General features: G+C 59.8%; 55 protein-coding genes (2 of these 55 running past the window's edge). 31 read left to right on the top strand and 24 right to left on the bottom strand.

Annotated elements, in window-relative coordinates; all coding sequences use genetic code 11:
- Both H8F23_RS15050 and H8F23_RS15045 read right to left on the bottom strand, forming a co-directional pair.
- Positions 1-402, bottom strand: partial view of a cation diffusion facilitator family transporter gene (locus tag H8F23_RS15050; RefSeq protein WP_194934889.1) — the 5' end (the start) only. The gene continues 507 nt to the left of window position 1, outside the view; the window shows 402 of its 909 coding nt (coding positions 1-402); the start codon lies at positions 400-402; its stop codon lies beyond the left edge, outside the window.
- A gap of 12 nt (positions 403-414) precedes the next feature.
- Entirely contained in the window at positions 415-834 is a 420-nt protein-coding gene (locus tag H8F23_RS15045) for a hypothetical protein (RefSeq protein ID WP_016986146.1), read from the bottom strand.
- Positions 835-943: 109 nt separating this feature from the next.
- Here H8F23_RS15045 and hrpB point away from each other — a divergent pair, with 109 nt between their 5' ends.
- Positions 944-3,463 carry an ATP-dependent helicase HrpB gene (hrpB, locus tag H8F23_RS15040; protein ID WP_194934888.1) on the top strand — a complete coding sequence of 840 codons (2,520 nt, stop codon included), beginning with the start codon at positions 944-946 and terminating at the stop codon, positions 3,461-3,463.
- On the opposite strand, the gene H8F23_RS15035 is transcribed toward hrpB, so the two are convergent.
- Both H8F23_RS15035 and H8F23_RS15030 read right to left on the bottom strand, forming a co-directional pair.
- Complete coding sequence (locus H8F23_RS15035; protein ID WP_194934887.1) at positions 3,432-4,334, bottom strand: EamA family transporter; 903 nt, start codon at positions 4,332-4,334, stop codon at positions 3,432-3,434. The genes hrpB and H8F23_RS15035 overlap by 32 nt on opposite strands.
- 94 nt (positions 4,335-4,428) lie before the next feature.
- Entirely contained in the window at positions 4,429-5,691 is a 1,263-nt protein-coding gene (locus tag H8F23_RS15030) for an MFS transporter (protein ID WP_228759243.1), read from the bottom strand.
- A 149-nt stretch (positions 5,692-5,840) separates the two neighbouring features.
- On the opposite strand from H8F23_RS15030, the gene H8F23_RS15025 reads away from it, so the two are divergent.
- Positions 5,841-6,296, top strand: a complete 456-nt coding sequence (locus H8F23_RS15025) for a winged helix-turn-helix transcriptional regulator (RefSeq protein WP_194934886.1) — start codon at positions 5,841-5,843, stop codon at positions 6,294-6,296.
- A 21-nt stretch (positions 6,297-6,317) separates the two neighbouring features.
- On the opposite strand, the gene H8F23_RS15020 is transcribed toward H8F23_RS15025, so the two are convergent.
- The gene (locus H8F23_RS15020; protein ID WP_194934885.1) at positions 6,318-7,232 is read right to left on the bottom strand and encodes a LysR family transcriptional regulator; all 915 of its coding nucleotides are present in this window, start codon (positions 7,230-7,232) and stop codon (positions 6,318-6,320) included.
- Positions 7,233-7,453: 221 nt separating this feature from the next.
- Here H8F23_RS15020 and H8F23_RS15015 point away from each other — a divergent pair, with 221 nt between their 5' ends.
- From H8F23_RS15015 to H8F23_RS15000, 4 genes are all read left to right on the top strand, one after another.
- Entirely contained in the window at positions 7,454-8,944 is a 1,491-nt protein-coding gene (locus H8F23_RS15015; protein ID WP_194934884.1) for an aldehyde dehydrogenase, read from the top strand.
- 503 nt (positions 8,945-9,447) lie between these two features.
- Entirely contained in the window at positions 9,448-10,434 is a 987-nt protein-coding gene (locus H8F23_RS15010; protein ID WP_194934883.1) for an ABC transporter substrate-binding protein, read from the top strand.
- 10 nt (positions 10,435-10,444) lie between these two features.
- Entirely contained in the window at positions 10,445-11,248 is an 804-nt protein-coding gene (locus H8F23_RS15005; protein WP_194934882.1) for an ABC transporter permease, read from the top strand.
- On the top strand, positions 11,236-12,072 hold the full coding sequence (locus tag H8F23_RS15000) for an ABC transporter ATP-binding protein (RefSeq protein ID WP_034153794.1): 837 nt from the start codon (positions 11,236-11,238) through the stop codon (positions 12,070-12,072). Before H8F23_RS15005 ends, H8F23_RS15000 begins: the two co-directional genes overlap by 13 nt.
- 148 nt (positions 12,073-12,220) lie before the next feature.
- Here H8F23_RS15000 and H8F23_RS14995 read toward each other — a convergent pair whose 3' ends face one another.
- From H8F23_RS14995 to H8F23_RS14985, 3 genes are all read right to left on the bottom strand, one after another.
- Positions 12,221-13,141 carry a CgeB family protein gene (locus H8F23_RS14995; RefSeq protein WP_194934881.1) on the bottom strand — a complete coding sequence of 307 codons (921 nt, stop codon included), beginning with the start codon at positions 13,139-13,141 and terminating at the stop codon, positions 12,221-12,223.
- 43 nt (positions 13,142-13,184) lie between these two features.
- On the bottom strand, positions 13,185-14,264 hold the full coding sequence (locus H8F23_RS14990) for an endonuclease/exonuclease/phosphatase family protein (protein ID WP_194934880.1): 1,080 nt from the start codon (positions 14,262-14,264) through the stop codon (positions 13,185-13,187).
- A gap of 75 nt (positions 14,265-14,339) precedes the next feature.
- On the bottom strand, positions 14,340-15,014 hold the full coding sequence (locus H8F23_RS14985; protein ID WP_194934879.1) for a YciC family protein: 675 nt from the start codon (positions 15,012-15,014) through the stop codon (positions 14,340-14,342).
- A 178-nt stretch (positions 15,015-15,192) separates the two neighbouring features.
- Here H8F23_RS14985 and H8F23_RS14980 point away from each other — a divergent pair, with 178 nt between their 5' ends.
- From H8F23_RS14980 to H8F23_RS14970, 3 genes are all read left to right on the top strand, one after another.
- Positions 15,193-15,948: a DUF2076 domain-containing protein gene (locus H8F23_RS14980; protein WP_194934956.1), complete on the top strand. Its 756-nt coding sequence runs from the start codon at positions 15,193-15,195 to the stop codon at positions 15,946-15,948.
- 138 nt (positions 15,949-16,086) lie between these two features.
- The gene (locus H8F23_RS14975) at positions 16,087-16,566 is read left to right on the top strand and encodes a LabA-like NYN domain-containing protein (protein ID WP_194934878.1); all 480 of its coding nucleotides are present in this window, start codon (positions 16,087-16,089) and stop codon (positions 16,564-16,566) included.
- Between the two features lie 21 nt (positions 16,567-16,587).
- Positions 16,588-17,193 (top strand): 3'-5' exonuclease, encoded by a 606-nt coding sequence (locus tag H8F23_RS14970; protein WP_034153798.1) that lies wholly within the window; start codon positions 16,588-16,590, stop codon positions 17,191-17,193.
- 131 nt (positions 17,194-17,324) lie between these two features.
- On the opposite strand, the gene H8F23_RS14965 is transcribed toward H8F23_RS14970, so the two are convergent.
- The gene (locus tag H8F23_RS14965) at positions 17,325-17,780 is read right to left on the bottom strand and encodes an Lrp/AsnC family transcriptional regulator (protein WP_064118784.1); all 456 of its coding nucleotides are present in this window, start codon (positions 17,778-17,780) and stop codon (positions 17,325-17,327) included.
- Positions 17,781-17,943: 163 nt separating this feature from the next.
- On the opposite strand from H8F23_RS14965, the gene yedA reads away from it, so the two are divergent.
- Complete coding sequence (gene yedA, locus H8F23_RS14960) at positions 17,944-18,879, top strand: drug/metabolite exporter YedA (protein ID WP_194934877.1); 936 nt, start codon at positions 17,944-17,946, stop codon at positions 18,877-18,879.
- A 52-nt stretch (positions 18,880-18,931) separates the two neighbouring features.
- Positions 18,932-20,269: a DEAD/DEAH box helicase gene (locus H8F23_RS14955; RefSeq protein ID WP_038361826.1), complete on the top strand. Its 1,338-nt coding sequence runs from the start codon at positions 18,932-18,934 to the stop codon at positions 20,267-20,269.
- 248 nt (positions 20,270-20,517) lie between these two features.
- On the opposite strand, the gene H8F23_RS14950 is transcribed toward H8F23_RS14955, so the two are convergent.
- On the bottom strand, positions 20,518-21,765 hold the full coding sequence (locus tag H8F23_RS14950) for a TIGR03862 family flavoprotein (RefSeq protein ID WP_194934876.1): 1,248 nt from the start codon (positions 21,763-21,765) through the stop codon (positions 20,518-20,520).
- A 280-nt stretch (positions 21,766-22,045) separates the two neighbouring features.
- Complete coding sequence (locus H8F23_RS14945) at positions 22,046-22,966, bottom strand: histone deacetylase family protein (RefSeq protein WP_194934875.1); 921 nt, start codon at positions 22,964-22,966, stop codon at positions 22,046-22,048.
- An 82-nt stretch (positions 22,967-23,048) separates the two neighbouring features.
- Here H8F23_RS14945 and H8F23_RS14940 point away from each other — a divergent pair, with 82 nt between their 5' ends.
- The 3 genes from H8F23_RS14940 to H8F23_RS14930 all read left to right on the top strand — a co-directional run bounded on the left by H8F23_RS14940 (position 23,049) and on the right by H8F23_RS14930 (position 25,189).
- Entirely contained in the window at positions 23,049-23,618 is a 570-nt protein-coding gene (locus H8F23_RS14940; RefSeq protein WP_194934874.1) for a GNAT family N-acetyltransferase, read from the top strand.
- Positions 23,619-23,729: 111 nt separating this feature from the next.
- On the top strand, positions 23,730-24,599 hold the full coding sequence (tesB, locus tag H8F23_RS14935) for an acyl-CoA thioesterase II (RefSeq protein WP_003228466.1): 870 nt from the start codon (positions 23,730-23,732) through the stop codon (positions 24,597-24,599).
- Positions 24,596-25,189 carry an HAD family hydrolase gene (locus H8F23_RS14930; RefSeq protein WP_194934873.1) on the top strand — a complete coding sequence of 198 codons (594 nt, stop codon included), beginning with the start codon at positions 24,596-24,598 and terminating at the stop codon, positions 25,187-25,189. The genes tesB and H8F23_RS14930 overlap by 4 nt, the downstream gene beginning before the upstream one ends.
- Positions 25,190-25,304: 115 nt before the next feature.
- Here the strand turns inward: H8F23_RS14930 and H8F23_RS14925 are convergent, their stop codons facing one another.
- The 4 genes from H8F23_RS14925 to H8F23_RS14910 form a co-directional block, all read right to left on the bottom strand.
- Positions 25,305-26,255: an alpha/beta hydrolase family protein gene (locus tag H8F23_RS14925; RefSeq protein ID WP_194934872.1), complete on the bottom strand. Its 951-nt coding sequence runs from the start codon at positions 26,253-26,255 to the stop codon at positions 25,305-25,307.
- Positions 26,256-27,143 (bottom strand): KPN_02809 family neutral zinc metallopeptidase, encoded by an 888-nt coding sequence (gene ypfJ / locus H8F23_RS14920; RefSeq protein ID WP_194934871.1) that lies wholly within the window; start codon positions 27,141-27,143, stop codon positions 26,256-26,258.
- Between the two features lie 192 nt (positions 27,144-27,335).
- Positions 27,336-28,169 (bottom strand): aldo/keto reductase, encoded by an 834-nt coding sequence (locus H8F23_RS14915; protein WP_194934870.1) that lies wholly within the window; start codon positions 28,167-28,169, stop codon positions 27,336-27,338.
- Complete coding sequence (locus H8F23_RS14910) at positions 28,153-29,892, bottom strand: FAD-dependent oxidoreductase (RefSeq protein WP_194934869.1); 1,740 nt, start codon at positions 29,890-29,892, stop codon at positions 28,153-28,155. Before H8F23_RS14910 ends, H8F23_RS14915 begins: the two co-directional genes overlap by 17 nt.
- A gap of 176 nt (positions 29,893-30,068) precedes the next feature.
- On the opposite strand from H8F23_RS14910, the gene H8F23_RS14905 reads away from it, so the two are divergent.
- From H8F23_RS14905 to H8F23_RS14890, 4 genes are all read left to right on the top strand, one after another.
- Positions 30,069-30,845 carry an IclR family transcriptional regulator gene (locus H8F23_RS14905; RefSeq protein ID WP_194934868.1) on the top strand — a complete coding sequence of 259 codons (777 nt, stop codon included), beginning with the start codon at positions 30,069-30,071 and terminating at the stop codon, positions 30,843-30,845.
- Between the two features lie 243 nt (positions 30,846-31,088).
- Positions 31,089-32,150 carry a Gfo/Idh/MocA family protein gene (locus H8F23_RS14900; RefSeq protein ID WP_194934867.1) on the top strand — a complete coding sequence of 354 codons (1,062 nt, stop codon included), beginning with the start codon at positions 31,089-31,091 and terminating at the stop codon, positions 32,148-32,150.
- Between the two features lie 2 nt (positions 32,151-32,152).
- Positions 32,153-32,968: a sugar phosphate isomerase/epimerase family protein gene (locus tag H8F23_RS14895; RefSeq protein ID WP_194934866.1), complete on the top strand. Its 816-nt coding sequence runs from the start codon at positions 32,153-32,155 to the stop codon at positions 32,966-32,968.
- Between the two features lie 113 nt (positions 32,969-33,081).
- On the top strand, positions 33,082-33,960 hold the full coding sequence (locus H8F23_RS14890; protein ID WP_034153813.1) for a DMT family transporter: 879 nt from the start codon (positions 33,082-33,084) through the stop codon (positions 33,958-33,960).
- A 126-nt stretch (positions 33,961-34,086) separates the two neighbouring features.
- Here H8F23_RS14890 and H8F23_RS14885 read toward each other — a convergent pair whose 3' ends face one another.
- Positions 34,087-35,424 carry an MFS transporter gene (locus H8F23_RS14885; RefSeq protein WP_099757240.1) on the bottom strand — a complete coding sequence of 446 codons (1,338 nt, stop codon included), beginning with the start codon at positions 35,422-35,424 and terminating at the stop codon, positions 34,087-34,089.
- Positions 35,425-35,780: 356 nt separating this feature from the next.
- Here H8F23_RS14885 and quiC point away from each other — a divergent pair, with 356 nt between their 5' ends.
- Both quiC and H8F23_RS14875 read left to right on the top strand, forming a co-directional pair.
- Positions 35,781-37,682 (top strand): 3-dehydroshikimate dehydratase QuiC, encoded by a 1,902-nt coding sequence (gene quiC / locus H8F23_RS14880; RefSeq protein WP_194934865.1) that lies wholly within the window; start codon positions 35,781-35,783, stop codon positions 37,680-37,682.
- Positions 37,683-37,783: 101 nt separating this feature from the next.
- Positions 37,784-38,461: a TetR family transcriptional regulator gene (locus H8F23_RS14875; RefSeq protein WP_194934864.1), complete on the top strand. Its 678-nt coding sequence runs from the start codon at positions 37,784-37,786 to the stop codon at positions 38,459-38,461.
- 56 nt (positions 38,462-38,517) lie between these two features.
- On the opposite strand, the gene H8F23_RS14870 is transcribed toward H8F23_RS14875, so the two are convergent.
- Positions 38,518-39,372 carry a shikimate dehydrogenase gene (locus tag H8F23_RS14870; protein WP_194934863.1) on the bottom strand — a complete coding sequence of 285 codons (855 nt, stop codon included), beginning with the start codon at positions 39,370-39,372 and terminating at the stop codon, positions 38,518-38,520.
- Between the two features lie 5 nt (positions 39,373-39,377).
- Positions 39,378-39,818: a type II 3-dehydroquinate dehydratase gene (aroQ, locus tag H8F23_RS14865; protein WP_008084592.1), complete on the bottom strand. Its 441-nt coding sequence runs from the start codon at positions 39,816-39,818 to the stop codon at positions 39,378-39,380.
- A gap of 330 nt (positions 39,819-40,148) precedes the next feature.
- Here aroQ and H8F23_RS14860 point away from each other — a divergent pair, with 330 nt between their 5' ends.
- Entirely contained in the window at positions 40,149-40,577 is a 429-nt protein-coding gene (locus H8F23_RS14860; RefSeq protein WP_194934862.1) for a DUF4160 domain-containing protein, read from the top strand.
- Positions 40,574-41,020: a DUF2442 domain-containing protein gene (locus H8F23_RS14855; RefSeq protein WP_194934861.1), complete on the top strand. Its 447-nt coding sequence runs from the start codon at positions 40,574-40,576 to the stop codon at positions 41,018-41,020. Before H8F23_RS14860 ends, H8F23_RS14855 begins: the two co-directional genes overlap by 4 nt.
- Before the next feature lie 55 nt (positions 41,021-41,075).
- Here the strand turns inward: H8F23_RS14855 and trmA are convergent, their stop codons facing one another.
- Together trmA and H8F23_RS14845 are read right to left on the bottom strand one after the other, a co-directional pair.
- Positions 41,076-42,155: a tRNA (uridine(54)-C5)-methyltransferase TrmA gene (gene trmA, locus H8F23_RS14850; protein WP_194934860.1), complete on the bottom strand. Its 1,080-nt coding sequence runs from the start codon at positions 42,153-42,155 to the stop codon at positions 41,076-41,078.
- Positions 42,152-43,447, bottom strand: coding sequence for an NCS2 family permease (locus H8F23_RS14845; RefSeq protein WP_007909733.1), 1,296 nt, complete (start codon positions 43,445-43,447; stop codon positions 42,152-42,154). Before H8F23_RS14845 ends, trmA begins: the two co-directional genes overlap by 4 nt.
- A 222-nt stretch (positions 43,448-43,669) precedes the next feature.
- On the opposite strand from H8F23_RS14845, the gene H8F23_RS14840 reads away from it, so the two are divergent.
- Both H8F23_RS14840 and H8F23_RS14835 read left to right on the top strand, forming a co-directional pair.
- Positions 43,670-44,119, top strand: coding sequence for a DUF4879 domain-containing protein (locus tag H8F23_RS14840; protein WP_194934859.1), 450 nt, complete (start codon positions 43,670-43,672; stop codon positions 44,117-44,119).
- 67 nt (positions 44,120-44,186) lie between these two features.
- Positions 44,187-44,732, top strand: coding sequence for a DJ-1 family glyoxalase III (locus H8F23_RS14835; protein WP_095048729.1), 546 nt, complete (start codon positions 44,187-44,189; stop codon positions 44,730-44,732).
- Between the two features lie 12 nt (positions 44,733-44,744).
- Here the strand turns inward: H8F23_RS14835 and H8F23_RS14830 are convergent, their stop codons facing one another.
- A complete protein-coding gene (locus tag H8F23_RS14830) occupies positions 44,745-45,983 on the bottom strand; it encodes an MFS transporter (RefSeq protein ID WP_194934858.1) in 1,239 nt (412 codons plus the stop codon).
- Positions 45,984-46,378: 395 nt separating this feature from the next.
- On the opposite strand from H8F23_RS14830, the gene H8F23_RS14825 reads away from it, so the two are divergent.
- From H8F23_RS14825 to H8F23_RS14815, 3 genes are all read left to right on the top strand, one after another.
- Positions 46,379-47,821 carry a cytochrome ubiquinol oxidase subunit I gene (locus H8F23_RS14825; RefSeq protein WP_194934857.1) on the top strand — a complete coding sequence of 481 codons (1,443 nt, stop codon included), beginning with the start codon at positions 46,379-46,381 and terminating at the stop codon, positions 47,819-47,821.
- A gap of 3 nt (positions 47,822-47,824) precedes the next feature.
- Positions 47,825-48,832, top strand: coding sequence for a cytochrome d ubiquinol oxidase subunit II (cydB, locus tag H8F23_RS14820; protein ID WP_093434736.1), 1,008 nt, complete (start codon positions 47,825-47,827; stop codon positions 48,830-48,832).
- 76 nt (positions 48,833-48,908) lie between these two features.
- Positions 48,909-49,076 carry a DUF2474 domain-containing protein gene (locus H8F23_RS14815; RefSeq protein ID WP_194934856.1) on the top strand — a complete coding sequence of 56 codons (168 nt, stop codon included), beginning with the start codon at positions 48,909-48,911 and terminating at the stop codon, positions 49,074-49,076.
- 72 nt (positions 49,077-49,148) lie between these two features.
- Here the strand turns inward: H8F23_RS14815 and H8F23_RS14810 are convergent, their stop codons facing one another.
- Positions 49,149-50,273, bottom strand: a complete 1,125-nt coding sequence (locus H8F23_RS14810) for a methyltransferase (protein WP_194934855.1) — start codon at positions 50,271-50,273, stop codon at positions 49,149-49,151.
- A gap of 177 nt (positions 50,274-50,450) precedes the next feature.
- Positions 50,451-51,164 (bottom strand): autoinducer binding domain-containing protein, encoded by a 714-nt coding sequence (locus H8F23_RS14805; RefSeq protein WP_194934854.1) that lies wholly within the window; start codon positions 51,162-51,164, stop codon positions 50,451-50,453.
- A 323-nt stretch (positions 51,165-51,487) separates the two neighbouring features.
- Here H8F23_RS14805 and H8F23_RS14800 point away from each other — a divergent pair, with 323 nt between their 5' ends.
- Positions 51,488-52,264: a ferredoxin--NADP reductase gene (locus H8F23_RS14800; RefSeq protein ID WP_194934853.1), complete on the top strand. Its 777-nt coding sequence runs from the start codon at positions 51,488-51,490 to the stop codon at positions 52,262-52,264.
- A gap of 46 nt (positions 52,265-52,310) precedes the next feature.
- Here H8F23_RS14800 and mscL read toward each other — a convergent pair whose 3' ends face one another.
- Positions 52,311-52,724 carry a large-conductance mechanosensitive channel protein MscL gene (gene mscL, locus H8F23_RS14795; protein ID WP_038361758.1) on the bottom strand — a complete coding sequence of 138 codons (414 nt, stop codon included), beginning with the start codon at positions 52,722-52,724 and terminating at the stop codon, positions 52,311-52,313.
- Between the two features lie 285 nt (positions 52,725-53,009).
- On the opposite strand from mscL, the gene katB reads away from it, so the two are divergent.
- The 3 genes in view from katB to radA are tightly spaced (at most 59 nt apart) and all read left to right on the top strand, a layout consistent with a single transcriptional unit that may run on beyond the window.
- Positions 53,010-54,551, top strand: coding sequence for a catalase KatB (gene katB, locus H8F23_RS14790; RefSeq protein ID WP_194934852.1), 1,542 nt, complete (start codon positions 53,010-53,012; stop codon positions 54,549-54,551).
- Positions 54,552-54,610: 59 nt separating this feature from the next.
- On the top strand, positions 54,611-55,156 hold the full coding sequence (locus H8F23_RS14785; RefSeq protein ID WP_194934851.1) for an ankyrin repeat domain-containing protein: 546 nt from the start codon (positions 54,611-54,613) through the stop codon (positions 55,154-55,156).
- A 45-nt stretch (positions 55,157-55,201) separates the two neighbouring features.
- Positions 55,202-55,832 carry the start of a DNA repair protein RadA gene (gene radA, locus H8F23_RS14780; RefSeq protein ID WP_007909773.1) on the top strand. Its footprint extends 737 nt past the window's final position, so only the first 631 of its 1,368 coding nucleotides appear in the window; it begins with the start codon at positions 55,202-55,204; the stop codon falls past the right edge of the window.

Here is a 55,832-nt window from a genome sequence, read left to right as displayed (position 1 = left end):
CAGCAAGGCCACCGTCAGCAGCAATGAGAAAATGATCACGCCAATGCTGATCCACGGAGCGCCGAGCGGTTCCGGATGCTGGATGCGCTCATAGGCCTGAAACGCGATCAATACCGCGCTGCCGCCAATGAACAGGGCCTGCGCCATCCCTGCCAGCGATTCCGCTTTGCCGTGACCATAACGGTGATCGTCATCGGCCGGGCGCAGCGCGTAATGCACCGCCAGCAGATTGAGCATCGAAGTGACGCCATCCAGCGCCGAGTCGGTAAGGCCGGCGAGCATGCTCACCGATCCGCTGAGCCACCAGGCGATGGCTTTGGCGATGATCAGCGTGCACGCCACCGCTACCGAGGCGCGGGTCGCCAGCCTGAGCAGGCGGGCGTGTTCGGGGCTGGATGTCATTGAACGTCCTTTTTAAGCGGCGGGTTGCAGGCCGAACATCGCCAGTTGTTGAGTGCTGCCCTTGTGTTGAATCAGGCGCGGATCATCCAGTGGGAAATCTCGGCCCAACTCGCTCTCGAGAATAGCCTGCAACTTGTGATTATCGACCTGGCCGTCGGGGCCGATGGCTTGCTTGAGTTTGGCCGGGTCGATCTGCGCGGTGTGGCCCGGTTCGAAGTAGATCGCGCCGGTGGCGAAGTCGACGGCAAACGCGATCAGCCCGGGGATGATGTAGAACAGCAGGCCCACGGCGTCGAGCACGGCAATCGCCGGGTCGATCTTGCCGTCGATCTGACCGCGTCGGTCCGGATAGAAAATCGAACCGCACGCGGTGATTTGCGTGAGCAGGGTGGCAACCAGTACACCGCCGATCAGGCGAAAAGGTAAGCGCATGGGAAATCTCCTGATTCATCTAAGAACGAAGCGTAGTCGTGTGAAGTTAAGACCCTGACGAACGCCTGGCAGTTCGCCGTTATACTCGGGCCTCTGTTTTGGAGCCAGCATGATTTCTTTGCCAATCGATGACGTTTTACCCGCCCTGCGTGAAGCCCTCGCGACACGCCACGAAGCCGTGCTCGAAGCACCGCCCGGCGCCGGTAAAACCACCCGTGTGCCCTTGGCCTTGCTCAATGAAGCATGGCTGGCCGGGCAAACCATTCTGATGCTTGAACCGCGCCGTCTCGCCGCGCGTGCGGCGGCGGAACGTCTGGCCAGTGAGCTGGGCGAGAAGGTCGGTGAAACCGTCGGTTATCGCATTCGCCTCGACAGCAAGGTCGGCCCCAATACGCGTATCGAAGTGGTCACCGAAGGCATTCTCACTCGCCGTTTACAGGATGATCCGGCGCTGGAAGGCGTGGGCCTGCTGATCTTCGATGAATTCCACGAACGCAGTCTTGATGCCGATCTGGCATTGGCCTTAAGTCTGAACGGTCGCGAGCTGTTTCGAGCTGAACAGCCGCTGAAGATTTTGCTGATGTCGGCCACGCTCGAAGGTGAACGTCTGGCCGGGTTGCTGGATGATGCGCCGATCCTGCGCAGCGAAGGCCGCATGTATCCGGTGACGATGCGCTGGGGGCGGCCGTTTCAGCCTGGCGAATACATCGATCAGCGCGTCACGCAAACCGTGCTTGAAGCGCTGCATGACGAAACCGGCAGTCTGTTGGTGTTTCTGCCGGGGCAGGCGGAAATCCGTCGCGTCCATCAACAATTGGCCGACGCCATTGGTGAGCGCAGCGACGTGTTGCTGTGCCCGCTGCATGGTGAACTCGATCTCAATGCCCAGCGTGCTGCAATTGATCCGGCGCCGGCCGGGCAGCGCAAAGTGGTGCTGGCGACTAACATCGCCGAAACCAGTCTGACCATCAACGGCGTGCGCGTGGTGATCGATGCCGGGTTGGCGCGGGTGCCGCGTTTCGATCCCGGCAGCGGTATGACGCGCCTCGATACTCAGCGGATTTCCAAGGCCAGCGCCACCCAACGGGCGGGCCGCGCCGGGCGATTGGAGCCGGGCGTTTGCTATCGCTTGTGGTCGCAGGATCAGCACGAACAACTGGCCGCGTACGGCAGTGCGGAAATTCTCTCGGCGGATCTTGCCAGCCTCGCGCTGCAATTGGGGCGCTGGGGTGTCACGCCGGGTGAACTGGTCTGGCTGGATGTTCCGCCAGCGGCGGCTTATGCACAGGCACAGGATTTGTTGCAACGGCTCGGTGCGCTGGAAGGGGAAACGCTGACCACTCACGGTCAGGCCATGGCTGAGTTGCCGGCGCATCCGCGCATCGGCCATTTGCTGTTGCGCGGGCAGGCGCTGGGGCTGGCGAACATGGCTTGCGATGTCGCCGCGCTGCTGGGCGAGCGCGATATCTTGCGCGGTGCCGGGGCGGATTTGCACAGTCGATTGGTCCTGCTATCCGGCGAAGAACGCGCCGCTCGCGGTGCGCAGGGTGGTGTGCAGCGCGCCCGGCAACTGGCGCGGCAATATCGCGGTTATCTGCGCGGCAAGGCGAGCGAGCCGGTCAGCGATCCCGATCATCCGCGCTGGCTCGGTGCCTTGCTGGCGCTGGCCTACCCGGATCGCGTCGCGCAACAGCGGCGTGCCGGTGGCGCCGAATATCGTCTGGCCAACGGTCGTGCGGCGCTGTTCGCCGAAGCCGACAGCCTGATGAAAGAGCCGTGGATCGTCATCGCCGACCTCGGCAGCCGTCAGGGCCAGCGCGAAGAACGGATTTATCTGGCGGCGGATTTCGATTCGGCGCTGTTCGATTCGGTGCTCGCCGAACAGGTGCGCAATGTCGATCAACTCGATTGGGATGAACGCGAAGGTGTGCTGCGCGCCGAGCGTCAGCGCAAGGTCGGCGAGCTGATTCTCAGCCGTGAGCCGTTGACCGGTCTTGATGAAAATGCGCGCAGTCAGGCGTTGGTCAATCTGGTGCGACGCAAAGGTCTGGAGCTGCTGCCGTGGACGCCGGAATTGCGTCAGTGGCAGGCTCGCGTGGCGCTGTTGCGCCAGTTGGAATTGAATAATCAGGACGACAGCCAATGGCCGGATGTCAGCGATGCAACGTTGCTCAACACCCTTGAAGACTGGCTGATGCCGTATCTGGGCAAGGTCTCGCGGCTCAGTCATTTTGCCAATCTCGACCTGTCGAGCATCGTGCGCAATCTGCTGCCGTGGCCGTTGCCGCAAAAGCTCGATGAGCTGGCGCCGCATCATTTGAGCGTGCCGTCGGGGTCGTCGATTCGTCTGGACTACAGCGAGTCTCCACCGATTCTCGCGGTGCGTTTGCAGGAGTTGTTCGGGCTCGCCGATACGCCACGGATCGCCGGCGGCCGGCAGGTGGTCAAGTTGCATCTGCTGTCGCCGGCGCGGCGCCCGGTGCAGGTGACGCAGGATCTGGCCAACTTCTGGCGCAGCACCTATGCCGAGGTGAAGAAGGATTTAAAGGGGCGGTACCCGAAGCATTACTGGCCGGATGATCCGTTGGTGGCTGAGGCTACTGCGCGGGCGAAGCCGCGCGGTACTTAGTCCGTATGGCATTGAAAATACGCTGCCCATAGAGGCCGACGGCCAGGCCCAGCACGATCAGAACCACTGCGAAAACTTTGCTCGCCGGCACGCTTTCGTGAAAGATCACTACCGAACCCAGCATGCCGAAGATCGGTACCAGCAACGACAGCGGCGCGACGGTCGACACCGGATAAGTCTTGAGCAACGAGTTCCAGATCCAGTAGGCGAATAGTGTATTGGGGTAAACCTGAAACAGGATCGACAGCACGGCGGTCCTATCAACCTGATTGACGAATGTGGAGTAGCCGGCGCTGCCGTTAACCGCATAGTCGATGGCGAACAGCGGGATGGGTGCGAATGCGCTCGACCAGACAAGGAAAGCAAAAACCTCCTGGGTGCGGGCCTTTTTGTTGATGATGTTGGCGATGCTCCACGACGCTGCACCTGACAGCACCAGCAACACGCCGGACAGACTCACCGAGCCGTCGCTGATCAGGATGATGCACAGCAAACCGCCCAGGGCGATCAGCATGCCCAACACCTGAAAACGGGTCAGCGCTTCCTTGAACACCCAACCACCCAGGAGGAGGGTGAAGAAGGCGCTGAATTGCAGAACCAGCGAAGCAATCCCCGCCGACAGTCCGGCCTTGATGCCGAGGTTGACGCTGCCCCACAGACCGATGCCGAACACCAGCCCGTAACCGATGATGTAGCGCCAAGGCACATTCGGTTTACGGATGAAGAAGATTGCCGGTAACGCACACAGACTGAAGCGAATCCCTGCGAGGATGAACGGATCTACGGTGGTCAGTCCCAGCTTGATCACCGAGAAATTGACGCCCCAGATTGCCGTAATCAGTACAGCCAATATGACGTGCAGTGGTCTCATGAATGATTTGCCTTGATAGCGGTGGGTGAACAGCGGGCCAGCAGATCTGGCGATGTCGGCTGATGGCCAACTCTTGCTGGTGACGATGGAATAGTTATCGAGAGCTCAGCGTCAGGTACATCCAGTAGAGCAGCGCAGTGCCACTGAAGGCTGCACCCAATATGCAAACGGCCACCCAGCCCCAGTGCGCATAGGTGTAAGTCGCTGCAATTGCACCAGCGCCACTGCCCACCGAGTAGAAACACATATAGGCGCCCACCAGTCGGCTTTGCGCATCGGGTCGCGCGGCAAAAATCAGGCTCTGGTTGGTCACGTGTACCGCTTGCACGGCGAAGTCCAGCAGCACCACGCCGACCACCATGGCGAGCAACGAGCTTTCAACAAATGCAGTCGGCAACCAGGACAGGGTCAACAGTGCCAGGGCAATGCCGGTGGTGCGATTGCCCAGCCCCTGATCGGCCAGTCGTCCGGCGCGTGCCGCCGCCAGTGCACCCGCCACGCCGGCCAGACCGAACAGACCGATCTGCGTGTGTGACAGGGACAAGGGCGGCGCACTGAGTGGCAACACCATGGCGGTCCATAACACGCTGAAGGCGGCGAAGATCAGCAGAGCAAACGTGCCGCGGACGCGCAGCGTGGGTTCGCTGAGATATAACTGGAACACCGAGCTGAGCAGGCGCCAGTAACTGCCTTTGGTGGGCGGCGTGGTCGAGGCCGGCATGGTGCGATACAGCACCAGCGCCATGCCGACCATCAAGGCCGCCGACACGAAGTAGACGCCGCGCCAGCCCGCGAGGTCTGCCACTGCCCCAGAAACGAAGCGCGCGAGCAGAATGCCCAGCACCACACCGCTGGTCACGGTGCCGATGGCCTGACCACGCTGATCCGGGCTGGCGAGGGTCGCGGTGTAAGCGACGACCACTTGCACCACAACCGCCATCAAACCGACCAGCACCATCGCGCCGAGCAGCATGCCCCAGTCCTGCGCCAGCCCGACCGCACACAGCGCCACGGCACTCAGCAACATCTGCGTGAGGATCAAACCTTTTCGGTTGAGCAAGTCGCCCAGCGGCACGATAAACAGCAGACCTACTGCGTAACCCGCCTGAGTCGCTGTGACGACGATACCAATCGTGCTTGGAGCGACCGACAGACTGGCGGCCATCGACTCCAGCAGCGGTTGGGCGAAGTAGACATTGGCCACGGCCATGGCGCAGGTAATGGCAAAGAGAAATGTCTGGTAACGACTTAAACCGCCACGCTCTGGTCTCTGTAAGGGAGCGCGTGCAGCGGCTCCGGCGCCCGTGTTTTCGGCATCGACGTCCATCTTCGAAGGCTTTTGAGGGTTCAGCGACATCATTCCATCCTTGGGAATAGCTAGTTTCTATTCGAAACCGATTCGTTGATTTTTAACAAGGCTGGTTTTAATCTACAACTAGTTTTTCAAAATATTTTTGTCTGACGTTAGAACTCTTTTCCAACGCACTTCCCTCAAATTGGAGAAACATGGCCAGACAGCAGCTACTCGCACAAAGCGAATGTCCTGTGGCCCGCACGCTTGAGGCTATTGGCGATCGCTGGGTCTTGATGATCATCCGGGACGCGTTTGATGATGTGCGTCGCTTCAGTGAATTCCAGAAGCGTCTGGGCCTGGCGAAGAACATCCTCACGGTGAAACTCAAGAGGCTGGTCGAGCTGGGTGTATTCGATCTCCAGCCAGCGTCCGACGGCACGGCCTACAAGGAATACGTGCTGACCGAGATGGGGCGTGCGGTGTTTCCCATCGTGATCAGCATGCGCCAGTGGGGGGAGCGTTACCTGTTCAGCAAGGGCGAGAGCTATTCAGTGCTTCTGGACAATGAGCACGCGGAGCCGGTCGAGACCATTGCTGTGCGTTCCGGCGCGGGTAAGGTGCTGAGCCCGGCGGATTGCCACCGTCGCGTCGTCAAGCGCCGCAGTTGAAGTCTGCCCGGGCTTGTGGCTTCAGTCAGCGGTTTTGGCTGTCAGGTATTCGCGGCAATAATCGGCGAACAACTGCGCCGGTTTGGTCAGCTGCCCGCGCTTGAGCCACGCCGCCACCAGGCCTGAGCCGGTGACGTCCTCGACGATGTCCACGCACACGACTTTCTTGCCGTCGTAAGTGCATTCCGAATGTGGCTTGGTCACCAGAATCGAGAAGCCGAAACCCTGGCCGACCATTCCGCGCACCATCTCGATCGACGGCGAGCTGAACTCGATGCGCGGGGTCAGCCCCAGTTCTTCGAACAGGCTGACGAAATATGTCCGGCTCGGCTGCACATCAAGCAAGATCATCGGGTCCAGACAGAGATCGCGCAGCGACACTTGCTTGTACTGGGCAAAGCGATGATCCGCCGGCAACAACGCATATGGCCGTTGCGCGGGCATCAGCGGTTCGGTCTGAATGGTCGCGTCGAGTTCATGTTCGTAAAGAATCACCAGATCGAACGCACCCGACGTCAGGCCCTGCACCAGCTCCTGTTGTTCACCGTCGCGGATGCGGATTTTCACTCCCGGATACAACGCAGAGAATCCGGCAATCAATTGCGGCAGATACAACGGAGCGACGGTTTCAAAGCAGCCGATGTCGATCTGTCCTGAAACCACATCGTTGTCGGCCAGAGCGTTCTGCTCGAACTCCTTGGCCATGCGCAATAGTTCTTGAGCCTTGCGAAAGAACCGCGCACCGCTTGGGGTCAGCGACACACCTTGGGCGTGGTGACGGATCAGCAGTTGCACGCCGAAGCTGTCCTCCAGGCCTTTGATCGCGGTGGAAATCGCCGGCTGCGCGATGTACAGCTTGCGCGAGGCCTCGGCAACGCTGCCGCATTCGACGGTGGTGATGAAGTATTTCAGCTGACGCAAATTGTAGGCGGCCACGGCAAACCTCAGGACGAGCGGACTCGACTTCCAAGCAATTTGTGCGCCGCCACGTCCGTTGCGCGACGATGTTGTTATCCCTCAACCATAGCCACCTGCGCGGGGTTTGGGGAAAGTCGTTGCCCAGTGTTTTTATTGCCTGCGAAGACATTTTTACTATTTTTAGCCCGTGCGGGCCTGAGCGACCATCGAGGCACAATAACGTCTCAGGAGCATCCGTCGTGTTCGAGCTTGCAGAGTGGCAGCGCCGCGCCGTTGCATTGAAGTTTCCCGATCAGGCCGTGATCGACGGCAAGCATTGCGCGGCGATATCGGGGCAGACTTTTGCCGCGATCAACCCGGCGACCGGGCAATGTCTGGCCAACGTCGCAGCGTGCGGCGAGGCTGATGTCGACACGGCGGTGCGCAATGCACGACAGGTTTTTGAGGCCGGTACGTGGTCGCAACGTGCTCCGGCCGAGCGCAAACAGGTGCTGCTGCGACTGGCTGATTTACTGATGAGTCATCGCGAAGAACTGGCGTTGCTCGACTCGCTGAACATGGGCAAACCGGTGATGGACGCCTACAACATCGACGTGCCGGGAGCCGCCGGGGTGTTCCGTTGGTACGCCGAAGCCGTCGACAAACTCTACGATCAGGTCGCCCCCAGTGCGCCGAATGTGTTGGCGACCATCACCCGCGAAGCGCTCGGCGTTGTCGCGGCGGTGGTGCCATGGAATTTCCCGTTGGACATGGCCGCGTGGAAGCTCGCGCCGGCGCTGGCGGCGGGCAATTCGGTGATCCTCAAACCGGCCGAGCAGTCACCGTTTTCGGCGTTGCGTCTGGCCGAGCTGGCGCTGGAAGCAGGGCTGCCGCCGGGTGTGCTGAACGTCCTGCCGGGGCTTGGTGAACAGACCGGCAAGGCGTTGGGTCTGCACGCGGATGTCGATTGCCTGGTGTTCACCGGCTCGACTCAGGTCGGCAAATATTTCATGCAGTACTCCGCACAGTCGAACCTCAAACAGGTCTGGCTGGAGTGCGGCGGCAAGAGTGCCAATCTGGTGTTCGCCGACTGTCAGGATCTCGATCTGGCGGCGGAGAAAGCTGCGTTCGGGATCTTCTTCAATCAGGGCGAGGTCTGCTCGGCCAACTCGCGGTTGCTGGTGGAACGTTCGATTCATGATGCGTTTGTCGAACGCTTGAAAGCACAGGCCGAGCGTTGGTTGCCGGGGGATCCGCTGGATCCGCAGAGCAGCGCCGGGGCGATTGTCGATGACAAGCAGACGGCGGGCATCATGCGCTTCATTCGTAATGCCGAGCAGTCGGGAGCGACCCGGGTTTGTGGTGGGCAGCAGCGGCGTTTCAACGGGTCGGATAATTTTATTGAACCGACGATTTTTACCGGTGTGACAGCTGACATGCCGCTGTTTCGCGAAGAGGTATTTGGGCCCGTGCTGGCGGTCGTGCCATTCGACAGTGAAGAGGAAGCGGTGCGGTTGGCAAACGACAGTGTCTACGGGCTGGCGGCGTCGCTGTGGACCGATGACCTTAACCGCGCCCATCGAGTGGCGCGGCAGTTGCGCGCTGGCACGGTGTCGGTCAATACGGTGGATGCGCTGGATGTGACGGTACCGTTTGGCGGCGGCAAGCAATCGGGATTTGGCCGCGACCTGTCGCTGCATTCATTCGACAAATACACCCAGCTGAAAACTACCTGGTTCCAGTTGCGCTGAAACCGGGTCGCCCCCTTCGCGAGCAGGTTCGCTCCGACACTGGATCTATGTCACACCGAAGATCCCCTGTAGGAGTGAGCCTGCTCGCGATTGCGGTGGGTCAGGCAGCCAAGCAATCGACTGACCTTACGCCATCGCGAGCAGGCTCACTCCTACAGGTTTCAGCAGTGTTCACAAAATCCGGGGTTCGCTCGAGATCCCTGTGGGAGCGGGCTTGCCAGCGATGACATTCTCCCATTCGCCGAAAATCCCCGATCTGCACCCATCTCGCGCACCCCCGCAATCCCCGCCCTTCAGCAGTGCGCACTAGCCAGTTTTTTCATCATTTGCAGCCAACAATTTCCTGATTTTCCTCACCGCGCACATGGGCCACCATCGATCTTGCCCGCCAGCCGAATGTTGTCCGCCCAAGCGTCCGCGAGAGACCAACGGCAGCAACTGCACAACGGCCGGCGACCGTACTGCCCATGACAAAACTAAATCAACAGCGTCGGGAGTGCTCCATGATCAAGTCCTTGTGTTCACGTCTTACTCATCCTCTGGCAATCACCGCCCTGGCTGCCACGGTCGCCACCAGCGTCCAGGCCGGCACCCTGTCCATCGGCCACACCACGTGGGTCGGCTATGGCACCCTCTATCTGGCTCAGGATCTGGGCTACTTCAAGGAAAACGGCCTGACCGTCGAATTGCCGGTGGTCGAAGAAGCCTCGATGTACATGGCCGCTCAAGCATCGGGGCAATTGTCCGGCTCGGCCTCGACCATCGATGAAGTGCTCAAGTACCGTCCGCAGTTCTGCTTCAAAGCGGTCGCGGCGCTGGACGATAGCCATGGCGGCGACGGCGTGCTGGTCGGCAAGGATGTGAAGAGCTTGCAGGAGCTCAAGGGCAAATCCGTGGCGGTCAACGAGGGTTCGACTTCACAGTTCTGGCTCTCGTACCTGCTGAAAAAGAACGGCATGAAGATGAGCGACATCACCGTGCAGAACATGACCGCTGACGATGCCGCCACCGCGTTCATCGCCGGTCGCGTGCCCGCCGCCGTGACCTGGGAACCGCACCTGTCGATGGTCCGCGACAAGCAGCAAGGCAAAGTGCTGATCGACAGCAGCAGCACCCCCGGCGTGATCGTCGATGTGGTCGCGCTCAATTGCACGGTTATCGAGAAGCAACCGGAAGACGTCAAGGCGCTGGTCGCCGGTTTGTACAAAGCCGTGCAGTACACCAAGGATCATCCGGAAGACGCTTACAAAATCATGGCCAAAGGCGTCGGCGGTTACCTGTCCGATCCGAAGGAGCTGGCTGCCGCCGCACAAGGCGTGCGTTTCTATGATCAGGCCATGAGCGAGAAACTCTTGGGCTCGCCGGGCAAACCGGGCGACAGCGCGCCGCTGATCAAACTGGCCAACGAAACCGCCAGCGAATTGCAGGGCAAGCCGTACAACGTCAGCAACGACGAGCTGGTCGACAACCGTTTCGTCAGCCCGCTCTAGGAGGTCTGCAATGTTCAAGCGCAATTCGTGGCTGAGCCGCAGCCTCACGCCGAAAACCGCTTTGCCGGTGCAAGTGGTGTGGAGCGCCAGCGGTCTGGCCTGGGTATTGTTGGTCGGCCTGTGGGCCGGGCTTTCTTATGGCGGCATCGTGCCGGGGATGTTTCTGCCGACACCAGGCGCAGTGGTTGAAGCTGCCGTGCGCCTGAGCCGCGACGGCACCCTTGGCACGCATGTGTGGGCCAGTGTCGAAGTGGTGATGGTCGGCTTTATTGTGTCGTCGCTGGTGGCGGTGCCGTTGGGGTTGCTGATGGGCAGCTTCCGCATCGTTCAGGCGTTCCTTGAACCGCTGGTGAATTTCATTCGTTATCTGCCGGTGACCTCGTTTGTGCCGCTGTTCATCCTGTGGATCGGTATCGGTCTGGAGCAGCGCGTGTCAGTGATTATTTTCGGCGTGTTCTTCCAGCAATTGGTGATGATCGCCGACGTGTCGAAAGGTATTTCCAAGGATCTGATCAACGCCTCTTACACCTTGGGCTCCAACCGCCGCGACGCGGTATTGCATGTAATCGCGCCGGCCTCGGTGCCCGGTGTGCTCGACACGTTGCGGGTGACCATGGGCTGGGCCTGGACCTATCTGGTGGTGGCCGAACTGGTCGCCGCGTCCAGCGGTTTGGGTTACCTGAGCCTGAAGGCCATGCGTGGTTTTCAGGTCGACGTGATTTTCCTCGCCATCGCGATCATCGGCCTGTTGGGCCTGGTCACCGATCAACTGTTCCGCTTTCTTCGCTTGAGGGTTGCCGCATGGGCTCAGTGACTGCTGCCAATCATCGATTCATCGAACCTGTTGCGACCCCGGCGCAAGCGGCTCCACGCTTGCAGGTGGACAAGGTCAGCCTGCGTTACAAGAAGCCTGACGGTGGCACGTTTACCGCGCTGGAAGAGGTGTCGTTCGAGGTGCCGGATCAGCAGTTTGCCGTGCTGGTCGGGCCGTCGGGTTGCGGCAAGTCGAGTCTGTTGTATCTGACAGCGGGACTGGCTGAACCGACCTCCGGCGAGATTTATGTCGGCGGCCAGCAAGTGCAAGGGCCTGGCGCGGATCGCGGCATGGTCTTTCAGAGTTACACGTTGTTTCCGTGGCTGACGGTGCGGCAGAACGTCGAGTTCGGTCTCAAGCGCCGTGGCATGCCGGCGGCGCGGCGCAAGGAAATCGTCGATTATTACGTCAACGAAGTCGGCCTCGCCGGGTTCGCCGACAACTACGCCAAGCAGCTGTCGGGCGGGATGATGCAGCGCGTGGCAATTGCCCGGGCACTGGCCAATGATCCACAGATTCTGCTGATGGACGAACCGTTCGGCGCGCTCGACAGCCAGACACGGCTGCAGATGCAACAGTTGTTGCTGCGGGTCTGGGGCAACAGCAAGAAGACTGTGTTGTTCGTCACCCATGACATCGACGAAGCGATTCTGCTCGGCGACCGGGTTTATGTGATGGGCGCCAAACCCGGGCGGATCAAACAGATTCTCGATGTACCGATCGAACGCCCGCGCTCACTGGACATGGTCATGGAGCGCTCGTTCATCGACATGAAACGGCAGATCTTCGGGCTGCTGCATGACGACCTGGAAGAAGTGCACTGATCCAACTGTCGCAACACCTAGCCATTGTGGGAGCGAGCCTGCTCGCGAAGACGTAGTGTCAGTCGATAAAAAAGGTGCCTGACACACCGCTTTCGCGAGCAGGCTCGCTCCCGCAGGGTCCTGTGGTGCAGGGGATGGCGAGGTCAGCTCACGGCCGGGCAAACACGGTTTTGACCCACCCCTGCAAGGTGTACTTCTGGTAGATGTGCTCAGGCACATCGACATACGGATCAGTGATGAACCGTTCCGGAATCACCGGGTTGGCCTCATCGATCACCAGAATGTTCGCCGGGTTGTAAAAGTCATAGTCGACCACGCTCTTGTTGGTGGTGATGACTTTTTTCCGTGAGGCCATGGCTTCGAAGAAACGGAAGCTCAAACCGGCCTGACCGGGCTTGGAAATATCCAGAATGATTCGCGAGCGCTTTACCAGTTCGCCGACGGATTCCAGCGACATTCTCTGCTCGAAGAACGTGATACCCGGATGCGCGTTCGGGATCGGTTTGCACTGAACCAGAAATTTGTAATCGGTCACCCCGAGACGATCGAATGCCTGCGCGAGGCCTTCAAGTGCCGGCACCCGATCCTTGCCCGCCATCACCACAAACGCCGAGTACTCACCGGGCTCGTCGTCGGCGCTGTAGTCGTCGTAGATGAAGTTGTAGAGTTTTTTCAGACCGTAGCTTTCGGCATTCTCCGGATCAAAGGAAAACACCTCGTCATAACCGGCAAGGGCTTCGCGAGTCATCGGCCAACGACTGAAGCTGTCGTAGAGGTAGGCGATCTTGTGGTCGGAGACCTTGAGTGCGGCGGCCAACTGGTTTGCATCGATCTGGGCCGGGTTGATGATGAGTGCCACATCGAAACGTCCATGCGCAGCGATGGCTTTGTTGAACTGGCGTAACTGCGCCCAGCGTTTAAGCGGGCGGCGCAGGATCTTCGGCGCTTGATCAAAGCTGTTCTGCATCGATGACGTATCGATAAAACACACGTCGTTGTCGATCATCAGATAGTCCGCCAGTTTGCGCGCGTAACCCCCAATGTCCTTGCACACCAATAATATTTTCATGGGATTCCATATCGTCAATTCGGGCAGTGTTCCTGGGCCCTGCCTAGGGCGCCGCCGGCAGCAGGAAGCGTGCAATCACCGGCAAGTGATCGGAGATGCGCAAGGTATCGTCCTGGCGCACCATTGCTTCGACCCGCTTGATCTTCGGGCTGTAAAACAGGTAGTCGACTGTACGATCCGGGCCATTCAGGCCGGGATCATTGGGGTAGTGGGTCAGCCAGTGCACACGGTCTATGCCGCTGGCTTCGTTGTTGGTCGGGATCATCGGGTACTTGTCCCACAGCAGATGCAGTTCGCTGTCGGCGGAGTAGGGCGTGCGCTGTTCGGCGGGGAGACGACGATACTGGCCGAGCGGCAACAGGTTGAAGTCGCCGCCGATCAACCACGGCAGGCCCTGACTCTCGTATTTGTCGAGCACCTTGGCGACTGCGGTTACCTGCGCGAGCGAAGTGTCGTCCGGATGGCTGGCACGCGCCAGATGCGTGTTGAACACGGTCAGTTGCCCACCATCACTCAGCGGCAGTTTGGTCGCAAGCAGGGCGTCTTTCGGCTGGAACTGACGGCTGATGAAATTGGCGGAGGGCACCGGCAATTGCAAGCGTTCGGCGTGCTCGATGCGGTAGCGACTCAGGGTCGCCAGTTGCCGGCCGACGCTGCCGTAAATGTGCGGATCGGGGACGAATTCGGCTTTCCAGTCGAACGCACTGGCGCTGCATGGATAGAGGTCGGCCACGCGTTCCTGCAACAGCTTGAGCTGGTTCTGATAGTCGCTGGCCTTGGCCCCGTCATCGAGCTCCTGCAGCAATACCACATCGGGCTGCTCGTCACGGATCACGCGTGCCACTTCGTCGAGGCTGAAGGCCATGTCTTCCAGCGTCGGCGTTTCATCGTCGCCCTGAGCCAGGTCATTCCAGAACACATAGCGCTTGCCCGCGAGAAACTGCACGTTCCAGGTCATGACTTTCAGCGCCTGGCCCGGCACCAGCGTCGGTGGTGTCCCCGTGCAACTGACCGGCAGGGTTTCGCGGGCGTCCGGGCGCCAGGTCAGGCTGAACATCAACCCGCCGATCACGACGATGGCGAGCACGACAAGCAACAGGGTGTAGCGCAGTAGACGGGTCATGGCTCGGCTTATAGCGTTACAAAAAGTGGCCCCGAGCATACCTGACGGTCGTCTCGAAGCCCAAGCGCAGTGCGCTCAGATGGCTCTGTCGCGTTTGTCAGGCAATTCGCTGATCAGCATGAACAGGCGGAACAGCACCACGCTGGTGAACAGTTGCAGGAAGCTGTGAGCACTGTCGATCAATATCGCGATCACAGGATTCTGCGGCTCGGGGTACACCGCCAGTGTCGCGCCTTTGAGCAACCACAGCGGCGTCATCACGCAGAGAATGCACAGCAGGATCCGCCAGAAATGCCCGCGGGTCAGGCGCAGGCTTTCCTTCATCGCCTGCAACGGACCCATACCACGCAGCACCAGCAGGTATTCGCCGAACGCGAGCATGACCATCAGCATCAGGCCCGGCAGGAAATACAGCGACAGGCCCAACAGAATCAGCAAGGTATTGAGCGCCGTGAGCAACGCGAAGCGCGGCCACAGAGTGGCGGCCATCGCCAGCAGGTCACGGTTGCGCGGCGCCTCGCCACGGCTGCGCGCATCGAGGAACAGGATCAGCGCTGCGGTGTACAGCGGATACACCAGCAGACCGACGACGATACTGATGGCCGAGATATTTTCCGGCCCGCTGGCGCGATCGACCACTTGTTGTAAAAACGCTTCGAAAATCACCAGCGGCAGGCACAACCGTACGATGCTGCCCAAATGGCGTTTGAAAAAATACAGAGAGTCGCGCAGCACTTCGAGGGCATTCATCAGTCGGTATCGCAGGTCGAAAACAGTGGCTCACTTTAACCGATGATGGCTGGCGCGACACAAACGTAAACATTCGGTAAAGGTCATTGAAACGTTTTGTCGCCGTCTCCATTACAGGAGAGCACCTCGGCCAACGTGGACGAGGGCAATGTTATCCCCGGCAATCTACGAGGTCGCCATGAACAGCGAAGAGCAAACCCTGATCGATGGACTGTTTTCCCGGCTGCAACAGGCCGAAACGGAGGCAGCCCCGCGCGACGCCCAGGCCGAGGCGCGGATCAAGGAACACCTGACCCGCCAACCGGCGGCAGGTTATTTCATGACCCAGGCGATTCTGGTGCAAGAGGCAGCGCTCAAGAGCCTTGACGAGCAGAACAAGCAACTGACTCAGCAAGTCCAGCAGTTGCAGGCCGAGTTGCAAGCGGCCAAGGCGCAGAGTGCCGCCCCGGCGCCGAGCGGCGGCGGTGGTTTCCTGTCGAGCATTTTTGGTGGCAGCCCGCGTCCAGCGCCGACCCAGAGCGCCCCAGCCTCGACTGGCGGCTGGCGCGAACCGGCACCGCAACAGAATTACGCGGCCCCCGCGCCACAACAGAACTTCGGCGCAGCGCCGCCTAACTATGCGCAGCAAGCCGCTCCGGCAGCCGGCAGCAGCTTCCTTGGCGGCGCCTTGAAAACCGCTGCCGGTGTCGCGGGTGGTGTGATGCTGGCGCAGGGCATCAGCAGCCTGTTCCATCACAACCAGCAGCCTGAAGAAATCGTTGAAGTGATCAAGGAAGAGCCGGCGCAGGTCGCCGACCAGAGCAACAACGGTTGGGGCGATGACCAGCGTGTGGCCGATAACGGCTTCTCTGGCAATGACCAGGGCGGCTTCACCGACACCGACTACGGCAACGACAACTCATCGTTCTTCGATGACGACGATTCCTTCGTCTGACTCACCATTCGTCCGGAGCCCCTGAGGGCTCCGGGCCGATTATTCGCGGAACCCTCCTGATGGCTGGCATACTGAGCGCCTTTTTCGGGCCTGGCGCCTGATCCCGCTTCGTGCGCTTGCGCGCCCACAGGAACTCCGGTGAAAAAAATCGCAGTGTTCGCCGACGTGCAGAACCTCTACTACACCGTGCGTCAGGCTTATGGTTGTCACTTCAACTACGCCGCATTGTGGGCCGACATCAGCAAGGACGGGCAGATCGTCGAGGCCTACGCCTACGCGATCGACCGTGGCGACAGCAAGCAGCAGCAGTTCCAGCAGATCCTGCGCAACCTCGGTTTCACTGTGAAGCTCAAGCCCTACATCCAGCGCAGCGACGGCTCGGCCAAGGGCGACTGGGACGTGGGCATCACCCTCGACATCATGGACGCCGCCGACCACGTCGACGAAATCGTCCTGGCTTCCGGTGACGGCGATTTCGACATGCTGCTCGAACGCATCATCAGCAAGCACGGCGTTCAAGCCGTCGCCTACGGCGTGCCGGGCCTGACGGCCAACTCGCTGATCCGCGCCGCCAGCCGTTACGTGCCGATCGAAGGCCCGCTGCTTCTAAAGAATTGATTTGACGGAGTACCACCCGGTTTGGAACGCATTGCAGTCATCGACTTTGAAACCACCGGCCTGTCGCCGAACAGCAGCTGTCGCGCCACGGAAATCGCCGTGGTCATGCTGGAAAACGGTCGCATCGTCGAGCGTTACCAGAGCCTGATGAACGCCGGCGTCCGCGTCCCCGCGTTCATCGAGCAACTGACCGGCATCAGCAACGCCATGCTGCGCACCGCGCCGTCGGCCGAGCAGGTGATGAACGAAGTCAACGAGTTTGTCGGCTGCACGCCGTTGGTGGCGCACAACGCCTCGTTCGACCAGAAGTTCTGGGACTTTGAACTGGGGCGGATCAAGCGCACGCGATTGCAGAACTTTGCCTGTTCGCTGCTGCTGGCACGGCGGCTGATGCCGGCGGCGCCGAATCACAAGCTCGGTACGCTGACCACGTTTGCGCGCCTGCCTCACACCGGCCAGGCTCACCGGGCGATGGCTGATGCCGAGATGGCGGCCAACCTGATGGCGCATCTGGCGGATGAGTTGCGGCACAAGCACGGCGTCAGCGAGCTATCGCACGACCTGCTGTGCAAGTTGCAGAAAGTCCCGGCCGCGAAAGTCAGCGAGCACCTGCAGCGCTATCGCTGATCCCAAGCCCAACACAGAACCCCTGTAGGAGTGAGCCTGCTCGCGATGACGGTGTGTCAGTCAACATTTGTTTCGACTGACGCGCCGCTATCGCGAGCAGGCTCACTCCTACAGGGGGGGAACTATTGTCATCAGGATTTGCCGTTGCCTTCGATCTGGCCTAACGGCACACGCTTTTCGATGGCACTCGACAACACAATCGAGGTCTTGCTGAAGCCGAACTTCGCCACCCGATTGATCAACTCCTCAAGCTCCGTCATCGATCCCACCGCGGCCTTCATCATCACGCACGGATCGCCTGTCACTCGGAAGCATTCGGTCAGTTGCGGGATTTTCACCAGCTCGTCGTACACCTTCTGACTGCCGTTCTGGTGCAGGCGCAATTCGATCATGCACTGGATCGGCAGACCGATTTTCGACAGGTCGATTTTTGCCTCATACCCGGTAATTACCCCGGCAGCTTCAAGCTTGGCCACGCGCTCGGCGACGGCCGGGGCGGAGAGGTTCACTTTGCGCGCCAGGTCGGCGTAGGACGCACGGCCGTTTTCCAGCAGGGCACTGAGCAGCATGCGGTCGTATTTGTCCAAGGCCGTACTCCTGAAAATGCCAGACTTTCGAAATCGCGGTTTATCCCGTCAATCTCCGTGTTTTCCAAAGTGTACCGGCGCTATAAACAGGTTTTGTAGCTTATTTTTGCTCGTGCGCCTTTCTAGAATAATCCATCCCCTGAGCCTGACTTTCGAGCTGCCCATGCCTGCCTTGCGCCGTTTTTCCTTGCCGCTGATCGCCGCGTTTTTTGCGTTGTATGTGATTTGGGGATCGACCTATCTGGTGATCCGCATTGGCGTCGAATACTGGCCGCCGCTGATGCTCGGCGGGGTGCGCTTCGTGATCGCCGGCAGCCTGATGTACGCCTTCCTGCGCTGGCGCGGGGCACCGGCGCCGACTTGGGCGCAATGGAAAGCGGCGGGGATCATCGGGATTTTGCTGCTCAGTTTCGGTAATGGCGCGGTTAGCGTGGCCGAGCATACCGGCGTAGCTTCGGGCGTTGCGGCATTGGCGGTGGCGACGGTGCCGTTGTTTACGTTGCTCTGTGGCTATTTCTGGGGAGCGCGCAATACCCGCTTGGAGTGGGCCGGGGTGGCGTTGGGGATTATCGGCATCGCCATGCTCAACATGGGCTCCAATCTGCAATCGAGTCCGATGGGCGCGGCGTTGCTGATTTTTGCGGCGGCGACCTGGGCGTTCGGTTCGGTGTGGAGCAAACATCTGCCGTTGCCACAGGGCGCGATGGCCAGTGCGGTGGAAATGCTGGTGGGCGGTGTGGTGCTGCTGATTGGCAGCGCTGCCAGTGGTGAACACTTGCAAGCTGTCCCGCCGATTGAGGGCTGGCTGGCGCTGGCCTATCTGATCTTCTTCGGCTCGATCATCGCTTTCAACTCTTATATGTACCTGCTCAAGCACGTACGTCCGGCCGCGGCGACCAGTTATGCCTACGTCAATCCGGCGGTCGCGGTGTTGCTGGGGATTGTGTTTGTCGGCGAGACCATCGGCATCGAAGAAGCGTTGGCGATGCTGGTGATCATCAGCGCGGTGGTGTTGATTGGCTTGCCGCAGTGGCGTCGGCCGGCACAGCCGCCAGTCGTGGCGCCGACAGCCGTTCCCACAGAAACGCGTACGAATTAGGGTAAACTGCGCGGCATTGCATGCCTGCGTTATTTTTTCCTACGGTACTCCCATGACTTTCGCCACCCTTGGCCTGATCGAACCCTTGCTGCGCTCTCTCGAGACGCTCGGCTACCAGACCCCGACGCCGGTTCAGGCGCAAGCCATTCCGGCCGTGCTGGCCGGTCGTGACTTGATGGCTGCCGCTCAGACCGGCACTGGCAAAACCGCCGGTTTCGCCTTGCCACTGTTGCAGTTGCTGGCCATGGAAGGGCCGAAAGTCGCTGCCAACTCGGCGCGTGCGCTGATTCTGGTGCCGACCCGCGAACTGGCCGAGCAGGTTCATGAGTCTGTGCGCCAGTACGCCGAAAACCTGCCGCTGCGCACGTACGCGGTGTACGGCGGCGTTAGCATCAACCCGCAAATGATGAAGCTGCGCGGCGGCGTCGATGTGCTGGTCGCCACGCCTGGTCGCCTGATCGACCTGTTCCGCCAGAACGCGCTGAAACTCGATCAGTTGCAGACTCTGGTGCTGGATGAAGCCGATCGTATGCTCGACCTGGGCTTCTCCGAAGAACTGGCGAACATTTACCGCATGCTGCCGAAAAAGCGCCAGACACTGCTGTTTTCCGCAACCTTCTCCGATGACATCCGCCTGCTGGCCGGGCAGATGCTCAACGATCCGCTGAGCATTGAAGTCAGCCCGCGCAACGTCGCCGCCAATACGGTCAAGCAGTGGATCGTCACGGTGGACAAGAAGCGCAAGGCCGAGCTGTTCGTGCACCTGATGCGCAAGAACAAGTGGAAGCAGGTACTGGTGTTTGCCAAGACCCGCAACGGCGTTGATGCTCTGGTGGAAAAACTGCAGGGCCTCGGTGTCAATGCCGACGGCATCCATGGTGATAAACCGCAGGCGACCCGTCAGCGTGCACTGGATCGTTTCAAACTCAGCGAAGTGCAGATTCTGGTGGCCACCGACGTGGCTGCCCGTGGTCTGGATATCGAAGATCTGCCGCTGGTGATCAACTTCGATCTGCCGATCGTGGCTGAGGATTACATCCACCGCATCGGTCGTACCGGCCGTGCGGGTGCGACGGGCGAGGCTATTTCGCTGGTATGCGCGGATGAAGTGAACATGTTGTCGGCGATTGAAATGCTGACGCGCCAGACCTTGAAGCGTCAGAACGAGCCGGATTTCGAGCCTGAACACCGCGTGCCGGATACCGATGCCAGCGGTCAGGTGATCAAGAAGCCGAAGAAACCGAAGAAGCCGAAAGCCTCTGGCGGTGGCGGCAAGCGCAATCTGGGCAAGTGGGTCGACAGCGGCGAGACGCAGGCGCCGGAGCCTTCGATCAAGCCTGTGCGTAAAGTGCCGGTGTTCAATACCGGGCCTCGCAAGCGCAAGCCGTAAGATCAAAAACCCCTCACCCTAACCCTCTCCCGGAGGGAGAGGGGACTGATTGGGGGGATGCTTGCGAAGTACGCCGACCTGATCCTATGGCTGTGAATCCATAATCGGCTCAGTCTTTCAGGTCGATGTATGGCAGCAGATACCTCGGTCGGCTGGCCGAGGCCATAATCGACTCGTTGTTTCAGGTCGATGGATGACGTCAGACACCTCGGTCGGCCCCCTCTCCCTGAGAGGGCTGGGGTGAGGGTTCAGGCAGACGCCTCGGACTTGAGCCACTGCACAATCCCCAACCCCGCCGCCCGGCCGCTAGCAAAACACCCCGTCAGCAAATACCCGCCCGTCGGCGCTTCCCAATCGAGCATCTCGCCTGCGCAGAACACTCCCGGCAACGCCTTGAGCATCAAGCGCTCATCCATCGCCTCAAACGTCACGCCACCAGCGCTGCTGATCGCTTCGTCCAGCGGACGAGTTTTCACCAACGTCAGCGGCAAGGCCTTGATCGCCCGCGCCAACAGCGCCGGATCGGCGAAGGTCGCCGCATCAGTCAGTTCCCGCAACAACGCCGCTTTCACCCCATCAATCCCGATCTGACTGTGCAGATGCTTGGCCATCGAGCGCGAACCGCGTGGCTTGCTCAACGCTGCCTGCACTTTATCCACAGGTCGGCCGGGCAGCAGATCGATGTGAATAACCGCCGCGCCTTGCTGATTGATCGCCTCACGAATCGGCGCCGACAGCGCATAAATCAGGCTGCCCTCGATCCCTGTAGCGGTGATTACACATTCGCCCAAGCGCGGAATATCGTCATTCAAACCGATGGCGATATTTTTCAGCGGTGCGCCAGCGAATTTGCTCACCATCAATTCGCTCCAGGCCTGCACTTCGAAGCCGCAATTGCTCGGCTGCAATGGCGTCAGTCCTACACCGCGTTGCTCCAGCGGCAACATCCACGCACCGTCGGAACCGAGGCGCGCCCAGCTGCCGCCGCCGAGGGCGAGCAGGGTGGCGTCGGGTTTTACGGTGATTTCACCTTCCGGGCTGTCGATGCTCAGCGCGCCGTGTTCATCCCAACCGAGCCAGCGATGGCGGGTGTGGATAACCACGCCACTGTCGCGCAGGCGCTTGAGCCAGGCGCGCAACAGTGGCGCGGCTTTCATGTCCGTAGGAAAAACCCGGCCGGAGCTGCCGACAAAAGTTTCGATGCCTAGGTCGTGAATCCATTTACACAACGCATCGGCGTCGAAGCCGCGTAACAACGGAGCGATCTGCGGGGCACGCTCGGCGTAGCGTGAAAGGAACGCCGGGTAGGCTTCGGAATGGGTGATGTTCATGCCGCCGACGCCAGCGAGCAGGAACTTGCGGCCGACCGAGGGCATGCCGTCGTAGAGATCGACGCGGATTCCGGCCTGGCTCAGCACTTCGGCGGCCATCAGGCCGGCGGGGCCACCGCCAATGATGGCGACGTGAGCGGGGGAGGAGGCGGAATTCTGGGTCATGGCGTGCGCTGCGGTATGGCGGGATAAGCCGCGCATTCTAACAGCGCAGATCTCTTGTAGGAGTGAGCCTGCTCGCGATAGCGGTGTGCCAGCCAAATTAATGTTGAAGGTGCTGACGCATCGCGAGCAGGCTCACTCCTACAGGGATCTGAGGTGGCCTTGAGTTGTTGGTTGAAAAGTGATCAGTGTTCTGTAGGCCCTGTCGGATATGGGCTGTAGTCCCTTTCACTCAGGTTATCCACAGGCCGTTCCACAGCGATTGTGGGTAACGCAGCACAACTCAATGACAACCGTGTGACTGCCAGACCCGTTGCGCGCTGTGATGGAGGATGCCGTGGCGGCGGGCGAGGGCGTGGCGATCCTTGCTGTAACCGCCACCAATCACGCCCATCACCGGAATGTCGCGGCCCAGGCAATGGCGCATCACGCTTTCATCGCGGGCGGCGACGCCTTCGTCGGTCAACTGTAGATAGCCGAGGGCGTCGTCCTTGTGCACGTCGACACCGGCGTCGTACAGCACCAGGTCCGGTTGATACAGCGGCAGCAGGTAATTGAGTGTGTCGTCGACCACTTTCAAATAATCAGCGTCGCCCATGCCCTTGGGCAGCGGGATATCCCAGTCACTTTCCGCCTTGCGTGCAGGAAAATTCTTCTCGCAGTGCAGGGAAACCGTAATCGCCTCCGGCGTGTCATGCAGGATTCGCGCGGTGCCGTCGCCCTGATGCACGTCGCAGTCGAAGATCAGCACGCGATTCACCCGGCCGCTTTGCAGCAGGTAATGGCTGATGATCGCCAGGTCATTGAAGATGCAGAAGCCTGCCGGGTAGTCGTAGTGCGCATGGTGAGTGCCGCCGGCCAAGTGACAGGCCAGGCCATGTTCCAGGGCTTTTTCCGCGGCCAGAATCGAACCGCCGACCGCCCGTACCGTACGCCGAGCCAAGGCTTCGTTCCACGGCAGACCCAGACGCCGCTGGTCTTCGCGGGACAACTCGCCGCTCATGTAGCGTTCGATATACGCACGGTCATGGGCGAGGGCGAGGATATCGTTGGGGCAGATCTCGGGCTGCAGCAGATCGGCGTCGCGGGTCAGACCGCTGTCGACCAGGTGATCGCGTAGTAGACGAAACTTGTCCATCGGGAAGCGGTGATCCGCCGGAAACTCGGGGCTGTAGTCTTCGTGGTAGATCAGCGGCAGTGGCATGGCGGTTTCATGTAGGAACGTAGGAAAGAGTGAAGGATCCTACCAGCGATGTAGACTTGCGGCATGGAAACGGAGGGGCATGATGGAGCCGATACTGGAACTTGAAAGCGCGCGCTTGCTGATGCGTCAGTGGCAGGACGAGGATTTGCCGGCATTTGCCGCGATGTGCGCCGATCCTCAGGTGATGCGCTATTTTCCGGCACCATTGAGCCGCCTGGAAAGTGCGTCGATGATCGGCCGCGTGCGCGGGCATTTTGCCGAACACGGTTTTGGCCTTTGGGCGCTGGAGCGCAAGGACAGTGGCGAGTTCATTGGTTTTACCGGGCTCGGCGTGGTTGGTTTCGATGCACCGTTCACGCCTGCGGTGGAAATCGGCTGGCGCCTGGCCAAGGAACACTGGGGCCTGGGTTACGCCAGCGAGGCCGCGTGGACGGCTCTGCGCTGCGGCTTTGATCGGTTGGCGCTAAAGGAAATCGTCTCCTTCACCGCGCAATCCAATCTGCCCTCGGAGAAAGTCATGCAGGCGATTGGCATGCATCACGCCCCGGAAGATGATTTTGATCACCCCAAGCTTGCGGTCGATCATCCGCTAAGACGGCATGTGCTGTACCGCATCAGCCGCGAACAATGGCTGCAAACCTTGCATGGATAAGCCGACACGGACGTTTACAATGGCCGCCATATCATTGGCCCGCGCCAGAATCTGAATCGGCCGCCGCAGCCAAGACTGCGCGGCATAGTGCTTTGTGTGAGGAGAGTCTGAATGAGCCAAGTGTTGGAAGATCTGGTCGACTTGCTGACCCTGGAACCGATCGAAGAAAACCTGTTCCGTGGCCGTAGTCAGGACCTGGGTTTCCGTCAGTTGTTCGGCGGTCAGGTGCTGGGTCAGTCGCTGTCGGCAGCCAGTCAGACCGTTGAAGAGGCGCGCCATGTGCATTCTATGCACGGCTACTTCCTGCGTCCGGGCGATGCCAAGTTGCCAGTGGTCTACTCGGTTGATCGCGTGCGCGATGGCGGCAGTTTCAGCACTCGCCGCGTCACGGCGATCCAGAAGGGCCATCCGATCTTCACCTGCAGCGCTTCGTTTCAATACGACGAGGCAGGCTTCGAGCACCAGAGCCAGATGCCGGTGGTGGTCGGCCCGGAAAACCTGCCGTCGGAGCTGGAGTTGACCCAGCAACGCGCGCACCTGATTCCGGAACACATGCGTGAAAAACTGCTGTGCCCGAAACCGATCGAAGTGCGCCCGGTCACCGAAAAGGACCCGTACAACCCGCAGCCGGCCGATCCGGTCAAATATGTGTGGTTCCGCGCCGACGGCGCATTGGCCGACATCCCGGCGCTGCACAAATACTTGTTGGCGTACGCTTCGGACTTCGGTCTGCTGACCACCTCAATGCTGCCCCACGGCAAATCGGTCTGGCAGAAAGACATGCAGGTCGCCAGCCTTGATCACGCGCTGTGGTTCCACAACGATCTACGCGCCGATGACTGGTTGCTCTACGCAATGGACAGTCCGTGGGCCGGCAATTCCCGCGGATTCTCCCGTGGCAGCGTGTACAACCGCGCCGGACAACTGGTCGCTTCGGTGACGCAGGAAGGCCTGATCCGCCATCGCAAGGATTGGGCATGAGTCTGAAAGAGGTCAAGCACTGGGTGTTCGATATGGACGGCACGTTGACCGTCGCCGTGCATGATTTTGCGGCGATTCGCGTGGCGCTGGCGATTCCGCCGGAGGACGACATCCTCACTCATCTCGCGGCATTGCCGGCGGATGAAGCGGCGGCGAAACACGCCTGGCTGCTGGAACACGAAAGGGATCTGGCGCTAGGTTCGACCCCGGCCACCGGCGCGGTGGAACTGGTGCGTGATCTGCACGCACGCGGTTATCGCCTCGGCATTCTGACCCGCAATGCGCGGGAACTGGCGCATGTGACGCTGCAAGCGATTGGCCTCGCCGACTGCTTTGCGGTGGACGATGTGTTGGGCCGCGACGAAGCGCCGCCGAAGCCACATCCGGGCGGCTTGCTGAAACTGGCAGATGCGTGGGACGTGCCGGCCAGCGCGATGGTGATGGTCGGTGATTACCGCTTTGATCTGGATTGCGGACGAGCGGCGGGCGCGCGGACGGTGTTGGTTAATCTGCCGGAAAACCCGTGGCCCGAGTTGGCCGATTGGCATGCGAAGGATTGTGTCGAGTTGCGGCGGATGCTTTTGGCCTGAAATCTTTGCTGCCTGAGCTGGCCTCTTCGCGAGCAGGCTCACTCCTACAATTGGAATGCGTTCCCCTGTAGGAGTGAGTCTGCTCGCGATGGCGTCAGATCAATCAGCACAAAACTTATTCGAACAACGCCTTCTGCCCCTCCGGCGAGGTCAACATCCCATCGCCGTTATGCCCGACCCCGGGCACTTCAACCAATCGTTGATTCACCCCTTCCGGATGCCGACGCAGCAAATAGCCGAAGTACAACTTCCCACGCTCCAGGCGATACGCACCTTGCGCCTCGGCTTCACAGCGTTTGTCCAACGCTGGATGCTTGGGATCGACGTCCTGCTGTCCAAGCAGATAAATCACCTCGCGCTTGATGTAACTGCTCTCAAGCTGCAACGGCGTTTGCCCACCAGCGTACACCGGCATGTCTGACAGACCGTACTTCCAGCGATTGAAACCCGCGCACTTGGCGTGATCGAACGCCACCGGCCGTTGTTCATTGAAGTAGGCATACGATGACGGGTTGGCGACCACGTAGCGCAAGCGAATGCCGTTCGCCTTCAGCGCAGGCTGATCCTTGGCGAGCAGGGCATAGCGCTGCACCACCTGGCCACCGCCGGAATGACCGAAGATCACGATCTGCTTCACGTCGGGAAACTGTTTGCGGTCGCTGATCCGTCCAACGATCTCATCGAGCGCGGCATAGGAACTCAACGGATTCGGCCCTGTGGATAAGCCGCCGCCCATCCAGTCGTTGCCTTGCCAGCGCAGCAACGTGGCGGGGAGCGAGTACAGCGCGACATCGCTTTCATTGAGGAACTGCGGCGCGATTACCAGCGTGTGGGCACTTTGTCCCGCCAGCTCGGCGGCGCTCTCAGCGCTTTTGCGATAGGTTTCCGAGTTGCGCAACCGGCCGTGAATGACGATCAGCACCCGTTCGATCTTCTCCGGCGCAGGACCAATGCCGACCGCCATTTCCCCGGCCTTGAGTTGCAAGCGACCGGGGCTGATCGCATCGACACCGGCGGCTTGCGCAGTGCTGCCAACGATCAGTAACGCCAAAAGCCATTTATGCATTTACAGGTTTTTCGCCGCGAAGGTGTCGCACTGGCCGACCTGGCCCTGCGCGAATCCGGTTTTGAACCAGCGCACCCTTTGCGCCGACGTACCGTGGGTAAACGAGTCCGGCACCACACGGCCCTGACCCTGTTGTTGCAGGCGATCATCACCGATGGCGTTGGCCGCATTCAAGGCCTCTTCGATATCGCCCGGTTCCAGCCAGTTCAAACGTTTCTGCGCGTTGTAGGCCCAGACGCCGGCGAGGCAGTCGGCCTGCAATTCCTGACGCACCAGCAAGCCGCCGTCGCCTTCCATTTGCCGACCTTGCTGGCGAGCTGTCTGAATTTTCGCCGAGACGCCTAGAAGCGTCTGCACATGATGTCCGACTTCATGCGCGATCACGTAGGCCTGGGCGAAGTCGCCGGCCGCTTTGAAGCGTTGCGACATTTCCTGGAAGAACGCCATGTCCAGGTAGACCTTCTGATCCGCGGGGCAATAGAACGGGCCAGTGGCCGAGGTTGCCAGACCGCAGGCGGAGTTGACCCGGTTGCTGAACAGCACCAGGGTCGGATTTTTATATTGGCGCCCGGCCTGCTGGAAAATCGCGCCCCAGGTGTCTTCGGTATCGCCGAGGATCGAGCGGACGAACTCGGCCTGTTCATCGTTGGCCGGCGGCGCTTGGCGGGTTTGCGAAGTAGGTGCCGATTGTTGTGTGGATTGCCCGGCGAGCTGGCCGAGAATCTGCAGGGGATCCTGGCCGGTGATCCAGCCGATGCCGACGATCAGCAGAATCGCCCCCAGGCTCAGGCCTTTGCCGCCACCGAAGCGCATGCCGCCGCCACCGCCGGCATCATCACCACGGGCATCGACGACGTTGTCACTGCGTCGGCCTTTTTTCCATAGCATGTGGGAATCCTCTGTGTGTATCGGATGGTGATGAGTGTTGCTGCTGTGTGAGTGTGGCGCCAGTCCGGTCGTCCGTCTATTGGCCACACGCAAACAGGCCCGGCCTCGTGCTGACGAGGTCGGGCCTGTTATTGACGGTCTGGCGCGCGGCAAATTCAATCCCGCGCAGGATTTCTATCGCTGGATTATCAATCAGCGATCAAACGCATCCCACTCGGGGGCGAAATCCGGGCTGACCTGACGCTCGCGTTTTGACAGGGCTGCGATTAATGCGCGGTCTTCATTGTCGAGTTCGACCTGCAGCGATGCGAGATTGGCCAGTTGATTGGCCCGGCTGCTGGCCTTGGGAATCGCCGCGACATTGGGCTGATCCAGCAGCCATTTCAGTGCGACCTGAGTCGGCAGCACGCCGTGCTTTTCGGCGATCTGCTGAATCTGCGGGATGTCTGAGACCTTGTTGCGCGCCAGCGGGGTGTAGGCCGTCAGCGCCAGGTTGTGTTCGCGGGCGTAGCCGAGCAGGGCGTTTTGGCCGAGCAGGACGTGGTATTCGACCTGAATCGCTGACAGATCAATCCCATATTCTTCGACGACTTTGCGCAGCAAGGGCAGCGGAAAATTCGCCACGCCGATGTTGCGTGCCAGCCCCTGTTTTTTGAACGAAGCCAATGTCTCGAGGGTACGTGGCAGGTCCCAGTCGGTGGTCGGCCAGTGGATCATGAACAAGTCGACGTAGTCGCTGCGCAACGCGGTAAGGCTGCGGTCCATGGAGTGGCGCATCGCGTCGGGTTGCAGCTGATCCCACCAGACTTTGGTGGTGACGTGAATTTGCTCGCGCGGTGTCGGGGTATTCGCCAGTGCTTGTCCGACGGCGTCCTCGTTGTTGTAGGCCGCCGCTGTGTCGATGTGTCGATATCCCAATTCCAGCGCTTGCTCGACGGCGCGGGTGCATTCTTCGCCGAGCATCGGCCAGGTGCCGAGACCGAGTTTCGGCATGTTCAAACCTTGGGCGTTAACGATGTGCTGCATGGTCGATCTCCTGTTCGAAAGCAGTCATGCCGGCGATATGCCGGGCGGCGATGTAACCGAAAGTCAGCGCGGGGCCGATGTTGATACCGCCCGCCGGGTAGTGGCCGCCCATGATGCTGGCCATGTCGCCCCCCGCTGCGTAGAGGCCGGTGATGGGCTGTTCGTGGGCGTCCAGCACTTGCGCGTGAGGGTTGACCTTGAGCCCGGCGAATGTGCCGAAGCAGCCCGGCTGGACTTTCACGGCGTAGAACGGGCCGGTGTCTATTGGGGCAACGCAGGGGTTGGGCAGGTTCGCCGGATCACCCTGTTTGCGGTTGTAGGGTGTTGCGCCGCGACCGAACAACGGGTCTTCACCGTGACGGGCATGGCGGTTGTAATCGTCGAGGGTGTGGCGCAATCCGCTCGGATCGATGCCGCAGGCTCGGGCCAATTCTTCAACGCTGTTGCCGCTTTTCAGATAGCCGCTGCGGATAAATTCTGACACTGGCAGCGGAAATGGCCGCGATATGCCCAGTCCATAACGGCGTTGAAAGGCGCGCGTGCAGATCAGCCATGAGGCGACTTCTTCACCCTCCGGCGCAGCAGCGACCATGGCGCTGACGTAGTCGTAATAACCGTTGGCTTCGTTGACGAACCGTTGGCCGTTACTCAGTACACCGATGACTCCGGGTTTGCCGCGCTCAATGATGTGTGGGAAATGGCCGATGCTGCCGTCAGAATGTGGCACTTGCGATACTGGCGCCCACGCCACGGGCGAAGCTACATCGGCATTGACCCGTGCGCCGACACTTTCGCCCAGGCGCAAACCATCGCCGTTGACGGCCAGCGGCGGCAGCGCCCAATGCTCGTGACCGGTCGGCGTGCGCGGGAACAGGGCTTTGCGTCGCTCGATGTCATTGGCAAAACCACCGGCGGCGAGCACTACGGCTTTGCGTGCATGAATGCGGATCGGGCCTTTGTCTGTGTTGACCACAGCGCCCGAGACGCGCGAGCCTTCACGCAGCAACGCTGTCACCGGTGCCGATTCCCAGAGCAACACGCCGAGGTCTTCGGCGGATTTTGCCAATCGTGCAATCAACGCCACGCCGTTGACCAATTGCATGGCCCGGCCATGGACCGCGAGATCTAGCAAATGTCGGGTAAAGCGCCGGGTGACATGCCATGCGGCTTTCAGTGAACGGGTCAGATTGAGGAACGCCGACAGATCGGCGCCGGCCATGATCGGCATGCCCATGAAGGACGTTTCGCGCATCGTTGTACGAAGGCGCTTGAGCAAGCGTCCGACCTTGCGTCCATCGTAAGGCGCTGCGATGACCGAGCGGCCACCAGTGCCAGCGCCCGGCGTGTCGCCATGAATGTCGGCAATGGCATTGCCATCGGCAAATTGCAGCGCAGTGTGTTGCTCGAAAAACGCGACCATGCGCGGTCCCGCTTCAAGGAAAGCGTCGATCATCGCCGGGTCGAAGTGCTCGCCCAGTTCATGGCGCAAATAGGTGCGCGGTTGTTCGATGTCTTCGATGATCCCGGCCCGACGCGCTAGAGGATTGCACGGCACCCACGCCCAGCCACCGGACCAGGCAGTGGCGCCACCGAAGACCGGATCTTTCTCGACAACGATGACTTTCAAACCATGCCACGCGGCAGTCACGGCGGCCGATAAACCGGCGGCACCGGAACCGACGACCAATACGTCGCAGTCGATATCAGGGTGTTCGGCAGACATCAAACAACGCTCCGGCAGTAAGTTATTTTTGGAATTCGATTCCAGAAAATAACCAGTGTCGCGAGGACTCGACAAGCCTTGAACCTATAAAATGGGCGGTTATCGAACAGCCGGTTCCAGATTTCGCTTTGCCGCCAATGTCTTCTAGAATCGGCAAAATTTCTTTGGACGTCTCCATGGCCGGCAGTCAAATCGAACGGGTTTTCAGCGTGCTGGAAAGCCTCACCAGTGATCCACGCGGGCTGCCGATGCAGACGCTCGCCGAGCAACTGGATATCCCCAAGAGTGCAACACACCGCTTGCTCGCCGAGCTGATTCGATTGGGCTACGTAAGGCAGAATGCGGAAACGTTGCGCTATCACTTGTCGACCAAACTGATCGCTATGGGCTTTCAATACCTGTCGAGCTGCGGTGCCGATATCGTCCAGCCGGTACTCGACCGACTGGCGCAGGAAACCGGCGAACTGGTGCGTTTGGGCGTGATCGATGGCGAGCGCCAGACCTGGATCGCCAAGGCACAAGGCGCGCGCACCGGTCTGCGTTACGACCCGGACATGGGCCGCGACGCGCCGCTGTTCTACACCGCGTCGGGGCATGCGTGGCTGGCGTGCATGAGCGACGCCGAGGCGTTGTCACTGGTCGAGCGGCAGGCGGCGGAGGTGCCGGTGGGGATCGGGCCGAATGCGCCGCGTTCAAATATCGAGTTGCTGGAACGGCTGCGTCTGGCTCGTGAGCAGGGTTATGCCTGTGTCGAAGAAAGTTCGGCAGTGGGGACTTCAGCGATTGCGGCGGTGGTGAGGCATCCAACGGATGGTCGGGTGATCGGTGTACTGAGTATTGCCGGGCCAAGTGCGCGGATGCCGGGGGCGCGGCTGCATGAGCTGGCACCGCTGTTGCTGACCTTCACCGAAGAATTATCAGCAGCAAGCCTGGCCTCAGAACTGTTTATCTAATCCGAATTCACATAGGCCCTCTGTAGGAGTGAGCCAGCTCGCGATAGCGGTATGTCAGCCAACGTTAACGGCGACTGATACTCCGCTATCGCGAGCTGGCTCACACCTACAGGGGATTTTTGTTGTTCACGAAGTTGTGCGGTGTTCGCACGGTTTTGGGATGAATGGGTGTTTGATTCTGGAACTCGGTTCTAAATTGTTTGCGGAGTGTTATTCCTAGAACAATCACAAGAGGACCGCACCTTGAATTCGCCCCTTCGAATCGCCTTGATCGGCGCCGGCAACATGGGCCAGCAACATTATCGGCATCTGCAAACCCTCAACGAAGCAACGCTGTGCGCGGTGGCGGATCCCGGGCCGCAAGCAGCAGGGCTTGCGGCGGAATGGGGTGTAAGGCATTTCGCTGATCATCGTCAGATGCTGGAGCAAATCCGACCAGACGCGGTGATCGTCGCCAATCCGAATAATCAACACGTCAGCACGGCGCTCGATTGTCTGGCGGCAGGTGTGCCGGTGCTTCTGGAGAAGCCGGTCGGCGTGCACCTGGATGAAGTGCGCGAACTGGTTGCGGCGGTCAAAAGCAGCGGCGTGCCGGTGCTGGTCGGCCATCATCGGCGCCACAATCCGCTGATCGTTCGCGCTCATGAGCTGGTGCAGAGCGGGGCGCTTGGACGGCTGATCACGGTGACCGCACTGTTCCAGTTGCGCAAACCGGACAGTTATTTCGAGATCCCGTGGCGCCGTGAACCGGGCGCCGGGATGTTGCTGACCAACCTGATTCACGACCTGGATCTATTACGGCATCTGTGCGGTGAAGTGCGCTCGGTGCAAGCGATCACCGACAACGCCGTGCGCAGTTTTGCCAATGAAGACAGCGCGGCGGTGTTGCTGCAATTCGAGGGCGGCACACTGGGCACATTGAGCGGTTCCGACGCGGTCGCCGCGCCGTGGAGTTGGGAGCTGGATTCCGGCGAGAACCCGGTATATCCGCGCCAGGCCGATCAGCCGTGCTACTTGCTGGCCGGGACCGCCGGCGCCTTGAGCATTCCGCAGCTCAAGCGTTGGCATTACGCCGCTGATCAGGTCGACGCCGGTTGGCATGAGCCCTTGTTGATGGTCGAAGAATCCTACAGCGGTGACGACGCTTTACGCTTGCAGTTACAGCATTTCGTATGCGTGGCGCGGCGTGAAGTCGAGCCGCTGGTGAGTGCGGCCGACGCTGCGCGCACTTTGGCGCTGATCGAAGCGATTCGCGAGGCCGCCGCCACCGGCCGTGCCTGCACCCCTGCGCTGATTGAGGCTTGAACATGAACGAACGAATCCTGTCTCTGGCCAGCCTCACTGTGCTTGAGTTGTCGCCACCGCAAATGGTCGAAGTGGCGGCACGTGCTGGTTACAGCCATGTCGGCCTGCGCCTGGAGCCCGCGACGCCCGAGGAGCATCATTTCCCTTTGGTCGCCGATGCTGAATTGCGCCGTCAGACGTTGCAGCGGCTGCGCGACACCGGCATCCGCGTGCTCGACGTGGAAATCCTGCGTCTGAAGCCGCAAACCGACGTCGCCGATTTCGAGAAACTTCTTACGGTCGGTGCGGAATTTGGCGCTACCGAATTGCTGGTCGCCGGTAACGATCCTGACGAACAGCGGCTCACCGATAACTTTGCGGCGCTTTGCGATCTGGCCGCGCCTTACGGGCTGCACCCGCATCTGGAGTTCATGCCCTGGACTGATGCGCGCAACCTCGAACAAGCGCTGCGAATGGTCGAAAACGCTGATCGGGAAAACGCTGCGGTGCTGGTCGATGCGTTCCACTTTGATCGTTCGGCGTCACGCTTGGAGGATCTGGCTGAAGTGCCAGTGTCGCGTCTGCGTTATGCGCAATTATGTGATGTGGCGGGGCCGAGGCCGTCAGACATGGCCGAGATCTTGCGTCAGGCGCGCAACGAGCGGCGGTTTCCCGGCGAGGGTGATTGCGATCTGCTCGGGTTGCTGCGAGCGCTGCCGACTAATATTCCACTGAGTCTGGAAATTCCTACGGTAAAACTGCTCGAGCAGGGCGTGAGCGGATTGGCGCGAGCGCAGATGGCGATCGACAGGACGCGGGAATTGTTGGCGCGACTGTGAGTCTTTTTTGTGGCGAGGGAGCTTGCTCCCAGTGGACTGCGTAGCCGTTCCGGATCGGTAACCGCTGCGTGATCTCCTTCGCCACCGTATTGTTGTTCAAACAGAGATAACCAATGACTGTCAGCACCCCGCTCTCCGGTGTCAACCAACCCTTCAAGGGGATTTTGCTGATTGTCGTGGCAACCTTCCTGTTCTCCAGTCACGACGCATTGTCGAAATACCTGTCCGGTTTTTATCCGATCGTGATGGTGGTCTGGGCGCGCTATCTGGTGCACACACTGCTGATGGCGGGGATTTTTCTGCCGCAATCCGGGTTGCGTGTCCTGCGCACCAAGAAGCCGCTATGGCAATTGGTTCGGGCACTGTGCCTGCTCGGCACCAGCCTGTTCTTCACCACCGCGTTGTTGTACATCCCATTGGCGGAAGCCACGGCGGTCAACTTTCTTGCGCCAGTATTGGTGACCGCATTGTCGGTGCCGCTGCTCAAGGAGCGAGTGACCCGAGGTCAATGGATCGCGGTGATCTGCGGCTTTATCGGCGTGCTGATCATCGTCCACCCCGGCGGTGAGTTGTTTACTCCGGCGGTGTTGCTGCCGTTCTGCTCGGCGCTGTTTTTCTGTTTCTATCAACTGCTGACCCGCAAGCTCGCCGAGGTGGACAGCCCGACCACCAGCAATTTTTTCGCCGGGTTATGCAACACGCTGGTGATGAGTGCACTGGTGCCGTTCTTCTGGCAGGTGCCGACGTTGACCCATGCCGGGTTGATGCTGGCGCTGGGCAGTTGCGGGATGACCGCGCATTTGTTTCTGACCCAGGCGTTCCGCCATGCCGCTCCGGCACTGCTGGCGCCGTTCGGTTATTGCCAGATTGTGTTTGCCGGGTTGTTGGGCTGGCTGCTGTTCAATCACACGCCGAGTCTGCTGACGATCATTGGCATCGCGGTGATCTGTTGCAGCGGGCTGGCGGCAGCGTGGCAGCAGAGCCGCCGTTGAAGAGACCGCAACCGCCTGTGTAGGAGCTGACGAGTGAAACGAGGCTGCGATCTTTTGATCTTCAACATCAAGATCAAAAGATCGCAGCGTGCCGCAGCTCCTACAAGGGAGCCGGGTGTAGGCAGGTTATTCGGTGACGGTAGGAATCTTGCGCGGTGCCATGAAGTACATCCACGTCAGCGCAATGAAATACATCGCCGGAATCAGGGTGAACAACACGGTGTAGTTGTTGTTGGTGACGGTGAGGATGTGGCCGACGATCTGGGTCATGAACATCCCGCCGATCGCTGCGCACATGCCGCCGAAACCGAACACGGTGCTCATCATGTGTTTGGGCGTGTAGTCCATCACCAGGCTCCAGATGTTTGCTGTCCACGCCTGGTGCGCACCGATGGCCAGAGAAATCGCGGCCACCGCCACCCACAGGTTGGCTGAGCCGGCGGCCATGATCACGCCGATGATGCAGCAAGCAAACAGGAACATCGACAGCAGCCGCGCCTTGATCGAGTTCATCCCGCGACCGATCAGGAACGAAGACAGAATGCCGCCACCGACGCTGCCGAAGTCAGCCGTGACGTAAATGATGATCAGCGGAATACCCATTTGGGTGACGTTGATGCCCAGATTGTATTGCTGATTGAGGAACGGTGGCAGCCAGTACAGGTAGAACCAGAACACCGGCGCGGTCAGCGAGTAGGCGAGGGCGAAGGCCCAGGTGCCGCGCATCCGCAGGATTTTCGAGAACGGCACGCGGGCCTGTTCCGGTTCGACTTCCTGCTGGATGTAGTCCAGTTCGGACTGCTTAACGCTCGGGTGATCTTCCGGGTTGAAGTACTTCAAGCCCCAGAACAGCAACCAGATGCCGCCCAGTGCCGACATGCACAGGAACGCCGCTTGCCAGCCCCAGACGTGCAGCACCAGTGGCAGCAGCATCGGCGTGAACATCGCACCGACGTTGGTGCCGGCGTTGAAGATGCCGGTGGCAACCGCACGTTCGCCGGCCGGGAACCACAGGCGCGTGGTTTTCACGCAGGCCGGGTAGTTCGCCGCTTCAGTCAGACCGAGAATAAACCGGCAGACCATAAAGCCAACGGCTGACGTTGCCAGACCGTGGGCACCGGTGGCCAGACTCCACAGCAGCACGGCGCAGAAGAACACGCGCTTGACGCCGACCCGGTCGATCAAGCGACCTTGCAGGACGAAACCGATCGCGTAGCCGACCTGAAACCAGAAGTTGATGTTGGCGTAATCCATCGCCGTCCAGCTCATTTCCTTGGCGAGGATGGGCTGCATGACGCCGAGGGCGGCGCGGTCGATGTAGTTCAGGGTAGTGGCGAAAAACACCAGCGCCAGCATGCCCCAACGGGTCTTGCCGACAGCCATGGCGCCGCGGATCTTGTCGCCGATGCCACCCGTGGCAGTGCTCATGGCCGGAGCCATGCGGGAAGTCTGTGAAGGAATCATGTGTTCCACCCGTTTTTGGATTTGTTATTTGGTGTGCTTGTTACTTGCACGCTGCGACCGGTGGTTCAGAACCGGACTCAATGTGCAGTCGATGTTGGGCAGTGGACGAAAAATCGTCAATTCGCCAAACCGCCATTGTGTTCGATAATCGCACGAAAAACTAACCGGGTAGTACACTTTAAATTGCTGCCACGATCGATGCAGCCAATAATTTCCCTACTATAAAAACCATCCCATGTAGGAGCTGCCGCAGGCTGCGATCTTTTGATTCTGTTTTCACGAATAAAGATCAAACGATCGCAGTCTTCGGCAGCTCCTACAGTAAAGATAAAGCGGCGCAGTCCGGGAGTTGAAGCATGCAGCGTTCCATTGCCACCGTTTCCTTGAGCGGCACCCTGCCGGAAAAACTCGAAGCCATTGCCGCCGCCGGGTTCGACGGGGTGGAGATCTTCGAAAACGACCTCCTGTACTACGACGGCAGCCCGCGGGAAATTAAACAGATGTGCGCCGACCTCGGCATCGCCATCACTCTGTTTCAGCCGTTCCGCGATTTCGAAGGCTGCCGCCGTGATCGCCTGGCGCGCAACCTTGAGCGCGCCGAACGCAAGTTCGACCTGATGCAGGAGCTGGGCACCGACCTGGTGCTGGTCTGCAGTAACGCCTCGGCTGACAGCGTCGGTGATCAACAAATTCTCGTCGATGACCTGCGCCTGCTGGCCGAGCATGCCGGTGCGCGCGGCTTGCGCATTGGTTACGAAGCGCTGGCGTGGGGCCGTCACGTGAATACTTATCAACAGGTCTGGGACATTGTGCGTCAGGCCGATCACCCGAGCCTCGGTGTGTTGCTCGACAGCTTTCATACGTTGTCGCTGAAGGGCGATCCCCGCGCCATCGCCGACATTCCCGGCGACAAGATCTTCTTTGTGCAAATGGCCGACGCGCCGATCCTGGCCATGGATGTGCTGGAGTGGAGCCGGCATTTCCGCTGCTTCCCGGGACAGGGCGAATTCGATCTGCCGGGTTTCCTCGCGCCGATCATCCAGAGCGGTTACACCGGGCCACTGTCGCTGGAGATCTTCAACGACGGCTTCCGCGCTGCACCGCCACGGGCCAATGCGGCTGACGGTTTGCGTTCTCTGCTGTATCTGGAAGAGAAGACCCGTCAGCGTCTCGAGCAGGAAGCGACGCCTGTCGCCAATCGCGACATCCTTTTCGAAACACCGAAGGCCAGCGAGTACAACGGCATCGAGTTTCTCGAGTTTGCCGTCGATGAAAGCCTCGGCGCCAAGCTGTCGAACTGGCTGGAACGCTTGGGGTTCGTCAAGGCCGGGCAACACCGCTCCAAGAGCGTGAGTCTGTTGCGTCAGGGAGACATCAACCTGATCCTCAACTCCGAGCCTTATTCCTTTGCGCACAGCTTCTTCGAGGCTCACGGCCCGTCGCTGTGTGCCACGGCTGTGCGGGTCAAGGACAGCGCCAGTGCCTTGGCCCGTGCTGTCGCCTATAAAGGTCAGCCCTATCGTGGACTGGTCGGCCCCAACGAACTGGAACTGGCAGCGGTGCGCGCGCCGGACGGCAGCCTGATTTATCTGGTGGATGAACAGGCCGACGTCTACGGCACCGATTTCAACCTGCTGGCAGACGCGCCGGCCCGTGGCGGTCTCAAGCGTATCGATCATATGGCCATGGCGTTGCCGGCCGACAGCCTCGACAGTTGGGTGCTGTTCTACAAGAGCCTGCTGGATTTCGAAGCGGACGATGAAGTGGTGCTGCCTGATCCGTATGGTCTGGTGAAGAGCCGCGCCTTGCGTAGCCGCGACAGTTCGATCCGCTTGCCGCTGAACATCTCCGAGAACCGCAACACCGCGATCTCCCACGCGCTGTCGAGTTATCGCGGCTCCGGTGTGCACCACATCGCCTTCGATTGTGATGACATCTTCGCCGAAGTCAGTCGCGCCAAAGAAGCCGGCGTGCCGCTGCTGGATATTCCGCTCAACTATTACGACGACCTTGCTGCGCGTTTTGATTTCGACGACGAGTTTCTCAGTGAACTGGCGTATTACAACGTTCTGTACGACCGTGATGCCCAGGGCGGTGAGCTGTTCCACGTCTACACCGAACCGTTTGAAGGGCGTTTCTTCTTCGAGATCATCCAGCGTAAGAATGGCTATGCCGGGTATGGCGCAGCGAACGTCGCGGTGCGTCTGGCGGCGATGGCCAAATCACGCAGTGGCGCCGTGCGTCAGGCGAAGTTGTAGGAAATTCGTAAACGCGGGATTAAACACGGGCCGCGCGGCTTCCTTCACTGTGCTGCGCAGCCCATAATCGCCGCCTGTGCAGTGATGGCCGTGAGCCCGCAATGACGATGAATACAGAACTTTCCGCAGCTTCTGAAGTTTCCACTGTAGAGCCGCGCAAGAGTCGCAAGAACAACCCGGAAAAGACCCGTGAGAACATCTTGCAGGAGGCGATCGTCGAGTTCGTCCAGCAAGGCTTGTCCGGTGCTCGCGTCGATGCGATCGCCGAGCGAATCCACACCTCCAAACGCATGATCTATTACTACTTCGGCAGTAAGGAGCAGTTGTACGTCGAGGTGCTGGAAAAGCTTTACGGTGACATCCGCAGCACCGAAAACCGTCTGCACCTGGCCGAGCTGGCGCCGGTAGAGGCGATTCGGCGTCTGGTGGAATTCACCTTCGATCACCACGACCGCAATGTCGATTTCGTGCGCATCGTCAGCATTGAAAACATCCACAACGCCGAATACGTGAAGCGTTCCGACGCGATCAAGGCGATGAACAACACCATCCTCGATTCACTCGGCGAGATTCTGCGTCGTGGTGCTGCTGAAGGTGTTTTCCGTGCGGGGCTGGATGCGCTGGATGTGCATTTGCTGATCAGCTCGTTCTGCTTCTATCGTGTGTCGAACCGGCACACGTTTGGCGAGATCTTTCAGATCGATCTGCCGGATGAAAGCATCAAGCAGCGGCATCGCGAGATGATTTGCGAATCGGTGCTGCGCTACCTGCAGGCCTGACACCGACCCCTGTGGGAGCGAGCTTGCTCGCTCCCACAGGGGGATAAGGTTGATCTTCAACCGTTCATGCTTTGAAAATGCGCGAGCATTCGCTGCGCATCCGGCACCACGCCGCTGAACAATTCAAACGCCTTCACTGCCTGAAACACCGCCATATTGCCGCCATCCAGCGTCCGGCAACCCAGCGCACGAGCATTGCGCAGCAGTTCGGTTTCCAGCGGGAAATACACGATCTCCGCCACCCACAGTTCCTTGCGCAGCAGCTCGACCGGCACCGGCATGCCCGGCAGTTTGGCCATGCCCATCGGCGTGGTGTTCACCAGCCCGTCAGCCTGATTCAGCGAGCTCGGCAGATCATGCCCGGCGATCGCACGAGCAACGCCGAAATGCTCATTGAGATTGTTCGCCAGGCTCTCGGCGCGCTCACGGTCGACGTCGAAAATACTCAGTTGTTGTACGCCTTCGCTCAACAGGGCGTGAGCCACTGCTGCACCCGCGCCGCCGGCACCCATCTGGACTACGCGTTCACGGGCAGCGTCCTTCAGGCCACGGCGAAAACCTTCGGCAAAACCGAGGCAGTCGGTGTTGTGACCGACACGTTTGCCGTCCTTCAACACCACGGTGTTCACCGCGCCGATGCCCTTGGCTTCCGGCGACAACTCATCGAGCAGCGGGATGATTGCTTGCTTGCACGGGAAAGTAATGTTCAGCCCGGTGTAGTTCATCCGTTCGGCCGCCAGCAGCAGGTCGGGCAGGGCGGTGCTGTCCATTTTCAACTGATCGAGATCGATCAATCGATAGAGGTAGCGCAGGCCTTGGGCATCGCCTTCGTGCTCATGCAGCGCCGGCGTGCGCGAGGCCTGAATGCCGGCGCCGATCAGCCCGGCGAGTATTACGTTAGAGCGGGACATGCGCGTTACCCCTTCAGCCGCTGGCTGAAATGTTCCAGTGCCAGGCGATAGCCATGACTGCCAAACCCGGCCATTACGGCTGTGGCAATCGCCGAGACAAACGAGTGATGACGAAACGGCTCGCGGGCGTGGACGTTGGACAGGTGCACTTCGATCACCGGCAATTCACTGGCCACCAGTGCGTCGCGAATCGCCACCGAAGTGTGCGTCCACGCGGCCGGATTGATCACGATCCCGGCGCAACGGCCACGGGCGGCGTGAATCCAGTCGAGCAGTTCGCCTTCGTGATTGGTCTGGCGAAACTCCACGGCCAGGCCGAATTCTTCGGCAGCGCGACCGCACAACGCCGAGATGTCCGCCAGGGTTTCGTGGCCGTAAGTGGCCGGCTCGCGGGTGCCGAGCAGGTTCAGGTTCGGGCCGTTGAGCACCAGAACGATAGGGGGCATGAGGGGTAACTCCACTTATTGTTTTTGGCTTTGGCCGAGGGTTTCAGCCTGTGGAGATAAAATGTACTAGATGGTTACATCGGTCAATTGAAGTGCTTGAGGCCAGGTTTTTTGTGTTCGGTAATCGAACGCAAGCCATTTCTTACTTAATGCTGTTCGAGTCGTAACGATAGCTTTGCTTACGTTTTCCCTTGGAGATTCACCGACTCATGACCCATGCCGGCGCTAGCCTGAGAGTGGAGAGGAATAGCGCGTGCTGTGCTGCTCCGGTCGTCGGATTTGAGAGGATTATCGAATCCTGAAACTTAATAACCTAACGGATGGGTTAGTATGAAGGTATGCAGCTACAAGGGATTGTCGATACGCGTTATGTTGCGGGATGAGCACTGCCCACCTCACGTTCATGTAAATGCGGGCGTCTGGAATGCGCGATTCCAGTTCAGCTTCTGGCACAACGACATTGATCTGTGGGATGTCGTGCCGCTGTCTCGTCGACCGCCGATGGCCGTGCTGGAGGGCTTGTGTCGATCACTTGGACATCCTGTTCATCTGCGTCGCGCACGTGGGATCTGGTGGTCAGGCTTGCAGACCGTCTGTCTCGACAATCAGGTGTGGGACTGCGAATCAAACGAGGTACCCGTGATGAAAGCGGTTACCGATACTACCTACAGGATCGCTGCAGCGCGCTATGAACCAGAAGAGGACAGGGTGCTTCTGACACTGGTCGGTAAACTGGAAGGAGTTGAAATCCATTTATGAAAGTCATCAAAGCAAAGCCGTCCGTACATCGCCCACTGACGGAAGAAATGCTCGATGCAGCCATAGAACGTGGTGAAGCACGACAGGCCAGCAGTCTGCAGGCGGTTTCTGTGAGCATTGAAAAAACATCTCTGGTCATCCGTTTTGAGGACGGCAGTGGTGTGTTGCTACCGGTGAACCAGTATTCAGAGTTCGACGGGTTTGATGCAGGCGATTACGAGGGGCTGACCGTCGGCTTCGCAGGCACTGCGCTGTGCCATGAGGGCAAAGACCTTGACGTTTCCATTGCCGGGCTGATCTCAGCGAGCCCGTCACTCATGAGGATGGCCGCGTCGGTGGTTGCATCGCGTAACGGTCGTCAGAGCAGTGCTGCAAAGTCCGCCGCGGCACGGGCCAACGGCAAAAAGGGCGGTCGCCCACGCAAGGCCGATCCCGCCCTGTAAGCTCCCACAAAAAAGCCGTCAATCACGACGGCTTTTTCGTATCCGGCATTCGCATTCAGCGCCGGGTCAGCAACACACCCGATTCCATGTGATGCGTCCACGGGAACTGGTCAAACAACGCGCACTGGGTAATGCGGTGCGTGTCGTGCAACTGGGCGATGTTCGCCGCCAGGGTTTCCGGGTTGCAGGAGATGTACAGGATGTTGTCGAAACGCCGGGTCAGCTCGCAGGTGTCCGGATCCATGCCGGCGCGCGGCGGGTCGACGAAGACGCTGCCGAATTCGTAGCTCTTCAGGTCGATGCCTTGCAGGCGGCGGAACGGGCGCACTTCGTTGAGCGCTTCGGTCAGTTCTTCAGCGGACAAACGCACCAGGGTGACGTTATCCACAGCGTTTTCGCTGAGGTTGCTCAGTGCGGCGTTGACCGAGGTCTTGCTGATTTCGGTAGCCAGCACTTTGCGTACGCGGGTGGCGAGCGGCAGGGTGAAGTTGCCGTTACCGCAATACAACTCCAGCAAGTCGTCAGTGCGATCACCGAGTGCTTCGTACGCCCAGTTGAGCATCTTCTGGTTCACCGTGCCGTTCGGCTGAGTGAACGCGCCTTCCGGCTGGCGATAGCTGAAAGTGCGGCCGCCGACATCGAGTTTCTCGACCACGTAATCGAGGCCCAGCACTTCGCGTTTGCCCTTCGAGCGCCCGATGATGCTGACGCCGAGATCCGCCGACAACCTGGTTGCTGCCGCGTGCCAGTGTTCGTCCAGCGGACGGTGATAGCACAGGGTGATCATCGCATCGCCGGCCAGCGTGGTCAGGAACTCCACCTGAAACAGCTTGTGGCTCAGCGCCGAACTGGCTTGCCACGCCGCTTTCAATTGCGGCATCAACTGGTTGATGCGCAGGCTGGCAATCGGGAACTCTTCGATGAGGATCGGCGTGCGTTTGTCGTCCTGCGAGAACATCGCGTAATGCCGCTCGCCGCCCTCGCGCCACAGGCGGAATTCGGCGCGCAGACGGAAGTTCTGCAGCGGCGAGTCGAACACGGTCGGCTCGGGGGCATCGAACGGCGCCAGCAGATCACGCAAACGCGTGACCTTGGCTTCAAGTTGCTCGGCGTAAGCCTGGGAATCGAATGTCATGCGTTGAACCAACCCAACTTGATCACAAACAGAATCGACAGAATCACCAATGCCGGGTTCAGCTCACGGGCGCGACCGGACAACAACTTGATCACGGTCCAGGCGATGAAGCCGAACGCGATGCCGTTGGCGATCGAGTAAGTGAATGGCATGGCCAGCGCGGTCACCACGACCGGCGCGGCGACAGTGATGTCGTCCCAGTCTATTTCCGCCAGACCGGAAGTCATCAACACGGCGACGAACAGCAGTGCCGGCGCGGTGGCGAACGCCGGAACGCTGGCCGCCAATGGCGAGAAGAACAGTGCCAGCAGGAACAGAATCGCCACGACGATGGCCGTCAGACCGGTACGCCCGCCCGCACTCACGCCGGCAGCAGATTCGATGTAACTGGTGGTGGTCGACGTACCCAGCAACGAACCGGCCATGGCCGCGGTGCTGTCGGCGATCAGTGCGCGGCCCATTTTCGGCATGTGGCCGTCCTTGCCCATCAGGCCGGCGCGCTTGGCGACGCCGATCAGGGTGCCGGAGTTGTCGAAGAGGTCGACGAACAGGAACGCGAAAATCACGCTGACCAGACCGATGTCCAGTGCGCCTTTGATGTCCAGTTGCATGAAGGTCGGCGCCAGCGAAGGTGGCATCGAGGTCACGCCGTTGAACGGGGTGAAGCCCATCGCGATGGAAATGATGGTCACCGCCAGAATGCCGATCAGTACTGCACCGCGCACTTTCAGCGCTTCGAGGGCAACGATCAGGGCAAAGCCGAGGGTGGCGAGGATCGGTGCCGGGGCTTTCAAGTCACCAAGGCCGACCATGGTCGCCGGATTGCTGACGACGATACCGGCGTTATGCAGTGCGATCAGCGCCAGGAACAGGCCGATACCGGCGGCAATCGCCGATCGCAGCGGCAGCGGGATGCTGTTGATGATCCATTCACGGATGCGGAAGATCGACAGCAGGAAGAAGCACACCGCCGAGATGAACACCGCGCCAAGCGCCACTTGCCAGGTGTGGCCCATGTGCAGGACAACGGTGTAGGTGAAGAAGGCGTTCAGACCCATGCCCGGCGCAAGGGCGATCGGGTAGTTGGCGATCAGGCCCATGATGGTCGAGCCGATGGCGGCTGCCAGACAGGTGGCGACAAATACCGCGCCTTTGTCCATGCCGGTCTCGCCGAGGATGCTCGGGTTGACGAACAAAATGTAGGCCATGGCCAAGAAAGTCGTGATGCCCGCCAGAATCTCGGTGCGCACGTTGGTGTTGTGTGCCTTGAGTTGAAACAGCCTTTCCAGCATGTCTGCTCCCCGTGGCGCGCGTGGCGCCGTGAATGTATCGACCTCAACAGCAAAGCACAGACCGTCGCAAGCGCCTGGAAAATTGTGGTGGGCCGGAAAAAGCCGCGCATCATACCAGCAGCGTGAGGAATATGGCGGTTGTTGGTGTCGATCGTCGGCGAAGTTTTGCGTTGAAGCCAACTGCGCCATACTGCGCGCTGATTTTTTCGGGACGGGAAGCGCATGAGCAGGTGCTGGATGAAGGTTTCGGGTTTGATTGCAGCACTGATGGCCGTGGCTCCGATAGCGCTGGCGGCCTCGGCGGAGCCGTTGACCCAAGTGAAAGTGATCAAGGTGCAATCGCCGGCCTGTGGCCTGGAGGACATTGGCGATGGCCAGACGCAGACCCAATGCAATCATAGTGGGCCGAGCATCAAGGTCTATGTACTGGAAGTCGGATACGGCCAGAGCCAGCCGCATGCCACCCTGGACGGTTTCGAGGTGAACGGCACCCGAGCGCCGGTCTGTGCCTTTGATAACGGCAACCTGACCGAGTGCACTCCCGGCAACAAGACCGTCGGTTCTCTTTATACCTTCGATCTGGCGGGCAAGCAGGAAGGCACCTTCACCTTCAGCAACACCTCGATCAACGCGCCACGCAATACGATGTCGACCCAGCTTTACATCAAGTAACGGCTGTCTGCGAACAGGGCCGGACAAAGCTGTCTACGCTTGGAAGATCACCCAGCGGATAACGCCCATGACCTTTAGAGCCCTGATTACCCTCGCCGAGGGCATCGATGATCTGCAAAGCGTGACCCTGATCGACGTGCTGCGCAGGGCCGGCATCGAGGTGGTAGCCGCCAGTATTGAAGGGCGACGCATGCTCACCTGCGCGCGTGGCACACGCCTGACCGCCGATGGCATGCTGGTCGATGTGCTGGCGCAAACCTTCGACCTGATCGTACTGCCCGGCGGTGTTGTCGGGTCACAACATCTGGCCGCACATCAACCGCTGCAACAACTGCTCAAGGATCAAGCCAGCGCCGGACGCCTGTTCGCCGCCATCGCCGAATCCCCGGCCGTCGCCCTGCAAACCTTTGGAGTGCTGCGTCAACGACGCATGACCTGTTTGCCCAGCGCCAGCCATCAACTCTCGGGCTGTACGTTTGTTGATCAACCGGTGGTGGTCGACGGCAATTGCATCACCGCGCAAGGTTCCAGCGCTGCGCTGGAGTTTGCCTTGACGCTGGTCGAGCAACTCGGCGGCAAGGCCTTGCGGGTGAAAGTGGCGGGGGAGTTGTAGGTCTGGATCGCTTCAGACCTTCACCTCTTCCACCGGCACATGCATCCGGTCCCGGTTAGCCAGCGTCGGAAACAACTTGATCCACGTCCCCGTCACTACCAGCGTACCGATCCCGCCCATCACCACCGCCGGCACCGTGCCGAACCAGTGAGCGGTGACACCGGACTCGAATTCGCCCAACTGATTGGAAGCGCCGATAAACAGCCCGTTCACCGCGCTGACCCGGCCGCGCATTTCGTCGGGGGTTTCCAATTGTACGAAAGAGGCGCGGATGACCATGCTGATCATGTCCGCCGCGCCGAGCACTACCAGCACCGCCAGCGAGAACCAGAACGAGGTCGACAGGCCGAAGGCGATAGTTGCAACACCGAATACGCCGACCGCCGTGAACATTATCCGGCCAACGTTGCGTTCCACGGCAAATCGGGCGAGGAACAGCGACATCCCCAGTGCGCCGACCGCCGGTGCCGAACGTAGTAGGCCGAGGCCCCACGGCCCGGTCAGCAGGATGTCCTTGGCGAATACCGGCAGCAACGCCGTGGCCCCGCCGAGGAGTACCGCAAACAAATCCAGCGAAATCGCCCCGAGAATGTCCGGGCGGCTGCGAATGAAGCGAATCCCCGCCAGCAACGAGTCCAGCGTGGCTTTGCCTTTGTTCAACGGCGTTTGCCGCGCGGGCAGGTTGAGCATCAAGGTGCAGGCAATGACATACAGCAGCACGGTCGGGCCATACACCCAGACGCTGCCGAACGCGTAGAGCAAGCCGCCCAGCGCCGGGGCGACGATGGTTGCCGACTGTTGCGCCGATTGTGCCGCTGCCACCGCGCGTGGGAACAGTGCGCTGGGCACAATACTCGGCAGCAGTGCCTGGGTGGTCGGCATCTCGAACGAACGCGCCGCGCCGAGCAGGAAGGCGAGGATGAAGATCATCTCGCGGGTGACGTGATCGGTGGCGCTGCCGATGGCCAGCGCCAGGGCGATCAATGCCTGCAACGACTGACAGATCGCCGCGACTTTGCGTCGGTCATAGCGGTCGGCGACATGCCCGGTGTGCAGCATGAACAGCACACGCGGGGCGAATTCGACCAGGCCGACCAGACCCAGATCGAGGACGTTGCCGGTCAATTGGTAGAGGTTCCAGCCAATTGCCACAGTGAGCATCTGAAAGCCGCTGGCGGTGAAGATCCGCGCGAACCAGAAAGCGAGAAACGGACGATGGTGACGTAAAAGCAGGGGCTCTTGGCTGGGCATCTGAAGGCAGGTCTGGCTCGAGGGGAACCGCGAGGTTATCACCAGTCTGTAACAGGAAGTTGCTATGACAAAAAATTTAGTTAGCCAGACATCGATTTCCTCAAGCTCGCCGCAAGAAATCCATTGCAGAGCATTGCCGCGCCGATGAGGCAACTTGTCACGCGGCAAACGACCACGCAGTTGTTCGTCGGAAATGGGACTACTCTTTCAACGTTGCTTGATCCAGATCAAGACCCTCCCGGGCCATGCTCTGGTGGCCCGTTGGCCAGACTCCCTGCGTTGCGATGGTTGTTAAAAAAGAACGAATCAGAATTCGCCGCACTCCATATCCGTGGGGGCAGTAGGCGCAGGGGCCACAAGCCCCGAAGCCGGTATTACCTGACAGAGGAAGACTTATGTTCGGTTTAGAGGCACTCGATCTCGCCCGAATTCAGTTCGCGTTCACCATTTCGTTCCACATCCTGTTCCCGGCCATCACCATCGGCCTGGCGAGTTACCTCGCTGTGCTCGAAGGCTTGTGGCTGAAAACCCATAACGACACCTACCGTGACCTTTACCATTTCTGGTCGAAGATCTTTGCCGTCAACTTCGGCATGGGCGTGGTCTCGGGGCTCGTCATGGCCTACCAGTTCGGCACCAACTGGAGCCGCTTCTCGGACTTCGCTGGCGCCGTCACCGGGCCGTTGCTGACCTATGAAGTGCTCACGGCATTCTTCCTTGAGGCCGGTTTCCTCGGGGTGATGCTGTTTGGCTGGAATAAGGTCGGACGTGGGCTGCACTTCTTTTCCACCGTCATGGTGGCCATCGGCACGCTGATTTCGACGTTCTGGATTCTCGCGTCCAATAGCTGGATGCAGACCCCGCAGGGCTTCGAGATCGTCAACGGTCAGGTAATCCCCACCGACTGGCTGGCAATCATTTTCAACCCTTCGTTCCCTTATCGTCTGATGCACATGGCAACGGCTGCGTTTGTCGCCACGGCGTTCTTCGTCGGCTCTTCGGCGGCCTGGCACTTGCTTCGCGGCAAGGACAATCCGGCGATCCGCACGATGCTGTCGATGGCGATGTGGATGGCGCTGATCGTCGCGCCGATCCAGGCCGTGATCGGCGACTTCCATGGCCTGAATACGCTCGAGCATCAGCCGGCGAAAATCGCCGCGATCGAAGGTCACTGGGAAAACAAGGGCGACGAAGCGACGCCGCTGATCCTGTTCGGCTGGCCGGACATGAAAGAAGAGAAAACCAGATTCGCCGTGGAAATCCCGTACCTCGGCAGCCTGATCCTCACTCACTCGCTGGACAAACAGGTCCCGGCGCTCAAGGAATTCCCGCCGGAAGACCGGCCGAATTCGACCATTGTGTTCTGGTCGTTCCGGATCATGGTCGGCCTCGGTTTCCTGATGATCTTCACCGGTCTGTGGAGCCTGTGGCTGCGTAAACGCGACTCGCTCTACACCTCGCGACCTTTCCTGTACCTGGCGTTGTGGATGGGACCTTCGGGCCTGATTGCGATTCTTGCGGGCTGGTTCACCACGGAAATCGGTCGTCAGCCGTGGGTGGTTTACGGCTTGATGCGCACCGCGGATGCCTCTTCCAACCACAGCTTCATGCAGATGAGCATCACCCTGATCATGTTTGTGGTGGTGTATTTCGCCCTGTTCGGCGCAGGTCTCGGTTACATGATGCGCCTGGTGCGCAAAGGGCCGAAGATCAGCGAAGGCGCCGAGACGCCGGACGGTGGTCCAGGCAAGCAGCGTACTCCGGCGCGTCCTTTGTCCGCCGCCGACGATTCGGCCGATGCCGATCACGACACCCCCAGCCTGACCAAGGAGATTTGAGCCATGGGTATTGATCTTCCGCTGATCTGGGCCGTGATCATCATCTTCGGCATCATGATGTACGTGGTCATGGACGGCTTCGATCTGGGCATCGGGATTCTTTTCCCGTTCATCCCGGGCAAAGTCGACCGTGACGTGATGATGAACACGGTCGCGCCGGTCTGGGACGGCAATGAAACCTGGTTGGTGCTGGGCGGCGCGGCATTGTTCGGCGCCTTCCCGCTGGCTTATTCGGTGGTGTTGTCGGCGCTGTATCTGCCGCTGATATTCATGCTGATCGGGTTGATCTTCCGCGGCGTGGCGTTCGAATTCCGCTTCAAGGCCAAGGACGACAAGCGCCACTTGTGGGACAAGGCCTTTATCGGCGGCTCCGTGGCGGCGACATTCTTCCAGGGTGTGGCGTTGGGCGCGTTCATCGACGGCTTGCCGGTGGTCAATCGGCAGTTCGCCGGCGGCTCGCTGGATTGGCTGACACCGTTCACTCTGTTCTGCGGCGCCGCACTCGTGGTGGCGTATGCCTTGCTCGGCTGCACCTGGCTGATCATGAAAACCGAAGGCAAGTTGCAAGAGCAAATGCACAATCTGGCGCGGCCACTGGCATTCGTGCTGTTGGCGGTGATCGGTGTCGTCAGCCTGTGGACACCGCTGGCACACCCGGAAATCGCTTCGCGCTGGTTCAGCATGCCGAACCTGTTCTGGTTCATGCCGGTGCCGATTCTGGTGTTGGTGACAATGTACGGCCTGATCCGCGCCGTGGCGCGCAATGCCAACTACATGCCGTTCCTGCTGACCCTGGTGCTGATCTTCCTCGGCTACAGCGGTCTGGGCATCAGCCTGTGGCCGAATATCGTGCCGCCGTCGATCTCGATCTGGGACGCCGCCGCACCGCCGCAAAGTCAGGGCTTCATGCTGGTGGGTACGCTGTTCATCATTCCGTTCATCCTGGGTTACACCTTCTGGAGCTACTACGTGTTCCGCGGCAAGGTCACCCATGAGGACGGTTATCACTAAGCACAACCCTTTGGGAGCGAGCTTGCTCGCGATGGCGTCGGTAGCGGCGCCATCGATCTTACTGAGGATCGAAACAATGACCGGCAAACATTCCCTGCACGACATTGAAGAAGCCGAAAAAAAACCGCTGTGGCAGCGGCTCGGCTGGTTGGCCTTGATCTGGGTCGGTAGCGTCGGTGCGCTGTTTATCGCTGCGAGCCTGATGCGCCTGTTCATGAATGCGGCAGGCCTGACCACGCACTGAATCATCCCGTCCCGGCGCCTTCGGGTACGGCTTTGCAACCCTCCTCACGGAGGGTTTTTTTTGCCTTGAGGTTTACTTGCGCGCTTTGAGGATGACGAATTTCGGCGTGGCGGCCACTTGCTCGACGCCGCGGAACAGCCGCGCCAGTTTGCTGTGGTAACCCAGATGGCGGTTGCCGACGATGTACAGTGCGCCACCCACCACCAGCGCTTCGCGCGCCTGCTGGAACATGCGCCAGGCGAGGAAATCGCCCACCACTTGCTGCTGATGGAACGGCGGATTGCACAGCACCACGTCCAGCGACTGCGCTTCCTGTCCGGCCAGGCCGTCGCCGGCTCGCACGATCACTTCGCGGTCGCCCAGCGCTGCGCGCCAGTTTTCGCTAGCCGATTGCACCGCCATGTACGACTCGTCGACCAGCGTGTAGTGCGCATCAGGGTTTTGCAGAGCACTCGCGATTGCCAGTACACCGTTGCCACAGCCCAGATCGGCGACTCGGGCGCTGCCCAGATTTTTCGGCAGATGCGGCAGGAACGCACGCGTGCCGATATCCAGGCCTTCGCGACAGAACACGTTGGCGTGGTTGAGCAACTCGATCGGTGGCTCGTCGAGGCGATAGCGTGACGGGTAGGGCGAGACGGCCGGGGCTTTTGCTTCAGGCGTGGCAATCAGCAAGCGAGCCTTTTTCACCGCCAGCGAAGCTTGCACCGGGCCAATGTAGCGTTCAAGCAGATCACCGGCGGCGCGTGGCAGGTGTTTGACCATGGCCGCTGCGACGACTTCGGCGCCGGGGGCGAGTTGTCCCTGCAAGCGGATCAGTTGTTCTTCCAGCAGTGCGAGGGTTTTCGGCACGCGGATCAGCACCCGGTCGAACGGTCCGACCAATGGCTCGCTGGCGGGGATCCCGCGAACTGCGTCAAACGCCTGACCATTGCGCAGCAGGTTTTTTTCCAGCCCCTGGAAACCGAGAAAGGAGTCACCGCTACTACTGACCCTGACCTTGCCCGACAAACTGGCAGCCAAGGCACCAAAGCTGTCGTTGAGCACCAATACGCGCGTGTCCGCCGCCGGTTGTTGCGCCGCCAGATGGTTGAGCAGGTATTCGTCAGCGGCATCGAAGGCTTGCAGCGGTTCGTTCTGCTGTTCGGGCTGGCGGATCAGGTCGAGTTGGGCAAAGGGCGTATCAAGCAAAGGCATGGGGCGGGAACTCAGGGTAATCAACGGGGTGTTCCACAGCCCTGACATTGTGCTGCGGCACCGACCGAGTGTACTGCAACGCCGAATGTTCACGTCATCACTCAGGAGGGGCGCGAATGGTACGTTTTTTTCTACGTTATTACCTGCACGTTTTATAGGGGACGCAAGACTGCTTGATTAGATGATGCCGGCTCTGGCGGCCGCGATGACAGCGGAAATCTTGTTGCAGACGTTGAGTTTCTCGATGACGTTCTGCACGTGGTAGTTCACGGTGCGTTCGCTCAGGCTGAGGATTTTCGAAATCTCATAAGCGGTCTTGCCGCCGGCTGATAATTGCAGAACCTCCAGTTCGCGGGGCGACAGGTGCGGTTGGCGGGGCTTGAGAGATTGGGGCGGCAGCGACCGGGCGAACAGTTCACTCAGGTGACTGGTGGCGTAGAACATATAACCAAAATGTTCATACAACTCCAGAGGACTGATGGGGCAATGCTTGCGTGCCAGGCTGATAATGCTGCACAAACCGCTTTGCTCATGGTGGAACGACTGTGACCAGCCATATTGCAGTCCATATTGCTGCAAACCCTGCCAAAGCTGAGGCTTTTCTGCAAATACTGACTCGCTCCAGACGATGGGCATCATTGAGTGAGTGCAGTGTGCTATCAGTGGGTCGATTTTACTGTAATGTTTCTGATCATATTGTGCGTTCCATTCTTTGGGGTAGTTGTTGATTTGCATGGGATCAAGACGTAGTTCCCGATTGGGTGAAGTAACCGAAATGGCACAAAAATTAAAGCCCAGGTTTTCTGCGAATCTCAACAAAATCGTATAAGCAGCGTCTATATCCCTGGCGAAAGTCAGTTGCTTTAACTGCGACTCCTTCCACGTTTCCATTACAGAGTCTCCATTGGTATTGCTGGGGGGGGCGCAAAATGGATCCAAAAGATCCGGCACGCAACGGAGTGTAGGACGTTTCATACAAGGGGCATTAAATTTTTTCGGTATTGATGGTGAGAATGTTTTTATAAAAGGTTCTTAGCGAATGACGGCGTTTAGTATTCAGGTCGTCATCCTAACTTTCAGTTTTACATTTAAGTTTTCTTGATGAGTTGAGTTTCTATTCATGTAGGTGAATAGCTGAATGCCATTACTCATCGTCGGTGTTTAAGGCGACCAATATGCGCGACACTGGCAGCAATCGTTCAATGGAGTGCCCCATGACCGCCAGTGCCGAGAAATACACCACGCAGACATTGCTTGATGTTCAACCCTTGACCCCAAGCCTGTTTACCTTGCGTACCAGCCGGGATGCAGGGTTCCGTTTCCGCGCCGGGCAGTTTGCCAGGCTCGGTGTGGCCAAAGCCGATGGCAGCATTGTGTGGCGTGCCTATTCGATGGTGTCGTCGCCTTTTGACGAGTTTCTTGAGTTCTTTTCCATTGTCGTGCCGGGCGGGGAGTTCACCAGTGAGCTGAGTCGGCTGCAGGTCGGCGACACCTTGCTGGTGGATCGCCAGGCTTTCGGCTACCTGACGCTGGACCGTTTCGTCGACGGTCGCGATCTGTGGCTGTTATCCACAGGCACCGGGGTGGCGCCGTTTCTGTCGATTCTGCAGGACTTTGAAGTCTGGGAAAAATTCGAGCGCATCATTCTGGTGTACAGCGTGCGCGAAGCGCGGGAGTTGGCCTATCAGGCGTTGATTGCCGGACTCACGCAGCGTGACTACCTCAGCGAGCATGCGCACAAGTTGCAGTTCATCGCGACGGTGACGCGTGAAGCGCATCCTGGTGCACTGCACGGGCGCATCACCACCCTGATTGAAAATGGTGAGCTGGAGCGCGCAGCAGGTGTAGAGCTGTCAGCGCAACACTCGCGCGTCATGCTGTGCGGTAATCCACAGATGATCGATGACACGCGCGCGCTGCTGAAAAAACGCCACATGAGCCTCAGCCTGTCCCGCCGACCCGGTCAGGTGGCCGTGGAAAACTACTGGTAAACAAACGGCGCCTCGAAGGCGCCGTTGTTTCTATCGTGCACAGCATTCAGGGCCGGGTGTTCTGGGCCTTGAGCAAGTCGCGGATCTCGCCCAGCAACTCTTCTTCCTTGGTCGGCACCGGTGGCAGGGTAGGGGCCACGGCCTCTTCGCGTTTGAGGCGGTTGATGGCTTTTACGCCCATGAAAATGGCGAACGCGACGATCACGAAGTCCAGAATGGTCTGGAGGAATTTGCCGTAGGCCATCACCACCGCAGGCGCAGCGCCATCGGCGGCTTTGAGCGTGATGGCTAAATCACTGAAGTCCACGCCACCGATCAACAGGCCGATTGGCGGCATGATGACGTCCCCGACAAACGACGAAACAATCTTGCCGAAGGCAGCACCGATGATGATACCGACGGCCATGTCGACCACATTGCCTTTGACCGCGAAGGCCTTGAACTCACTTAGCACGCCCATAGTTATTTCCTTGTTACAGATGAGTTTGGTGTACGCAGTGTAAATCAGCAAAACGCGTCCTGCGCGAAACACCTTCTTACAATGCCCGTTTTTATCGACACATCAATCGACGATTAGTTTGCAAAGTGCCAGCAATCGCGCGCGAAATATACTGTAACTCGCTGATCGAAAAGCCAATTTTCTCAATCATGGCGTTACGTTCTTTCTATTTATGTTCGACGCCGCAGGCCTCTAGCCTTGGGTTGGCGCACCTGGATGCGCCCAAAAAAACCAGAGGATCCTGATATGAACTCCGCACTTGGACTGGGGGCTTTTCCCCGTCGTCGCACACTCGGCGTACTCACCGCCAGCCTGTTGACCTTCTCCGTAAACGCCGCGCCCCTGACCCGCGATAACGGTGCAGCGGTCGGCGACAATCAGAACTCGCAGACCGCCGGTGCCAATGGCCCGGTGCTGCTGCAGGATGTGCAGTTGATTCAGAAGCTGCAGCGTTTTGACCGTGAACGCATTCCCGAGCGTGTGGTTCACGCCCGCGGTACCGGCGCCCATGGCACCTTCACCGTGACCAACGATCTCACTGACCTGAGCAAGGCCAAGGTGTTCGCCGCTGGCCAGAGCACGCCGGTATTCGTGCGCTTCTCCGCGGTGGTGCACGGCAATCACTCGCCGGAAACCCTGCGTGATCCACGAGGTTTCGCCACCAAGTTTTACACGGCCGACGGCAACTGGGACCTGGTCGGCAATAACTTTCCGACCTTTTTCATCCGCGACGCGATCAAGTTTCCCGACATGGTGCACGCGTTCAAACCGGATCCGCGGACAAACCTTGACGACGATTCTCGCCGATTCGACTTCTTTTCTCATGTACCGGAAGCCACCCGTACCCTGACCGAGTTGTATTCGAACTCGGGAACGCCGGCCAGTTATCGAGAAATGGACGGTAATGGTGTTCATGCTTATAAGTTGATTAACGCCAAGGGTGAAGTTCACTACGTCAAGTTTCACTGGAAGAGCTTGCAGGGACTTAATAACCTCACGCCAAAACAAGTCGCGAAGGTTCAGGGTCAAGACTACAGTCATATGACCAATGACCTGGTGAGCAACATTAATAAAGGTAACTTCCCGAAATGGGACTTGTACATTCAAGTGCTGAAACCACAAGATTTGTCCAAGTTTGATTTTGATCCATTAGACGCCACCAAGATTTGGCCAGGTATTCCTGAACGAAAAGTTGGACAAATGGTGTTGAACCGTAATCCGGCGAATGTCTTCCAGGAAACCGAACAAGTGGCCATGGCGCCAGCCAATGTAGTTCCAGGTATCGAACCTTCCGAAGACCGTTTGTTACAAGGCCGAGTGTTCTCTTATGCCGATACGCAAATGTATCGCCTGGGTGCCAATGCCCTGCAATTGCCGATCAATGCGCCGAAAGTTGCCGTGAACAATGGCAACCAGGATGGCGCGATGAACTTCGGCGCCAGCAACAGTGGTGTGAACTATCAGCCAAGCCGACTGCAACCCCGTGACGAGACGCCAGGCGCGCGTTACAGCCAATCGGCGCTATCGGGCAGCACGCAGCAGGCGAAAATCCAGCGTGAGCAGAACTTCAAGCAGGCCGGTGATCTGTATCGCTCGTTCAGCAAGAAGGAACGCCGGGACCTGATCGACAGCTTCGGCGGCTCGCTGGCAACCACCGATGATGAGAGCAAGCACATCATCCTGTCCTTCCTTTATAAGGCCGATCCGGAATATGGCACTGGCGTCACTGAAGTGGCCAAAGGCGACCTGAGCCGGGTCAAGGCGCTGGCAGCGAAACTGGTCGACTGATACCGATGCCGCGCACGCGGGGCCTGAGTCAGGCCCCGTTCCGTTAAAGGAGAATGCTGATGCGAAGCTGTCTTTTACTCTTGGCCGGTTGCCTGTCGTTCGCCGCATGGGCGGCACCGGTCGAGCAGAGTCCCGAGGCAATCCAGGCCCAACTGCGCGACTATTACTTCGATGCGGCCCGACGCGGTGATGTGCCGATGCTCGACACGTTCATCGAGTCCGGGTATTCCCTGGACACCCACGACAGCAAGGGTTACACCGCGCTGATTCTGGCGGCCTATCACGGTCAGGCTCCAGCCGTGGAGCGTTTACTTGCAGCCGGCGCCGATGCCTGTGCCCAGGATCAACGCGGCAACACCGCGCTGATGGGGGCGATTTTCAAAGGTGAAGTACAGATCGCCCGGCGCCTGATGGCCACTGATTGCAGCCCCGATCAGCGTAATGGCGCCGGGCAGACGGCAGCCATGTACGCCGGATTGTTCAAGCGTCTGGAATTGCTCGATGCGCTGAAGGCCAAGGGCGCGGACCTGAATGCCGAAGATCCGTTGGGTAATAGCGCCGCGCGTCTGGCCAGTGGCGAAATCCGTAGTGCGGCGCCGCGCTGATCGGCGGTACGTGCGTTATCATCGCGGTTTTTGTCGGGGGTTCTGATGGCCAAGGCCAAGCGCATGTACGGTTGCACCGAGTGCGGCGCAACCTTTCCCAAGTGGGCCGGGCAGTGCGGTGAATGCGGTGCCTGGAACACCCTGACCGAGACCATGATCGAAAGCGGCGGTGCCACGGCACCGACCGGGCGCACCGGCTGGGCTGGGCAGCAGGCGCAGATCAAGACCCTGGCCGAAGTCAGCATCGAAGAAATCCCGCGCTTTTCCACCGCGTCCGGTGAGCTGGACCGGGTCCTCGGTGGCGGTCTGGTCGACGGCTCGGTGGTGCTGATCGGCGGCGATCCGGGCATCGGCAAATCGACCATTCTGTTGCAGACCCTGTGCAACCTGGCCAAAAGCATGCCGGCTCTCTACGTCACCGGCGAAGAATCCCAACAGCAAGTGGCCATGCGTGCCCGGCGCCTCGGCTTACCGCAGGATCAACTGCGGGTAATGACCGAAACCTGCATCGAAACCATCATCGCCACCGCCCGTCAGGAAAAGCCCAAGGTGATGGTGATCGACTCGATCCAGACGATCTTCACCGAACAGCTGCAATCGGCCCCCGGCGGTGTTTCCCAGGTGCGTGAGAGCGCGGCGCTGCTGGTGCGTTATGCAAAACAGAGCGGCACGGCGA

Source organism: Pseudomonas neuropathica (assembly GCF_015461835.1).
Taxonomy (GTDB): Bacteria; Pseudomonadota; Gammaproteobacteria; order Pseudomonadales; family Pseudomonadaceae; genus Aquipseudomonas; species Aquipseudomonas neuropathica.
The sequence above is the reverse complement of the archived record's forward strand: the minus strand, read 5'-3'. Positions and strand labels throughout refer to the sequence as shown.

Excerpts from the sequence above, each read along its gene's own strand:
- H8F23_RS15045 (WP_016986146.1), bottom strand. The coding sequence starts at position 834 with ATGCGCTTACCTTTTCGCCTGATCGGCGGTGTACTGGTTGCCACCCTG.
- hrpB (WP_194934888.1), top strand. The coding sequence starts at position 944 with ATGATTTCTTTGCCAATCGATGACGTTTTACCCGCCCTGCGTGAAGCC.
- H8F23_RS15035 (WP_194934887.1), bottom strand. The coding sequence starts at position 4,334 with ATGAGACCACTGCACGTCATATTGGCTGTACTGATTACGGCAATCTGG.
- H8F23_RS15030 (WP_228759243.1), bottom strand. The coding sequence starts at position 5,691 with ATGTCGCTGAACCCTCAAAAGCCTTCGAAGATGGACGTCGATGCCGAA.
- H8F23_RS15025 (WP_194934886.1), top strand. The coding sequence starts at position 5,841 with ATGGCCAGACAGCAGCTACTCGCACAAAGCGAATGTCCTGTGGCCCGC.
- H8F23_RS15010 (WP_194934883.1), top strand. The coding sequence starts at position 9,448 with ATGATCAAGTCCTTGTGTTCACGTCTTACTCATCCTCTGGCAATCACC.
- H8F23_RS15005 (WP_194934882.1), top strand. The coding sequence starts at position 10,445 with ATGTTCAAGCGCAATTCGTGGCTGAGCCGCAGCCTCACGCCGAAAACC.
- H8F23_RS15000 (WP_034153794.1), top strand. The coding sequence starts at position 11,236 with ATGGGCTCAGTGACTGCTGCCAATCATCGATTCATCGAACCTGTTGCG.
- H8F23_RS14995 (WP_194934881.1), bottom strand. The coding sequence starts at position 13,141 with ATGAAAATATTATTGGTGTGCAAGGACATTGGGGGTTACGCGCGCAAA.
- H8F23_RS14990 (WP_194934880.1), bottom strand. The coding sequence starts at position 14,264 with ATGACCCGTCTACTGCGCTACACCCTGTTGCTTGTCGTGCTCGCCATC.
- H8F23_RS14985 (WP_194934879.1), bottom strand. The coding sequence starts at position 15,014 with ATGAATGCCCTCGAAGTGCTGCGCGACTCTCTGTATTTTTTCAAACGC.
- H8F23_RS14980 (WP_194934956.1), top strand. The coding sequence starts at position 15,193 with ATGAACAGCGAAGAGCAAACCCTGATCGATGGACTGTTTTCCCGGCTG.
- yedA (WP_194934877.1), top strand. The coding sequence starts at position 17,944 with ATGCCTGCCTTGCGCCGTTTTTCCTTGCCGCTGATCGCCGCGTTTTTT.
- H8F23_RS14955 (WP_038361826.1), top strand. The coding sequence starts at position 18,932 with ATGACTTTCGCCACCCTTGGCCTGATCGAACCCTTGCTGCGCTCTCTC.
- H8F23_RS14950 (WP_194934876.1), bottom strand. The coding sequence starts at position 21,765 with ATGACCCAGAATTCCGCCTCCTCCCCCGCTCACGTCGCCATCATTGGC.
- H8F23_RS14945 (WP_194934875.1), bottom strand. The coding sequence starts at position 22,966 with ATGCCACTGCCGCTGATCTACCACGAAGACTACAGCCCCGAGTTTCCG.
- H8F23_RS14940 (WP_194934874.1), top strand. The coding sequence starts at position 23,049 with ATGGAGCCGATACTGGAACTTGAAAGCGCGCGCTTGCTGATGCGTCAG.
- tesB (WP_003228466.1), top strand. The coding sequence starts at position 23,730 with ATGAGCCAAGTGTTGGAAGATCTGGTCGACTTGCTGACCCTGGAACCG.
- H8F23_RS14930 (WP_194934873.1), top strand. The coding sequence starts at position 24,596 with ATGAGTCTGAAAGAGGTCAAGCACTGGGTGTTCGATATGGACGGCACG.
- H8F23_RS14925 (WP_194934872.1), bottom strand. The coding sequence starts at position 26,255 with ATGCATAAATGGCTTTTGGCGTTACTGATCGTTGGCAGCACTGCGCAA.
- ypfJ (WP_194934871.1), bottom strand. The coding sequence starts at position 27,143 with ATGCTATGGAAAAAAGGCCGACGCAGTGACAACGTCGTCGATGCCCGT.
- H8F23_RS14915 (WP_194934870.1), bottom strand. The coding sequence starts at position 28,169 with ATGCAGCACATCGTTAACGCCCAAGGTTTGAACATGCCGAAACTCGGT.
- H8F23_RS14910 (WP_194934869.1), bottom strand. The coding sequence starts at position 29,892 with ATGTCTGCCGAACACCCTGATATCGACTGCGACGTATTGGTCGTCGGT.
- H8F23_RS14905 (WP_194934868.1), top strand. The coding sequence starts at position 30,069 with ATGGCCGGCAGTCAAATCGAACGGGTTTTCAGCGTGCTGGAAAGCCTC.
- H8F23_RS14895 (WP_194934866.1), top strand. The coding sequence starts at position 32,153 with ATGAACGAACGAATCCTGTCTCTGGCCAGCCTCACTGTGCTTGAGTTG.
- H8F23_RS14890 (WP_034153813.1), top strand. The coding sequence starts at position 33,082 with ATGACTGTCAGCACCCCGCTCTCCGGTGTCAACCAACCCTTCAAGGGG.
- H8F23_RS14885 (WP_099757240.1), bottom strand. The coding sequence starts at position 35,424 with ATGATTCCTTCACAGACTTCCCGCATGGCTCCGGCCATGAGCACTGCC.
- quiC (WP_194934865.1), top strand. The coding sequence starts at position 35,781 with ATGCAGCGTTCCATTGCCACCGTTTCCTTGAGCGGCACCCTGCCGGAA.
- H8F23_RS14875 (WP_194934864.1), top strand. The coding sequence starts at position 37,784 with ATGACGATGAATACAGAACTTTCCGCAGCTTCTGAAGTTTCCACTGTA.
- H8F23_RS14870 (WP_194934863.1), bottom strand. The coding sequence starts at position 39,372 with ATGTCCCGCTCTAACGTAATACTCGCCGGGCTGATCGGCGCCGGCATT.
- aroQ (WP_008084592.1), bottom strand. The coding sequence starts at position 39,818 with ATGCCCCCTATCGTTCTGGTGCTCAACGGCCCGAACCTGAACCTGCTC.
- H8F23_RS14860 (WP_194934862.1), top strand. The coding sequence starts at position 40,149 with ATGAAGGTATGCAGCTACAAGGGATTGTCGATACGCGTTATGTTGCGG.
- H8F23_RS14855 (WP_194934861.1), top strand. The coding sequence starts at position 40,574 with ATGAAAGTCATCAAAGCAAAGCCGTCCGTACATCGCCCACTGACGGAA.
- trmA (WP_194934860.1), bottom strand. The coding sequence starts at position 42,155 with ATGACATTCGATTCCCAGGCTTACGCCGAGCAACTTGAAGCCAAGGTC.
- H8F23_RS14845 (WP_007909733.1), bottom strand. The coding sequence starts at position 43,447 with ATGCTGGAAAGGCTGTTTCAACTCAAGGCACACAACACCAACGTGCGC.
- H8F23_RS14840 (WP_194934859.1), top strand. The coding sequence starts at position 43,670 with ATGAGCAGGTGCTGGATGAAGGTTTCGGGTTTGATTGCAGCACTGATG.
- H8F23_RS14835 (WP_095048729.1), top strand. The coding sequence starts at position 44,187 with ATGACCTTTAGAGCCCTGATTACCCTCGCCGAGGGCATCGATGATCTG.
- H8F23_RS14830 (WP_194934858.1), bottom strand. The coding sequence starts at position 45,983 with ATGCCCAGCCAAGAGCCCCTGCTTTTACGTCACCATCGTCCGTTTCTC.
- H8F23_RS14825 (WP_194934857.1), top strand. The coding sequence starts at position 46,379 with ATGTTCGGTTTAGAGGCACTCGATCTCGCCCGAATTCAGTTCGCGTTC.
- cydB (WP_093434736.1), top strand. The coding sequence starts at position 47,825 with ATGGGTATTGATCTTCCGCTGATCTGGGCCGTGATCATCATCTTCGGC.
- H8F23_RS14815 (WP_194934856.1), top strand. The coding sequence starts at position 48,909 with ATGACCGGCAAACATTCCCTGCACGACATTGAAGAAGCCGAAAAAAAA.
- H8F23_RS14810 (WP_194934855.1), bottom strand. The coding sequence starts at position 50,273 with ATGCCTTTGCTTGATACGCCCTTTGCCCAACTCGACCTGATCCGCCAG.
- H8F23_RS14805 (WP_194934854.1), bottom strand. The coding sequence starts at position 51,164 with ATGGAAACGTGGAAGGAGTCGCAGTTAAAGCAACTGACTTTCGCCAGG.
- H8F23_RS14800 (WP_194934853.1), top strand. The coding sequence starts at position 51,488 with ATGACCGCCAGTGCCGAGAAATACACCACGCAGACATTGCTTGATGTT.
- mscL (WP_038361758.1), bottom strand. The coding sequence starts at position 52,724 with ATGGGCGTGCTAAGTGAGTTCAAGGCCTTCGCGGTCAAAGGCAATGTG.
- katB (WP_194934852.1), top strand. The coding sequence starts at position 53,010 with ATGAACTCCGCACTTGGACTGGGGGCTTTTCCCCGTCGTCGCACACTC.
- H8F23_RS14785 (WP_194934851.1), top strand. The coding sequence starts at position 54,611 with ATGCGAAGCTGTCTTTTACTCTTGGCCGGTTGCCTGTCGTTCGCCGCA.